The sequence below is a fragment of the Streptomyces sp. enrichment culture genome (assembly GCF_964272895.1).
Lineage (GTDB): Bacteria > Actinomycetota > Actinomycetes > Streptomycetales > Streptomycetaceae > Streptomyces.
On sequence record NZ_OZ186832.1, the window covers coordinates 6,126,060 to 6,183,730 of the forward strand.

Consider the following 57,671-nt stretch of genomic DNA (forward strand, 5'->3'; position numbering starts at 1 on the left):
GCGACGTTGCCTGCGGCGTCGTAGACGGCGACGCGGTAGAAGACGGCTGCGCCCACGGCGGGCACGTAGTCGGTGAGTGAGGTCCCGGTGGTGGAGGCGGCCGAGGCCCAGGGATCGCTGCCGATCCGGCGCCAGAGGCGGTAGCGGGCGGCGTCGGCGACCGGGTTCCAGCTGACGACGTAGCTTTCGCGCGTCCGGTCGCCTCCCATCACCACGTGAGGTACCACGCGTGCGGGCGGGGTCTTGTCGAGGGTGGTGACGGCTCTGTCGGCGCTGCCGGTGGAGGTGTTGCTGGCCTTGTCGACGGCTCGTACCTCGTACACGAACGTCTGGCCGGTGGCGGGCGGGGAGTCGGTGTGGCTGGTGGCGTTGGTGGTCGCGATGTGCGTCCAGGCGCTGCTGCCCGCCGGGCGCCGGTATACCCGGTAGCCGGCAAGGTCCATCTCCTTGTTCCTGGCCCACTTCAGGGTCGCCTTCAGCGTGCTGCTGCTGTACGAGGCGGTCGCACCTGTGGGAACGAGCGGCTTGACGGTGTCGACGGTCGCGGATGTCCTCGGCACGTAAGCGAACTTCACGTTCGCGGAGCCGGTGAAGTTGACGTAGTCGACGCGCAGGGTGTGCCGGCCCGGGGGAATGGTGATGTTGACGGACTTGTTCTGCGTCGTGGAGACGTTCCTCCACAGGTCGATCCTGCGGGTGCCGTCGACGTAGACGCGTATGCCGTCCTGCGTCTGCGCGGCAAGGGTGAACGGCCCGCCCGACCCGAAGTCACGGGTCACACTCCAGCGGACAGAGAAGTTGTCCGACGGCAGCCCAGAGGCAGGGGCCCCGGTACCCCAGGACTCGCTGATCGCCGAGTCACAGTCCGTCTTCTTCGGCGTCCCTGAGAACGTCGTGTTCGCAAAGAAGTCAATGCCGGTCACGAGTGGGCGGGGAGTCATCGCGGGGTCAGCTTGATCCGGCCAGGTTGGGCGCCGGTTCGGACGGAACCATCCGGCTGTGGTCGGGTCATGCCGTTGCGCTGTGATCGATGGGACGGTTGTGCAGTGCCGCCCCGGACGGGGGTCTGACTCTTGAGATCTTTGACCGAAGTGTCCAGTCACTGACTTGTCGACTGTCGTTGCGGGATGGTCTCTGCTGTCACCGAGCCACGGGGCGTGTCCTTATAGGGGCCTTGCCGAGTTTCAGGCGCCATCACGGTTCAGACCGCCCGAGCGGGCCGGTGCCATCCACCCAGCACCACGCGGGAGGCGAACCACCATGACGACCAGACAGCGCAGCACCTCCTCCAGTACGAATCCGCCCGTGCGGAGAGAGGTCGTGCTGGGCGTGGACACGCACGGTGAGGTTGCACGTCGCCGCCGTGGTGTCCCCGCTGGGGAAGACCCTGGGAACGGAGTCCTTTCCGGCGACGGTGGCCGGCTACCGACAGTTGCTCGTGTGGGCCCGCAAGCGGGGGACGGTGCGCCGGGCCGGTGTGGAGGGCACCGGCACCTTCGGCGCGGGCCTGTCCCGCTACCTGCTGGCGCAGCAGGTCGAGGTGTACGAGGTGAACCGGCCCGACCGCTCGGCCCGCCGGCTGCTGGGGAAATCGGACCCGCTCGACGCGCAGGCCGCCGCGCGGGCCGTGCTCAGCGGCCGCGCCCGGGCCCGGGCCAAGTCCGGCGACGGCCCGGTCCACAGCGCCCGCATGTTCAAGCTCGCCAAGGACTCCGCGGTCAAGGCCCGTACTCAGGCGATCAACCAGCTCAAGGCCGTCCTGGTCATCGCCGATCCCGTTCTGCGGGAACGACTGTCCCGCCTGGGCAACCGCGAGCTGTTCCGCACCTGCGCACGCCTCGGCCCAGGCGACGGCGAGGACGGCGAGAATGCGGTGGCCCAGGCCACCCACCTGACCCTGAGAATGCTCGCCGAGCGCATCGAACAGCTCACCGGGCAGATCAATGAGCTGAACCAACGCCTGACCCAGCTCGTCGAACACCACGCCCCACAGCTGCTCACGCCAGTGGGCATCGGCCCGGACAGCGCCGTCACCCTGCTGATCACCATGGGGGACAACCCCGAGCGGTTGAATACCGAGGCGTCCTTTGCTGCCCTTTGCGGAGTCAGTCCGATCGAGTACTCCTCTGGCCGTCGGAGCACGCACCGGCTCAACTACGGGGGCGACCGTCAGGCGAACGCGGCCCTGCACCGCATCGTGTTCACCCGCCTGCGCCACGACCCGCGCACCCAGGCGTAGTACGAACGCCGCACCCAGGAGGGCAAGACCCGACGTGAGATCATCCGATGCCTCAAGCGATACGCAGCCCGCGAAGTCTTCAACCTGGTCAGACCGGTTTCCCGGACCCCCGCGTTATAGGGGCGTCCGTGGGACGTGAGAAGGTCTGACGCGTGAGTGAGACACCGTCGAACACCCTGCAATACCGCTTTGACGGGCCGGAAGAGGCCCCCGTACTGATCCTCGGTCCCTCACTGGGTACCACATGGCACATGTGGGACCGGCAGGTTCCGGAGCTGGCGCAGCAGTGGCGTGTGTTCCGGTTCGATCTGCCCGGGCACGGGGGCGCCCCCGCATACCCGGCGGGCTCGGTCGCCGATCTCACGGCGCGGCTGCTCGCCACGCTGGACGGGCTCGGTGTGCAGCGGTTCGGCTACGCGGGATGCGCGCTCGGCGGGGCCGTGGGTATCGAGCTGGCGCTGCGGCACCCGGAGCGGCTGGCCTCGCTGGCGCTGATCGCGGCCTCGCCGCGGTTCGGCACGGCGGACGAGTTCCGCCAGCGCGGGGTGATCGTGCGTACCAACGGGCTGGACCCGATCGCCCGGACGGCGCCCGACCGCTGGTTCACCTCCGGCTTCGCCGCCGCGCAGCCCGCGATCACCGACTGGGCCGTGCAGATGGTGCGCACCACCGACCCCGGCTGCTACATCGCCGCCTGCGAGGCGCTCGCCGCGTTCGACGTGCGTCCGGAGCTGACCCGGGTCGGCGTGCCGACGCTGGTGCTGGTCGGCTCGGAGGACCAGGTCACCGGCCCGGCCGAGGCGCGCACGCTGGTCGCGGGCATCCCGGACGCCCGCCTGGCCGTCGTACCGGGCGCCTCGCACCTGGTGCCCGTGGAGCAGCCCGCGGCCGTCACCGACCTGCTGGTGCACCACTTCTCCACCGCCTGGCAGCAGCTCCCGGAGACCGGCACCGGCCCGATCCCGGTCCAGGCGGCCCCCGCCCAGCCCGTCGCCCTGGTGCCCCCGCAGGCCGCGCCCATCGCCGAGATCGCCCCGGCCGCGGCGCAGCCCGAGGCGGAGGTCCGGGCGGACGCCTACGAGGTGGGCATCAAGGTGCGCCGCGAGGTGCTCGGCGACGCGCACGTGGACGGCGTGCTGGGACGCACGGACGACTTCTCCGCCGATTTCCAGGACTTCCTCACCCGCTGCACCTGGGGCGAGATCTGGGACCGGCCGGGTCTGGACCGCCGTACCCGCAGCTGCGTCGCCCTCACCGCGCTGGTCGCCGGCGGCCATCTGGAGGAGCTCGCCGTGCACACCCGTGCCGCGCTGCGCAACGGCCTGACGCCCGCGGAGATCGGTGAGGTCCTGATGCAGGCGGCCGTGTACTGCGGGATGCCCGCGGCGAGCAGCGCCTTCCGGGTGGCCCAGCAGGTCATCCAGGAGGAGACCACCCTCCAGGACTGACCGGCCCCGCCGGTCAACGCGCCCGCCCCTCCGCCTGGTTCGGCGCACCCGGCGGGCGCGGCAGGATGGGGGCATGAAGCTCACCAAGAAGTCGCACGCCTGTGTCCGGCTGGAGAAGGACGGCCGGGCGCTCGTCCTGGACCCGGGCGGATTCACCGAGGAGGACGCCGCGCTCGGCGCGGACGCGATCCTCGTCACGCACGAGCACCCCGACCACTTCGACGAGGGCCGGCTGCGGGCCGCGCTGGAGGCGAACCCGGCCGCCGAGATCTGGACGCTGAAGTCGGTCGCCGACCAGATCTCCGCGGCGTTCCCGGGCCGGGTGCACACCGTCGGCCACGGCGACACCTTCACCGCGGCCGGGTTCGACGTGCAGGTGCACGGCGAGCTGCACGCGGTGATCCACCCGGACATCCCGCGCATCACCAACGTCGGCTATCTCATCGACGGCGGCCGCGTCTTCCACCCCGGCGACGCCCTCACCGTGCCCGACCGGCCCGTGGAGACGCTGATGCTGCCGGTGATGGCCCCCTGGAGCAAGATCTCCGAGGTCATCGACTATGTGCGCGAGGTCGGGCCGCAGCGGGCCTACGACATCCACGACGCGCTGCTGACCGACCTGGCCCGCCCGATCTACGACCGCCAGATCGGCGCGCTCGGCGGCACCGACCACCAGCGGCTGTCCCCGGGGGCCTCCGCGCAGGTGTGAGGAGCGTTGTCAGACCCTCCGGGTAGGTTGTGAGGCATGCGCATCGCGACCTGGAACGTGAACTCGATCACCGCCCGCCTGCCGAGGCTCCTGGCCTGGCTGGAGAGCAGCGGCACCGACGTGCTGTGCCTGCAGGAGGCCAAGGTCTCCGAGGAGGCGTTCCCGTCCGACCAGCTGCGCGAGCTGGGCTACGAGTCGGCGGTCCACGCCACCGGCAGGTGGAACGGCGTGGCGGTGCTCTCCCGCGTCGGCCTCGAGGACGTCGTCAAGGGCCTGCCCGGCGACCCCGGCTACGACGGCGTGGTGGAGCCGCGGGCCGTCTCGGCGACCTGCGGCCCGGTCCGCGTCTGGTCGGTGTACGTGCCGAACGGACGTGAGGTGGACCACCCGCACTTCGCGTACAAGATCCAGTGGTTCGAGGCCCTCAGGGCCGCCGTCGCCGGGGACGCGGCCGGCGACCGCCCCTTCGCCGTCCTCGGCGACTACAACGTCGCGCCGACCGACGACGACGTCTTCGACCCGGCCGCCTTCGAGGGCTCGACCCATGTCACCCCGGCCGAGCGCGCCGCCCTGGCCTCCCTGCGCGAGGCGGGTCTGAACGACATCGTGCCGCGGCCCCTGAAGTACGAGCAGCCCTTCACGTACTGGGACTACCGCCAGCTGTGCTTCCCCAAGAACCGCGGCATGCGCATCGACCTGGTCTACGGCAACCAGCCGTTCGCCAAGGCCGTCACCGACGCCTATGTGGACCGCGAGGAGCGCAAGGGCAAGGGCGCCTCGGACCACGCCCCGGTGGTCGTGGACCTGGACGTGTAGGACGGTCTCACAGGGCCTCCAGGTCCACCGTCTGCGCCATGGCGGCCATGCCCGCGTCGTTGGGGTGCAGACCGTCGCCGCCGTCGTAGGCGGGCAGCATCCGGGTGGGGTCGGCGGGATCGCGCAGGGCGGCGTCGAAGTCGAACAGCCCGTCGAACCCACCGCCTCCCTTGCGCAGCCAGGCGTTCAGCTCGGCCCGCTCGGCCTCCATGGCCGGTGTGCACAGGACGTTGCCGCCGCAGGGCAGGATCGTGGCCGCGAAGACCTTCAGCCCGCGGGCGCGGGCGCGCTGGGCGATCTCGCGCAGCCCGGCGGCGACCTGCTCGGCGTCGGCACCGAACCTCAGGTCGTTGACGCCCTCGAAGACGACGACCGAGCGCGCCGAGGTCTGCGCGAACACGTCCCGGTCGAGGCGGTTGAGGGCGCTGACACCGGTCTGGACCGATGACGTCCCGTCGCCGGGATAGCCGTCGGTGACGACCCGGTTGGCCGAGATCCCCTGGTTGACCATCCCGTAGTGGGGCACCTCGCTCTGCGCCTGGAGCCGGTCGAAGAGCAGGTCGGGCCAGCGCCGGTTGGCGTCCACCGTGGAGCGGCTGCCGTCGGTGATCGAGTCGCCGAGCAGCACCACGGAGCCCGGCCCGCCGCCCACGTCCACGCCGGCCAGCAGCGGCCAGTAGCTGATCCCTCCGGTGAACGCCGTCGCGGACGGGTCGGTCGTGTGGTCACCGGGCCGGCTCACATACGACCGCTGGTTGGCGAACCGGTGCACGGGCAGCGCGCTGACGGTGCCGGTCAGCCGGAAGCTGACGAGCAGGTTGGTGTCCGCGGGCACCGGGAAGTCGAGGGGGTCGCTGTACGCCTGGGCGCCGGCGGGGATCGACACGCCCGCCGCGGCCCGGAAGGTGACCGGCACCGGCGTGTCCACGGCCGCGGCGCCCCGCGCCTGCACGGCCACCGTCGCGGACTCGATGCCGACCGGCACCGACGCGAAGGTGTTGTCGAACCGCAGCCGCAGCCGGGGGCCGCCCGCCGAGGTGTGCACCACCAGCCGCAGCGTGCGGTCGGCCCAGGGCCCGACGGCCGGGTGCCCGGAGGTCGCCGCCGCCCAGGTGCCGGTCCAGCCCCGTGTCGCGGGGCGCACGGTCAGGGCGAAGACATGCAGGTCGGCGGCGTGCGGCAGCTGCACCGAGAGGACCGCGCGGCTCGGGGCGAGGGGCACCGTCACGACGTACAGCCGGGCCTTCTCGGCGAGCCGGCCGCCGGGGGTGTTCAGGTACGGCAGGGCGACGGCCTTGGTGGCGAGGGGGCCGGTGCGCCAGTCGGGGGCGGTCAGGCGGTAGGCGGAGACCGTGCCGTCCGCGTAGGTGATCGTGCCGCGTCCGCCGGCCGCGGGGCCGGTGCCCGCGACCAGGAAGGCCAGTGCGTTCCCGCGCCCGGTGACCCGCACCGACTGGCCGGCGGCCACCACGTTGTCGGGTTCGCCCGGCGCGCGGTGCGGCCAGGTGAGGCGGGCGCCCTGGATGGTCAGGGCCCGGCCCGGGGTCCAGCCGGCGGTGGCGAGGGCCTGGGCCGACAGCGAGGCGCCCGAGCCGTCGAAGTCGGCCTCGGCGGGCCGCGCGTCGTCGCTGACGGCCGTGTTGTCGAACAGGTGGTCCAGCGGCCGGGCGACGGCCCTGCCGGCGGAGCCCTGCCCGGCGACGGCCTGCGATGCCGTCGAGGTCTGCGCGGAAACGTTCCTGGGCGCCGCCTTCGCGGAAATGCTCCTGGAGACGTCCGGGGGCGCCGTCGAGGCGTCCCACGGAGGGCTCGGCGCCACCAGGGTGGCGATCAGGACGAAGACGGCGGCAACGACGATCCGGTGTCCCCTGCGGTCCAACCGATCCTCCCGGGTCAACTCGTGAGACGAACCGGCCGCTGCGCTGGGAAGCGGCGCACTACGACGGACGTTAGCGGCGCAAAATGAAGCTAAGAAGACGGTAAGTGGCCGTCAAATCGACGGCGGCGCGGCCGCGGAACATCACCCGGAAGAGGTGCCCCGCGCGCCTGTGGTGCCGGGGCGGGTGCGAGTGCCAGTCTGGACGTATGAACATCCCGTTCCTCGGTCACCGGCACCACAAGCGCGACGCCTTCGACCCCGCGGGGATGGCCGCACTGCTGTCCGAGTGCGAGCTGCTGCGCTCCCAGGCGGCCGAGGCGGGCGTGCGACTCGACGACACGGTGGCCTCGCTGGAGGCGCTGGACCAACTGCTGCCGCGCTGGCGCGACGACGAGGAGACCCTGGCCCGGCTCGGCAACGACGCGGGTCTGTACCTGGGCACGGTGATCGTACGGACCGTGCCGGGCGCGGCCTGGGAGCTGTCGCCGGACGGGCAGCCGGTGGTGCGGCTGGCCTCGGGCCGGGAGGTGGACGTCGTGGCGGCGGGGCGCGCCTGGGCGGCCGGCGGGGTGCCCGAGCTGTCGCAGCTGTACGGGGAGGTCGCGGAGACCTGAGCCGGTTATACGGCTAATGCCGGAAAAGTGCGTGTCGTACGTCAACCCCCTTCCCCGGTGGATAGTTTGCGGCGGCAACCACGACACAGCTGAGAGTGAGTGGGGCTGGGAATGGCTGTCGATCCACTGATCGAGCTGCGGCAAGTGAACAAGTACTTCGGGGATCTGCATGTCCTTCAGGACATCGACCTCACGGTCGGCAAGGGGGAGGTGGTCGTGGTCATCGGCCCGTCGGGATCGGGCAAGTCGACCCTGTGCAGAGCGATCAACCGCCTGGAGCCCGTCCACTCCGGCACCATCCTGCTCGACGGGCGCCCGCTGCCCGACGAGGGCAAGGCGCTGGCGGCCCTGCGCGCCGACGTGGGCATGGTCTTCCAGTCCTTCAACCTCTTCGCCCACAAGACCGTCCTGCAGAACGTGTCACTGGGTCAGATCAAGGTCAGGAAGCGCAGGAAGGAGGACGCCGACAAGCGCTCGCGCGAACTGCTCGACCGCGTGGGCGTCGCCAACCAGGCGGACAAGTACCCCGCCCAGCTCTCCGGCGGCCAGCAGCAGCGCGTGGCCATCGCACGCGCCCTCGCCATGGACCCCAAGGCCCTGCTGTTCGACGAGCCCACCTCCGCGCTGGACCCCGAGATGATCAACGAGGTGCTCGAGGTCATGCAGCAACTGGCCCGCGAGGGCATGACGATGGTCGTCGTCACCCACGAGATGGGCTTCGCCCGCTCCGCCGCCAATCGCGTGGTGTTCATGGCCGACGGCCGGATCGTGGAGGACCGCAGCCCGGACGAGTTCTTCACCGACCCGCACAGCGACCGCGCCAAGGACTTCCTCTCGAAGATCCTCAAGCACTGAGCCGCCATGCCCTCTACCACATCAGCGGGGACCGCCGCGGCCGGGATGCACCCCTCCGGGCGATACCTCCCTCAGGCCCTCGACTACGATTTGACCTTCGGCCCTTCGGAGAAGGTGGTGGCCGCCGCCGGACCAGGGACGCTGCTGCGGGGCGGGGAACCCCCGACGGCCCCTCGACCGTAGGGGGCAGCAGTCACGAGCCAGACCCGGCCGGCGGCAGCCGGAGATCACTGCTCGCGCAGCGGGACCGTCAGATACGACGGGTCGTTCGCCGGCGAGGAGAAGGTCAGCTGCGCGCCGGACGGGTTGTGCTCGATGTAGAGCGGGTCGACCGTGTCGACGACCAGGGCGAGGCGATGCCCTGCCGGGACGTCGTAGGCCGTGGAGAACACCTCCAGGTCGAGACCGAACGGCTTTCCGGGGGTGCGCCCGTGGAAGGTGTACGGCGCGTGACCGACCAGCTTGCCGAGGCCGAGCGGGCCCACGTCGTACAGGTACGCGACGAGGGTTCCGCTCTCCTTGGTCGGCGTCAGCGTCGTGTGCAGCCGTGCGGTGCCCCGGATGTGCTGGACCGTCGGATACCTCTCCGACTGCCATACGGCGGCCCAGCGGCGCGGCAGCAGCGGCATCGACACGACGGGCGGGAGCTGGGCGAGCTGGTCGAGGACGCTGGACAGGAAGACGACCCCGCCGTTCGCGCCCGAGTCGACATTGGTGTGGAGGGTCCGCGTCCCCGCCAGGGCGATCTTGCGGTCGGTCGCCGCCACCGACTTCCAGTCCGGGTAGCCCTCGTAGCCGCCGCCCGTACGGGACTTCAGCAGGACCGGCTGCTCGCGGTCCACGCCGTTGTCGGCACCCTTGAGATGGTGGTCGAACCAGCGTCCGGTGTCCGTCCACACGTCGTTGGGCAGCCCGAACAGTCCGGTCATCTCGGCGGTGGCGTGGTCGCCGGGCCGCAGCTGGAGTCGCTTGGGGACCGTCAGCTTCTCGTAGAAGTCGGCGTACTGGCCGGGCGGGAAGATGGAGTCGCCCCAGGCGTTGGCGAGCATCACGGCGGTGCCGTGGGCGTTGATGCGGTCGGCGTAGGTCTCGGGGGAGCGCTTCTTCCCCCAGGCGATCATGTCCGGCTCCCGCTCCAGGTTCGAGGCGTAGAAGTCCCGGAGGATCTGCCGGAGTTCCGCGCTCGGGCGGCCGGTGAGCGTGCCCGCGCCGTCGAGCAGGGCCGCGGCCTGGAGGTGCTGGGTGCGGCCGCCGTAGAGGGAGTCGATGAGGTCGGCCCAGCCGCTGAGCGCGGCGACCGCCTTGACACGCGGGTCGTGCGCGGCGGCGAGCAGGCTGATGCCGGCGCCGTAGGAGACGCCGCCCATGCCGATGCGGGCGGGGTCGGCGGGGGTGTGGGCCAGCGCCCAGTCGATGACCCGTGAGGCGTCGGCCACGTCGGGTGGTCCGGCGACCTCTATCTCTCCGCCGGACTGCCAGAAGCCGCGCACGTTGTAGGTGACGACCACATAGCCGGAGTCGGCGAGCCTCTGCGCCGGGACCAGGTACTCGATCTGGGGCAGGCCCCAGCTGGTGGGCAGCACGACGAGCGGGTAGCGGCGGCTGCCGTCGGCGCCCGTGGGCGTGACGACGTTGGCCTTGAGCACGGTTCCGCCGTCGCCGGCGATGTCCACGAACCGGATCGGGTTCGGGGCGGCCTGGGCGGGGACGGGGGAGAGGCCGAGGGGGCCGGCCGCGATCAGGGCCGCGCAGACGGCGCCGACGGCGGACGTACGCAGTGCGGTGCGGTGGGGTCGCACGGGTCACTCCTCACTCGTGTCAGTGCAAAGTGACCCGACGGTAACCAGGGTTCGTTACCGTAGGTAACCCGTCGGTAAGTTACGTACTAGTAACAATCAGGAGGCGCGGTGCGAGGTGCGCGGCCCCTGCGCCGGCAGCGGGGCCTGCGCCGCCCGCGTCACGTCCGCCACCAGCTCGACCACGTCCGGACCGTACGCCTGCGAGTTGACCACCTTCAGCAGCAGGACGAAGGAGCCCGTGCCGTACTTGCGGGACAGCCGCTCGTGATGGCGGGCGAGATAGCGGGTGGCGGCCTGGTTGGTGATGGCGCGCTGGCCGCAGAAGAGGAACACCGGCCGTGCCTTCGGGTTCTGCTCGTCCGTCAGCCGGGCCAGCAGCACGTACTCGACGCGGCCCGGCTCCATCCGGTACCGCTCGGCACCGATCTGGAACGCGCCCCGGTCGGGCCCCGGTTCCGGATCCACGTTGACCCGCACGCCCGGCAGCAGGGCGGACATATGGGCCGTCATACGGCGGTTGGAGGCCGGCCCGCCCACACAGAACTCCGTCCGCTCGCCGAAACCGGGCGGCGCCATGTCCTGGGTGACCAACTGGATGTGCGCCCCGCAGTCCTTGATCAGCGCGGACAGCTCCAGCAGCGCGAACACGTCGAAGCGGTGGACCGCCGGTTCGGACGCCGCCGGGTCGCGGTTGACGACGAGCAGAGACTCCGCGTTCTCCGGCAGCCCGAGGAACCGCTGCTTGCGGCGCAGCTTGCGGCGCCACAGAGTGGTGCGGGCCAGCCAGCCCAGCGCCGCGCTGATGCCGGCGGCCACCACGCCCAGAAGGATGTTGCGCACGTCGTCATTCATGGGCGCGCATGCTACGTGACTGACATGGCCATGGTGTTGGCATAGGCTCGCCGGACGGTCTCTCCGACTGGAGGTGCGGATGCGTCGCCCTGTCACACGGAAACTGACGGTTCTCGCGGTCTCGGCCGCCGTCGTGTCGGTGGGGGCGGCCGCGCCGCCGACCCCGCAGGGCACGGGCGCCGGGAAGGTCCCCGTCGCCGTCGGATACGGCGGTGCCGTCGCCAGCGTGGACCCGGACGCCTCCGCCGCCGGCATCGAGGTGCTGCGCAAGGGCGGCAACGCCGTGGACGCGGCCGTCGCCACCGCCGCCGCCCTCGGCGTGACCGAGCCGTACTCCGCCGGCATCGGAGGCGGCGGCTACTTCGTCTACTACGACGCCAAGTCCCGTACGGTGCACACCGTCGACGGCCGCGAGACCGCGCCGCTGAGCGCCGGAGCGGACCTCTTCCTGGAGGACGGCAAGCCGATCCCGTTCGCGGAGGCCGTCAGCAGCGGCCTGTCCGTCGGCGTCCCCGGTACGCCCGCCACCTGGCAGAAGGCGCTGGAGAAGTGGGGCAGCAGGCCGCTCGCCCCGCTGCTGGAGCCCGCCGAGCGTCTCGCCCGCGACGGCTTCACGGTCGACGCCACCTTCCGCGCGCAGACCGCCGCCAACGAGACCCGCTTCCGCCACTTCCCGGACACGGCCGAGCTGTTCCTGCCCGGCGGGCAACTCCCCGTCGTCGGCTCCGTGTTCAAGAACCCGGACCTGGCCCGCACCTACGCCGAACTCGGCCGCAAGGGCGTCGGCGCCCTCTATCGCGGCCGTCTCGGCCGGGACATCCTGAACACGGTCAACCACCCGCCTGTGGACCCGGCTTCCGGCTGGAACGCCCGCCCCGGTGACCTGACCGCCAAGGACCTGCGGGCCTACCGCGCCAAGTACCAGGAGCCGAGCCGGACCTCGTACCGCGGACTGGGCGTCTACTCCATGGCGCCCTCCTCCTCCGGCGGCACCACGGTCGGCGAGGCCCTGAACATCCTGGAGGGCACCGACCTGTCCAGGGCGAGCCAGGCCGCGTACCTGCACCGCTTCATCGAGGCGAGCCGGATCGCCTTCGCGGACCGCGGGCGCTGGGTCGGCGACCCCGCCTTCGAGGACGTACCGGCGAAGGAGCTGCTGTCGCAGCGGTACGCCGACTCACGGGCCTGCCTGATCAAGGACGACGCCGTGCTGACCAGTCCGGTCGCGCCGGGCGACCCGCGCGACCCGGCACCCTGCGACGCCCGCGGCACGGCGGCCCCGACCACCTACGAGGGCGACAGCACGACCCACCTCACGGTGGCCGACCGGTGGGGCAACGTCGTCGCCTACACCCTCACCATCGAGCAGACCGGCGGCAGCGGGATCACCGTGCCGGGCCGCGGCTTCCTCCTCAACAACGAGCTCACGGACTTCTCCTTCGCGCCCGCCGACCCGGCCGTGCACGACCCCAACCTGCCGGGGCCGGGCAAGCGCCCGCGGTCCTCCATGTCCCCGACGATCGTGCTCGACCGGCACGACCGGCCCGTCGTGGCGGTCGGTTCACCCGGCGGCGCCACCATCATCACCACCGTGCTGCAGACGCTGACCGGCTTCCTGGACCGCGGCCTGCCGCTCGTCGACGCGATCGCCGCGCCCCGCGCCAGCCAGCGCAACCAGACCACCACCGAGCTCGAACCCGGCCTCCAGGGCAGCGAGGTCCAGCAGGAACTGGAGGCCATCGGCCACCGCTTCCGGCCCAACCCGGAGATCGGCGCGGCGACCGGCGTACAGCGGCTGCCGGACGGCAGGTGGCTGGCCGCGGCGGAGACGACGCGCCGCGGCGGAGGCTCGGCGATGGTGGTCCGGCCGGCACCCTAGGGGCTTCGGCGACGGTGGTCCGGCCGGCACCCTAGGGGCTTCGGCGACGGTGGTCCGGCCGGCACCCTGGGGCCTCGCCCGGTCGGGCGGGGCCGGGTTCAGGCCAGACCCGCCGTCTCCTGACGTCCGTCGTCCGTACGGAAGTCCAGGCGCCCGTCCGTCACGTCCACCGTCACCCGGTCGCCCTCGGCGACCTTGCCGTCGAGGAGCAGCCGGGACAGCCGGTTGTCGACCTCGCGCTGGATGGTGCGGCGCAGCGGGCGAGCGCCGTACTCGGGCTGGAAGCCCTGCCGGGACAGCCAGTCGACGGCCGCATCGGTGAAGTCGACGGCGATGCCCTGCGCGTGCACCAGACGCCTGGTCTGCTCAAGGAGCAGGTTGGTGATCTGGTGCAGCTGATCGGACGTCAGCTGGCGGAAGACGACGATCTCGTCGATGCGGTTGAGGAACTCCGGCCGGAAATGATCGCGCAGCGGGCGCAGGATCCGCTCCCGGCGCGCCTCCTCGTCGGCCTCGCCGTCCCCCGCGCCGAAACCGATCCCGCCGCCACCGCGGGTGATGGCCTCGGAGCCCAGGTTGCTGGTCATCACGATGACGGTGTTGGTGAAGTCGACCGTGCGGCCCTGCGAGTCGGTGAGCCGGCCGTCGTCGAGCACCTGGAGCAGGATGTTGAAGACGTCCGGGTGCGCCTTCTCCACCTCGTCCAGGAGCAGCAGCGAGTACGGGTGACGGCGGACGACCTCGGTGAGCTGGCCGGCCTCCTCGTGGCCGACATAGCCGGGCGGGGCACCCACCAGCCGGGAGACGGTGTGCCGTTCCTGGTACTCGCTCATGTCCAGCCGCACCATCCGGTCCTCGCTGCCGAACAGCGCCTCCGCGAGCGCCCGCGCCAGCTCCGTCTTGCCGACGCCGGTCGGGCCGAGGAAGAGAAAGCTGCCGATGGGCCGGTCGGGGCTCGCCAGGCCCGCGCGCGAGCGCAGCACCGCGTCGGAGACGACCCGCACGGCCTCGTCCTGCCCGACGACCCGCTGGTGCAGATGCTGCTCCAGACCCAGCAGGCGGTCCTTCTCCTCCTCGGTGAGCCTGCTGACCGGGATGCCGGTCTGCCGGGACACCACCTCGGCGATGGCCTCCGCGGTGACCTCCAGGTGCTGGCCCTCCACGACCTGGCCGTCACCGCCGGCCTCGGCGATCCGCCGTTTCAGCTCGCCGATGCGGTCGCGCAGCCGCATGGCCTCCTCGTACTGCTCGTCGGCGACGGCCTGGTCCTTGTCGCGGGTCAGCTGTTCGGCCTCGCGCTCCATGGCCCGTACGTCCGTGCCCTTGGTCCGGGCGCGCAGCCGGACGCGGGCGCCCGCCTGGTCGATCAGGTCGATCGCCTTGTCGGGCAGGCGGCGGTCGGTGAGATAGCGGTCGGACAGCTCCACGGCCGCGTCGAGGGCCTCGTCGGTGTAGCGGACCTGGTGGTGGGCCTCGTACCGGTCGCGCAGTCCGCGCAGGATCTCCAGCGCGTCCTCGGGGGTCGGCTCGGGCACCAGGATCGGCTGGAAGCGGCGGGCCAGTGCCGCGTCCTTCTCGATCCGCCGGAACTCCTCCAGCGTCGTCGCCCCCACCACATGCAGCTCGCCGCGGGCCAGGGCGGGCTTGAGGATGTTGCCCGCGTCCATGGAGCCGCCCTCGCCGCCCCCGCCCGCGCCGACGACGGTGTGCAGCTCGTCGATGAACACGATCAGCTGGTCGGAGTGGGCGCGGATCTCCTCCACGATGGAGTTCAGCCGCTCCTCGAAGTCGCCGCGGTAGCGGGTGCCGGCCACCACCCCGGTCAGGTCCAGCGCCACCACCCGCCGGCCGACCAGGATGTCCGGCACGTCGCCGTCCGCGATCCGCTGGGCCAGTCCCTCCACGATCGCGGTCTTGCCGACGCCCGCGTCACCGATCAGCACGGGGTTGTTCTTGCCGCGCCGGGACAGCACCTCGACGGTCTGCTCGATCTCCGTGTCGCGGCCGATCACCGGGTCGATACGGCCCTGCCGGGCCTGGTCGGTCAGATCGCGGCCGTACTTGTCGAGGGTGGGCGTGGCGCTGCCGCGCTGCCGCTCGGAGCGTGGCGGGGCCGAGTCCGGGACCTCCAGGGGCGGCTGGGCGCCGGGGGAGAACTGCGCCTGGTTGAGGATGTGCCCGGCCGCCGAGTCCGGGTTCGCCGCGAGGGCGCTGAGCACATGCTCGGGGCCGATGTAACCCGCCCCGCGCGAACGGGCCAGCTCATGGGCGTCCAGCAGCGCGCGCTTGGCGGCCGGGGTGAGGGACAGGGAGGTGGGGGGCGGGGCCTCGGAGGGCTGGTGCACGACCGGGCCCGAGCGTTCGTCGATCTCGGTCGCCAGTGTGTCGGGGTCGGTGCCGGAGCGGCTGATCAGCGTCCTGGTCGGCTCGTTGGCCAGCGCGGACCGCAGCAGATGCTGGGTGTCCAGGTCGCGGCTGCCGTGCTCGGCGGCGTACTGGGCGGCGCCGCGCACCAGCTCCCTGGCCGGCTGGCTGAGCAGCTGGCCGATGTTGATCTGCCGGGGACCGGGGCGGGGTCCGCCGAAGAACCGGGCGAGGAACTCTCCGAAGGCGTCGTAGCCTTCCGGGCCGCTGAAACCGCTGGTCATGGCGTTCCCATCCGGCGTCCCTGCGCGGGCAGGGTCGCCCTCGCTGATCGACGTGCCGGAGTCGGGTAACCCGGCCGGAAGCCGGTTACACCTGGCCGCGTTCGTAGAACACCTTCGCACGAACGCGGGCCGGGGGCACCTTCAGGAACGGGCGCGGGTGCCTTCGGAGAGCGGGCGCGGGTGCCTTCGCGGAACGCGGAGGCCGGGCGGTCTCAGCGGGCCGTGAGGATGCGGGGGCCGTCGTCCGTGACGGCCACCGTGTGCTCCGTATGGGCGGCACGCGAGCCGTCGTCGGTCCTCAGGGTCCAGCCGTCGCCGGCCTCGTGGTAGCCGTCGCGGCCGCTCGCGATGAGCATCGGCTCGATGGCGAGGGCCATGCCGTGGCGCAGGCGGGGGCCGCGGCCGGGGCGGCCCTCGTTGGGGACCGAGGGTTCCTCGTGCATCCGGCGGCCGATGCCGTGGCCCCCGAAGCCCTGGGGGACGCCGTAGCCGGCCGCGCGGCAGACCGCGCCGATGGCGTGCGCGATGTCGCCGACGCGGTTGCCGACGACCGCGGCCTCGATGCCGGCCGCGAGCGCGCGCTCGGCGGTCTCGATGAGGCGGAGGTCGGCGGGGCGGGGGCTGCCCACGACGAAGCTGACGGCCGAGTCGCCGGCCCAGCCGTCCAGCAGGGCCCCGCAGTCGACGGAGAGGAGGTCGCCGTCGCGCAGCCGGTAGCGCGTGGGGATGCCGTGCACGATCGCGTCGTTGACGGAGGCGCAGATCACCGCGGGGAACGGGGTCGGCGCGAAGGAGGGGCGATAGCCGAGGAAGGGTGAGGTGGCGCCGGCCTCCTTCAGCACACCGCGCGCGACCTCGTCCAGCTCCAGCAGCGACACCCCCACGTCGGCGGCCTCGCGCACGGCGGTGAGGGCGCGGGCCACGACCTGGCCGGCGGCGTGCATCGCGTCGATCGACGCGTCCGTCTTCAGTTCCATCATTCCAATTACTATACCGGTATTTGAATGGGGTTCCGATGGGGGGACCGGTATTAGAATCGCGGCATGGTGCGCACCCCCCTGACCCCCGAAGAGCGTGAACGCGGCGAGCGCCTCGGGCTGCTGCTGCGCGAGGCCCGAGGCGGCCGCAGCATGGCGGACGTCGCCGCGGAGGCCGGCGTCTCCGCCGAGACGCTCCGCAAGATCGAGACCGGACGGGCCCCGACGCCGGCCTTCTTCACCGTGGCCGCGCTCGCCCGGGTGCTGGGCCTGTCGATGGACGACCTCGTCACACGCTGCGACCTGGTCCTGGCCTGACGTCACCGCCGCCGCCCACGCGGCCGGAGGCCGCTGCGCCCCCGTGGAAAACTCCCTGTAGCCGGGACGTAACACGACTGGTGTTCGCTAGCGCACCGGAGTGCTCCGGTCTAGCGGGGGTCGTACGATGTCAGTGGATCAACTCCCTGCCCAGGTGCGGGAGTTCGCGAACTACCTGGACGGCCTGCTGGCCCGCCTCGACGAGGGCGGCGGCTGGTGCGGGGTGTTCTGGCAGCGCGACCCCGACGGCATGCGGGCTTGCCTCGACGGACATGAGGTGCCGCCCTGGGACGTCGTGGAGGCGCTGCTCCAGGACCTCGCCGCGGAGTACGGTCCCGGCCTCGCGACCGAGGAGGAGGAGCGGGCCCGCGCGCTGCACACGGCCGCGCTCACCGCCCACGACCGCCGTCCCGGCGGCCGCGACGCCCTCGGCGACCGGCTCGACGTCATGCTGCGCGAACAGCGCTACGCCGCGGAGAGGCTGGCCGCCCTGGAGCACGCCCTCGCCTCCGCCCCCTCCGACGCCGAATCCCTCCGCACCGACCTCGCCTGGGCCCACGACGACCACACCCGAGCCACCGCCCGCTGCGCGGAACTGCGCCGCCGGATGGCAGCCCTGGACGCCACGGCCCGGCTTCGGCGAGGGGCGGCGGGGGAGGGACGGGCGCCGGGGGCCGGGGGGCCGGGTGCCGGTTCGGTGTCGGGGGTTGGGGGGTCGGTGTCGGGGGTCGGGGGGTCGGGTGCCGGTTCGGTGTCGGGGGTCGGGGGGCCAGGTGCCGGGCCGGTCACGGGCGCGCGGGGGTTGGGTGACGGGTCCGAGTCGGGCGTCTGGGGGTCGGGTGCCGGGGCGGTGTCGGGGGGTCGGGGGTCGGGTGACGGCCCGGTGTCGGGCTCCCGTGGGGCGGGTGACGGGTCCGAGTCGGGCGTCTGGGGGCCGGGGGTGCGGGCCGGAGCGTCGGGTGGGGGACCGGGGGTGTCGGCCGGGGTTCCGGGTGGCGGGTCGGGGGTGCGAGTCGGGGCCTCGGGTGGGGGACCGGGGGAGTGGTCCGGGGTGTCGGGGCACCGGTCGGTGGAGCAGGCGGGCGGCCGGAGTCCGGGAGGCGGGGCGGGCCCCGCTGCTCCCGCCGCCCCGTACGACTGGCCGCAGCCGCAGCCGCAGCCGCAGCCGCAGCCGCAGCCGCAGCCGCAGCCGCAGCCGCGCGCCGAGGCCGGTCCCGGCTCGGGGCCCGCCGCTGCGGCGGCCCCCGCCCCTCCCCCCGTGGACACCGCCGTCGCGCCCGCGCCCGGCGACACCGACCCCGCCCCCAAGCCCCGTAAGCGCCGCCGCGGTGGTGCCCGGTACGCGGGGTTCGCCGAGGAGGAGGTGCCCGCGCCGGAGGTCGTGATGCCGCGGCCGGACCAAGGGGCCGGGCGGAAGGGGCGGACCCCGCGCGGGGCGCGGTTCGCGTGGGCCGGGGAGGAGTCCGCGTCCGTGCCGGCGGAGCCTGTCGACGCCGGGGCGCGGGCCGAAGTCGGCGCGGTCGTCGAGGCGTTGACGCGGCTGCGCGGCGAGGGCCGCAGCGGAGAGGCCCACGTCCTGCTCGCCGAGGCGGCGTACTGGCCCGCCCCCCGCTTCCCCCTCCTCGGGGCGGAGCTGGAGCGGGCGGGGCTCGGCGCCGACTGGGCGACCCTGCTGTGGGAGGCCGCCTCGCTGCCGCCGGACCGCCTGGTCGCCGCCGCCGACGCGCTGACCGCGGCCGGCCGGGACGCCGACGCCCGGCAGATCCTGCGGCAGGGCGTGGTGCGCCCCGCGGACGAGATCGGCCGGGCCGTCCTGGCCCTGGAGGCCGACGGCCGCCGTACCGCCGTGCGCGCGCTGCTCGACGCCTACCTCCGCGTCCGCACCCCGGAGGAGGCCGCCCGCAGCGCCCACGCCGGCCCCCAGACCCTCGTACCCCTGCTGCTCAGCGCCGCCCGGGAGGTGTCCGACCGGCACTACCGGGATCTCCTGCACGCCCTGCGGGTGGCGGGACTCACGGCCTGACGGAAGACCCGGCGGTCACCGCCCACCCACCGCACGTCACCCACGGGAGTGGCAATCGACGCGGACTGCGCGGGTTGACGACGATGGTCTTGGCAAGGTCCGCCGGTAGGCATACGTTCATCCCTCTACGCCCTGTTCTACGTGCGTAGAGGCGCTGACGTCCCGTCGAAGGAGCAGCTCATGGCGAACGTCGTCCGTGCCGCTCTGGTCCAGGCCGCCTGGACCGGCGACACCGAGTCCATGGTGGCCAAACACGAGGAGCACGCCCGCGAGGCGGCCCGGCAGGGAGCCGAGGTCATCGGCTTCCAGGAGGTCTTCAACAGCCCGTACTTCTGCCAGGTCCAGGAGCCCGAGCACTACCGCTGGGCCGAGCCGGTCCCCGACGGGCCCACCGTGCGCCGGATGCAGGACCTCGCCCGCGAGACCGGGATGGTCGTCGTCGTGCCGGTGTTCGAGATCGAGCAGTCCGGCTTCTACTACAACACCGCGGCCGTCATCGACGCCGACGGCACCTACCTCGGCAAGTACCGCAAGCACCACATCCCGCAGGTGAAGGGCTTCTGGGAGAAGTACTACTTCAAACCCGGAAACCTCGGCTGGCCCGTCTTCGACACCGCCGTCGGCAAGGTCGGCGTCTACATCTGCTACGACCGCCACTTCCCGGAGGGCTGGCGTCAACTGGGCCTCAACGGCGCCCAGTTGGTCTACAACCCCTCTGCCACCCACCGCGGCCTGTCCTCCCACCTCTGGCGCCTGGAACAGCCCGCGGCCGCCGTCGCCAACGAGTACTTCGTCGCCGCGATCAACCGCGTCGGCGTGGAGGAGTACGGCGACAACGACTTCTACGGGACGAGCTACTTCGTCGACCCGCGCGGACAGCTCGTCGGCGACCCCGCCAGCGACACCAAGGAGGAACTCGTCGTCCGCGACCTCGACTTCGACCTGATCGAAGAGGTGCGGCGGACGTGGGCCTTCTACCGCGACCGCCGCCCCGACGCCTACGAAGGGCTGGTACAGCCGTGACCAACGACCTGCTGGGCCGCCACCGCGCCGTCCTGCCCGACTGGCTCGCCCTCTACTACGACGACCCGATCGAGATCACCCACGGCGAGGGCCGGCACGTCTGGGACGCCCGGGGCAATCGCTACCTGGACTTCTTCGGCGGCATCCTCACCACCATGACCGCGCACGCGCTGCCGGAGGTCACCAAGGCGGTCGCCGAGCAGGCCGGTCGGATCGTCCACTCCTCCACGCTCTACCTGAACCGGCCGATGATCGAACTCGCCGAGCGCATCGCCCAGGTGAGCGGCATCCCGGACGCCCGCGTCTTCTTCACCACCTCCGGCACCGAGGCCAACGACACCGCCCTGCTGCTCGCCACCACCTACCGGCGCAGCAACACGATCCTGGCGATGCGCAACAGCTACCACGGCCGCTCCTTCAGCACCGTCGGCATCACCGGCAACCGCGGCTGGTCCCCGACCTCGCTGTCCCCGCTCCAGACGCTGTACGTGCACGGCGCGGTGCGCGGCCGGGGCCCCTACGCGGCCCTCTCCGACGGCGACTTCATCGCCGCCTGTCTGGAGGACCTCAAGGACCTGCTCGGCCACACCCGCGCCCCCGCCGCCCTGATCGCCGAGCCCATCCAGGGCGTCGGCGGCTTCACCTCCCCGCCCGACGGCCTGTACGCCGCCTTCCGCGAGGTGCTCGCCGAGCACGGCGCGCTGTGGATCGCCGACGAGGTGCAGACCGGCTGGGGCCGCACCGGCGAGCACTTCTGGGGCTGGCAGGCCCACGGCCACTCCGGCCCGCCGGACATCGTCACCTTCGCCAAGGGCATCGGCAACGGCATGTCCATCGGCGGCGTCATCGCCCGCTCCGAGATCATGAACTGCCTGGACGCCAACAGCATCTCCACCTTCGGCGGCACCCAGATCACCATGGCCGCGGGCCTCGCCAACCTCACCTACCTGCTGGAGCACGACCTCCAGGGCAACGCCCGCCGGGTCGGCGGCCTGCTCATCGAACGGCTGCGGGCCGTCGCCGCGCAGATCCCGGCGGTACGGGAGGTGCGCGGGCGGGGGCTGATGATCGGGATCGAGCTGACCAGGCCCGGCACCGACGAGGCCGACCCCAAGGCCGCCGCCGCCGTGCTGGAGGCGGCCCGCGAGGGCGGACTGCTCATCGGCAAGGGCGGCGGCCACAACACCAGCGCCCTCAGGATCGCCCCGCCGCTCTCGCTGACCGTCGCCGAGGCCGAGGAGGGCGCCGCGATCCTCGAACGGGCCCTGAGAAGCATCCAGTAGCACCGGCCGGGTGCGTCCCGTAGCCCCGGGCCATGTGAGTGGAGGGAGCGCCGCCATGAGCACCGCCCTGGAAACCCTGGAACCCGCGCTGTCGGTGCGCCAGGTGCTCGGCCTGGAGCGCGTGCTGGCCGGAGAGCCCGAGGTGGTGGCCGGCGCCCGCCACCTCGACCGGCCGGTGCGCTGGGTGCACGTCGCCGAGGCCGCCGACGTCGGCGTGATGCTCAGCGGCGGCGAGATGGTCCTCACCACCGGCGTGCTGCTCGCCGGGGACGCGCACAAGCAGGCCGAGTACATCCGCTCCCTGCACCGCGCCGAAGCCGCGGCCGTGGTCCTCGGACTGGGCCGCGCCTTCCCGTCCCCGCCGGACGTGATGCGGCGCGCCGCCGAACGCTGCGGCCTCCCGCTGGTGGTCCTGCACCGCCCCTTCCCCTTCGCCGAACTCACCGAGGAGGTCCAGTCGCGCCTCGTCCGGCGGAAGTTCGCCGCCGTCAGCCTCTCCGAGGCCGTACGCACCGCGCTCACCGCCCTGATCACCGCGGGCGCCCCCCTCCAGCACCTCCTCGACGAGGTCGCCCAGCACAGCGGCTGCCCCGTCGTCGTCACCAACCTCGCCCACCGGGTGCTGGCCACCGCGGGGGAGCGGCCGGCCGTCGACGACGTGCTGCGCGACTGGGAGCGCATCGCGCGGCAGGCATGGGGGTACCGCCCGGGCCACGCAGGCACCGGGGGAGGCGGCGAGGGCGACGGCTGGATCCGCGCCGAACTGGGCGGGCGCGGCGAGCGCTGGGGCCGGATCGTGCTGTGCGGGTTCCGCGGCGACACCGCCGTCGGACGGCTGCTCGCCGACCGGGCCGCCGAGGCCCTCGTCCTGCACCGCATGCTCGGCGGCACCCGCGCGGCCTCCTGGGAGGAGCAGTCCGCGCAGAGCCTGCTCACCGACCTGCTCTCGGGCGTCGTACCGGCCCGGCAGCTGCTGCCGCGGGCGCGGGCCGCCGGACTGCCGGTCAACCGGCGCACCTTCGTGCCCCTCGTGGTGCGCGGGGCACGTCCGGACCGCCTCGACCGCGTGCTGCGGCTGATCGGCCTGCCGGGCCTGGTCGCCGAAGTCGCCGACGGCGCCACGGCCGTCCTGCTCAGCCTGGCCCGCGACCAGGACGCCGACGCCCTCGCCGGGCACTTCGCCGCCCGTCTGCGCCAGGAGGGCCCGGCGCCCGTGGTGGCCGCCGCGGGGGCCCGCCCCGACTGGGAGGACGTACCCTCGGGGCTGCGCGAGGCCCAGCACGTGGCCGACGCCGTCGCCGATTCCTCGGCCGTCCTCCGACTTCCGCCGGTCGTCCGCCTGAAGGACGTCCATCTGCGCGGCCTGGTCCGCCTGCTGCGCGACGACCCGCATGTGCAGTCCTTCGCCGAGCGGGAGCTGGCCGGACTGCTGCGCGCGGCGGACGACGACCTGCTCGCCGTACTGCGCACCTATCTCGCCACCGGGCGCAACAAGTCCCGTACCGCACAGCTCCACCATGTCTCCCGGCCCGCGCTCTACCGCCGCCTGGAGGCGATACAGACCCGCCTCGGCGTCGACCTGGACGACTTCGAGCAGGCGGCCTCGGTGCACATCGCGCTCCTCGCGCATGACGCGCAACAGGGGTGAAACATGCGACGACCTGGGAGAACAGTGAGGAAACATGGGGTCGGACCAGGGTGACACGGTGCCACGCCGCACCCCCGCAGACGTGACACGGTGCAACTCAAAGCGGACCCGCGGGCTTCCTAGGCTCACCGCACACCGAGCTACCGGAGGTCCCGATGAGCCGAGTGATCCGTGCCGCCGTCTTCCAGACCGCCTGGACCGGCGACAAGGAGTCGATGATCCGGGCGCACGAGCAGGCGGCCCGCGACGCGGCGGCGCAGGGCGCCCAAGTCCTCTGCTTCCAGGAGCTGTTCTACGGACCGTACTTCTGCCAGGTCCAGGACCCCGCCTTCTACGCGTACGCCGAGCGGATCCCCGAGGGCCCGATCGTGCGCCGCTTCCAGGCGCTGGCGAAGGAGCTGGGCATCGTCCTGGTCCTGCCGATGTACGAGGAGGAGCAGCCCGGCGTCCTCTACAACACCGCCGCCGTGATCGACGCGGACGGCTCCTACCTCGGCAAGTACCGCAAGACCCACATCCCGCAGGTGCGCGGCTTCTGGGAGAAGTTCTACTTCCGCCCCGGCAACAGCGGCTGGCCCGTCTTCGACACGGCCGTCGGGAGGATCGGCGTCTACATCTGCTACGACCGCCACTTCCCCGAGGGCTGGCGGGCGTTGGGGCTCGCCGGCGCCGAGATCGTCTTCAACCCCTCGGCCACCTCCCGCGGCCTGTCCGGCTACCTCTGGCAGCTGGAGCAGCCGGCGGCGGCCGTGGCCAACGAGTACTTCGTGGGCGCGATCAACCGGGTCGGGGTGGAGGAGTACGGCGACAACGACTTCTACGGCACGAGCTACTTCGTCGACCCGGAGGCCCAGTTCGTGGGGGAGGTGGCGAGCGACAAGGAGCCCGAACTGGTCGTCCGGGACCTGGACATGGCCAAGCTCAGGGAGGTCAGGGACCGCTGGCAGTTCTACCGGGACCGCGCTCCGGGGGCGTACGCGCCGCTGACCGCGCCCTGATCACGTACGTACGCCCGGAAGGAGAGGGAGCATGAGCAGCCGTACCGTCATCCGTGGCGGCCTCGTCGTCACCGCCGCCGACGAGATGCACGCCGACGTCCTGATCGAGGACGGCCGCATCGCCGCCCTCGCAGCCACCGGCACCCCCGCCGCGGCGACCTTCACGGCGGACCGCACGCTCGACGCCACCGGAAAGTACGTGATCCCCGGCGGCGTCGACGTCCACACCCACATGGAGCTGCCCTTCGGCGGCACCTTCGCCTCCGACACCTTCGAGACCGGCACCCGCGCGGCGGCCTGGGGCGGCACGACGACGATCGTCGACTTCGCCGTGCAGAGCGTCGGCCACACCCTCCGCGAGGGCCTGGACGCCTGGCACGCCAAGGCGGAGGGCAACTGCGCGATCGACTACGGCTTCCACATGATCGTCTCCGATGTGAACGACGAGACGCTCAAGGAGATGAACCTCCTGGTGGAGGAGGGCGTGACGTCCTTCAAGCAGTTCATGGCCTATCCGGGCGTCTTCTACAGCGACGACGGCCAGATCCTGCGCGCCATGCAGCGCTCCGCCGAGAACGGCGGCCTGATCATGATGCACGCCGAGAACGGCATCGCGATCGATGTGCTCGTCGAACAGGCCCTGGCCCGCGGCGAGACCGACCCCCGCTACCACGGCGAGGTCCGCAAGGCGCTTCTGGAGGCCGAGGCCACGCACCGGGCCATCAGGCTCGCCCAGGTGGCCGGCGCCCCCCTGTACGTCGTGCACGTCTCGGCGATGGAGGCGGTCGCCGAGCTGGCCAAGGCCCGCGACGAGGGGCTGAACGTCTTCGGCGAGACGTGCCCGCAGTATCTGTTCCTGTCCACCGACAACCTCGCCGAGCCCGACTTCGAGGGCGCCAAGTACGTGTGCTCGACACCCCTGCGCCCCAAGGAGCACCAGGCCAAGCTCTGGCAGGGCCTGCGCACCAACGACCTCCAGGTCGTCTCCACCGACCACTGCCCCTTCTGCTTCACCGGCCAGAAGGAGCTGGGCCGCGGCGACTTCTCCAAGATCCCCAACGGTCTGCCGGGCGTGGAGAACCGGATGGACCTGCTGCACCAGGCCGTCGTCGACGGGCACATCTCCCGCCGCCGCTGGATCGAGATCGCCTGCGCCACCCCGGCCCGGATGTTCGGCATGTACCCGAAGAAGGGCACCATCGCGCCCGGCGCCGACGCCGATGTCGTCCTCTACGACCCGCACGCCGAGCAGGTCGTGTCCGCCGAGACGCACCACATGAACGTCGACTACTCGGCGTACGAGGGCAGGCGGCTCACCGGCCGCGTCGAGACCGTCCTCTCGAGGGGCGTCCCGGTGATCACCGAGCGGGAGTACACGGGCCGTGCCGGGCACGGCGTCTACACCCCCCGCTCCACCTGTCAGTACCTGAACTAGGAGGGGTGCCCATGGACTTCGGACTCGTCCTGCAGACCGACCCGCCCGCCTCGCGGGTCGTCAGCCTGATGAAGCGCGCCGAGCGCAACGGCTTCCGGTACGGCTGGACCTTCGACTCCGCCGTCCTCTGGCAGGAGCCGTTCGTGATCTACAGCCAGATCCTCGCCAACACCACGAAGCTGAAGGTGGGCCCGATGGTGACCAACCCGGGCACCCGCACCTGGGAGGTCACCGCCTCCACCTTCGCCACCCTCAACGACATGTTCGGCAACCGCACGGTCTGTGGCATCGGCCGCGGCGACTCCGCGATGCGCGTGGCCGGACGCAAGCCCAACACCCTCGCCCGGATCAGCGAGGCCATGAAGGTCATCCGGGCGCTGGGCCGCGGCGAGCAGGCCGACCTCGGCGGCGGCACCGTCGTCCGCTTCCCGTGGATCAAGCCGGGCGCCGAACTCCCCGTGTGGATGGCCGCCTACGGTCCGAAGGCGCTGAAGATGACCGGCGAGGAGGCCGACGGGTTCATCCTCCAGCTCGCCGACCTCTACCTCACCGAGTACATGGTCAAGGCCGTGAAGACCGCCGCGGCGGACGCCGGGCGCGACCCCGCCGAGGTGACGGTCTGTGTCGCCGCCCCCGCCTATGTCACCGCCGACGACTCGCCCGAGGCGCTGGCCCACGCCCGCGACCAGTGCCGGTGGTTCGGCGGCATGGTCGGCAACCATGTCGCCGACCTGGTCGCCAAGTACGGCGAGCACTCGGCCGCCGTCCCCGACGAACTCACCGAGTACATCAAGGCCCGTGAGGGATACGACTACTCCCACCACGGGCGCGCCGGGAACCCCGACACCCGGTTCGTGCCCGACGAGATCGTCGACCGGTTCTGTCTGATCGGCCCCGTCGAGCGGCACATCGAGAAGCTGAAGGCGCTGCGCGAGCTGGGCGTCGACCAGTTCGCGGTCTACGACATGCACGACGCGCAGGAGGCCGTGATCGACGCGTACGGCGCGAAGGTGATCCCGGCCGTCGGCTGAGCCGCCGAACTCCCCTGTTCCCTCACGGATCCCCCTTGGTCGCCCCTCCCCGCCGTCCCTGGGGAGGGGCCGGTGCCCGCACGGCCACTCCCGTCCCCTCTCGTCCGATTGGCCTGCCCATGACCGACACCGCCCCGGCGGACATACCGCCGACCACCCAAGTCACCCTCCCCGACGGCCGCGTGGAGATCGCCCCGGACTCCCCGCAGCCCGGCGGCCCCTACGCCAACGAGGACCTGCTGCCGGTCCCCGTCGCCGGCCGCACCTGGACCACGTACAACTTCTCGGCCCTCTGGGTCGGCATGGCCCACAACACCGCCTCCTGGACGCTCGCCTCCGGTCTGATCGCCGTCGGCATGGACTGGAAGCAGGCGGTGCTCACCATCGCCCTCGCCAATGTGATCGTCCTCGTCCCGATGCTGCTGACCGGCCACGCGGGACCCAAGTACGGCATCCCCTTCCCGGTGTTCGCGCGCGCCTCCTTCGGCATCCGCGGGGCCAACCTGCCCGCTGTCGTCCGGGCGTTGGTGGCCTGCGGCTGGTTCGGGATCCAGACCTGGATCGGCGGCGAGGCGATCTACTTCCTGGCCGGGAAGCTGATCGGGCAGGGCTGGACGGACGCCGCCAAGGTCGGCGGGTACGCCTGGACGATGTGGCTGTCCTTCGCGGTCTTCTGGGCGATCCAGGTCGCGATCATCTACCGGGGCATGGAGACCATCCGCCGCTTCGAGAACTGGGCGGCGCCCTTCGTGCTGGTCGGCGCGTTCGTGATGCTGTGGTGGATGAGCAGCAAGGCGGGCGGTGTCGGCCCGCTGTTCGACCAGCCGTCCGAGCTGGGCTGGGGCGGGGACTTCTGGAAGCTGTTCTGGCCCGCCCTGATGGGCATGATCGGCTTCTGGTCCACGCTGTCGCTGAACATCCCCGACTTCACCCGCTACGGCAGGAGCCAGAAGGCGCAGACATGGGGCCAGGCCCTGGGCCTGCCCACCACCATGACCCTGTTCGCGTTCCTGTCGGTGCTCGTCACCTCCGGCTCGCAGGCCGTCTACGGCGAAGCCATCTGGGACCCGGTGAAGCTGGCGGCGAAGACCGACAACGAGGTCGGCCTGCTCTTCGCCCTCGTCACCGTGCTGGTCGCGACGCTGTCCGTCAATGTGGCCGCCAACCTGGTCTCCCCGGCCTTCGACTTCTCCAACATCGCGCCCAGGAGGATCAGTTTCCGCGCCGGAGCGCTCGCCACCTGTGTCCTCGGCGTGCTGATCTTCCCGTGGGAGCTGTACTCCGACCCGCAGGGCTACATCTTCACCTGGCTCGGCCTGGTCGGCGGACTGCTCGGCACGGTCGCCGGCATCCTCATCGCCGACTACTGGATCCTGCGCCGCACCCACCTCGACCTCGTCGACCTGTACCGCGAGGGCGGCCGCTACTGGTACGACGGCGGCTGGAACTGGCGGGCCGTGGCGGCCTTCGTCGTCGGCGGTGTCCTCGCGATCGGCGGCGCCGACTTCGACCCGCTGATCGACGGCCGGCCCGTCCCCGCGCTGGAACCCCTCGCGGACTACGGCTGGGCCGTGGGCCTCGGCACGTCGATGCTGCTCTATCTGCTGCTGACGGTGACGACCGGCCGGGACCGGACGGCCCGCTGACCGCAACGTGTCGGGGGACGGTCAGGCGGCGCCGTCCTCCAGCGCGGCCATCGCCTCCTTGGCCGCCTTGATCGCACCCTCGTTGATCTCGTCCGTGCTGGGCGCTTCCTTCGTCTCGAAGTCGCTGCCGTTGTACGTGACGACGACCAGCGCGTTGTCCGCGCGGGCCAGCACCACGCCCTCGCGGGTGTCCTGCCCGTCCTCGGTGGTGAGGTCGACGACGGAGTAGGCCGCGTCCCCCAGGCCCGGCACCTCTCCGCCGCCCTTCTTGTCCTCCACCCGCCCCTGGTACGACTTCTCCGCCTCCTCGTCCGAGTCCATGATCTCGAAGGACACGTCGAGCCAGCGGTAGTCGTAGCCGTCCAGCGCGTTCCAGGAGCAGGTGCGCCGCGCGTCGGAGTCCGACGACGGGATCTCCTTGCCCGCCGTCTTCGCGCCCGGCACCAGCGAGGTGATGGTCTTCTTCGCCAGGCTGGTGCAGGGCGCGGGCGCGGCCGCGTACGTCTTCGGCACGGCCGTGGTCGACGGCCCCGACGCCGACTGCGTGACCGGCTCACGGCCGGTGGCTCTCTGCTCGCCCGACGCGGGGGTCTCGGGGCCGGACGTGAGCACCCAGCCGGCGCACGCCAGGACGGCGACGGGGGTCAGTCGGGCGGTGAGGGCGAGCGGCAGAGGAAGAGAACGCACGGGCGCACTTTTCGTGGGGGACGGTGCGGAGGGAGTCCGCACTGCGGACAGGGGGACGCCAGTGTCACACGACTTCCTGTGCTGCGGAAGTACGAACTCGCTGCGTGCAGGGGCCGTCACGTCGAGGGCGCGAATCCGTGACGTGGTGGGTGATATGTGCGTGAAGTCCCTTTCTTCGTAGGGTCCTCGGGCAGGCCCGGCACCGGCCCGAGGGAGGTCCGGCACCTGCCCGGCTCCTGCCCGGCACCTGCCCGTGCGGAGCCCCGGCGACCCTCCGGCTACCTCTTCACACGGCTGCGCAGGGCGAGCGCGGCGAGGCCCAGCAGGGCCGGTTCGACCACCCGCGAGGCCATCTCGACGTAGGTGCCGGCGGTGGTCAGCTCCTGCCCGGACGAGCGGAAGACGACGGAGTTGATCACCACCCGCAGCCCCTTCTCGAACCGCTCGGTCGACAGACGGGCCGAGTAGGGCCCCTGGGGATTCACCGGATCCGGGGTGTCCGTGATCAGGGTGATGCTGCCGCCGGTCACGGTCCCGGTGCTCCGCGGCCTGGGGTCGTCCTGCGGCAGGCCCCACAGCATCATCGCCAGCACGGTCACGGTCACCGACAGGAGCAGCCAGCCGAGGGCGCGGGCCGCGCGCAGGCCGTACCCGCAGGCCGCCCAGTACAGATGGAGCAGCGCCCGCTCGCTGCGGGGCAGTTCGGCGTCATGGCGGCGCATCTCCATCTCGCCGTAGTAGAAGTCGGCCGCTCCCGGCTCGTTCCTGCCGTCCTCAAGGGCCTTGCGCAGCTGCCGGTACACCGGCGCCAGCACCGCGGGTTCGCGTGCCGCCATGCCTTCGGGCGCGCCGGTCCATCCGGCACAGCGGTGCCGGGCGGCCCGCCAGTGGTGCTCCTCGGCGAGCGTGCGGCGGCGCGTCCAGCGCAGCCCCGGCGGAGGGCCGGCCAGCGGGCACCGCCCTTCGAGCCTCAGCTGGTCGAGGTGGACGGCCCCCACGAACAGACAGCGGGTCAGATCGGCGTCGTGCAGGACCAGATGGGCCGCGTCCACCCCGCTCACGGACGTCACCTGGATCAGCGGGCGTCGGGTGAGGCCCTGCTCGTCGATCTCCTCGCCGTCCTCCGCGACGAACGGGTGCGGCCGCCCGGCGACGCTCACCGGGAACTCCAGAACGGCGTCACCGAGGTCGACCGTGGCATGGCGCAGACGCAGCGCCGCACTCGACGCCCACCGCGTCCGCCGGCAGCGCACGGAATCCGCCGCGGCCTCGATCGTCACCGCGGACTGGAAGACCGCCCCGGACAGATCGAGCCGCCCCGGCAGCACCAGCGGTCCCAGCTTGGCCGTGTTGGCAAAGTTCGCCCTGCGGAACGTGATGTCCCGGCCGATCCGCGCCCGGCTGAAGTCGGCATCGCCGCCGATCGTCGCCCCGGTGAACCGGGCACCGTGGTCGAACCGCGCGCCCGGGAACGAGACGTCCCCGATCAAGGTCGCCGACGCGAAGCACGCCTCCCGGCCGAATCCGGCGCCGTCGAACCAGGCCGTGCGCCGGATCGTCGCACGGTCGAAACGGGCGTCCCCCTCGAACCGCGCTCCGTCGAACCAGGCCGCTCCGCCGATGTCCGCCCCCTCGAACCGCGCCGTCCCGCGGAACTCGGCCCCGCTGAACGTGGCGTCGCCGCCGACGGCCAGTTCGTCGAAGACCGCGTCGCCGTCGATCCGGCCGGCCGCGAACCGGAGGGCGCCGCCGATCCTCGCGCCGTAGAACCAGGCCGCGGCACCCATCTCCGTGTCCTCGAACCAGGCGTCGCCGGTGACCGCCGCTTCGCCGAACCTGACGTCTCCCTCGAATCGGCACCGGACGAAGAGGACACCGGAGTCGAACGCCGCTCCGCCGAAGGAGCTGACGCCGGTGAAGTCCACGCGGTGGAATCGCGTGTCACCGCCGAACCGCGCCTCGTCCAGGTCGACGTTCCCGACGCGGTGCCTGCCCGTCGCCGGATCCCTGAGCCTGGTCAGCAGGTCGTCCAGCAGGTCCTGGGTGAACGGGGTGCCCCGGTGGTCGAGATCGGCGCCGGGCGCCAGGCTCGCCAGGTACGCGGCACGCCGGGCGGTATCGAGGTGCGCCAGGCAGGCCCCGTACGGTTCGACCCTGCGGCCGCGGCAGCCGCCGGCCTCGCAGGGCGGCCAGTCGAGGGCCTCGCGCGTGGATTCACCCGGCATACAGCGTGACGACCTTTCGATCCACGTCGTCCGGGTCCTCGGCCACCGCCTCCAGCAGCCATCTGCCGGGGCCCGCCTCCAGATGGGCGCGGAGCCGCCCGGAAGCATCGGGGTCGAAGAGCACCGGCTGCTCGGTTCGGGAGGCGAGGTGGCGCATGACCGCCCGTACGTTGCGCTCCCGCAGGCCGACTCCCAGGACGGCCACCTCGAACGGCAGGCCGGCGACGGCCTCCGCGGGGGCGTGCAGGATGATCTTCTCGTCGCCGGCCAGCATGCCGGTCACCGGCAGGCCCTTGCGGAGGGCGGCGAGTTTCCCGCCGAGGGCGGCGGCGCCGGCCAGGTCGGCGTGCCGGCCGTCGGTCCACAGCATCTCCGCCTCGTCCTGCACGGCCCAGTCCGCGACGGCGGAGTCCCGCGGAACCGTCCCGTCGCCCGCCCCGAGGTGACCGGCCGCGTCCGCCGTCTCGTGGCGCAGCCCGTCGGCCGAGAGCCCGACGGTGAGCACCGTCTCGTACGCCGTGCTCCCCACGCAGTACACCTGGTACGGCAGCCGGCCGCCCGCGTCGGTGCGCCGGTGCGCCTCGCGCGCCTCCAGGAACCGGCGGTGGAACGAGAAGGCGTCCTCGACGAGGGCGGTGGGCAGGTCGGGAACGGGGTACCGGCGGTCGGCGAGGGTCCGCCGACGGCTCTTGCCCGCGACCCGGACCGCGTCGTACACCGGCAGCATCTGCGCCACGGAGGGCAGGGCGAGGGCGAAGTCGCGCAGCACCTCGTTCAGCCTGCGCGTGGCCGCGCTCGACGCGGTGCCGTGGTCCCCCGTTCCGCCGTTCCCGGCCCGCTGGTCCCCGATCCCGTGGCCGGTCAGGAGGCGGACGGCCTGGGCCGCGCCCTGGTGGGGCGTGCCCAGTGTGACGAGGGCCCTCGCCGTCTCGCGGCCGCCCAGGCACTCCAGGTAGTAGCGGCCGACGAGACCACCCGTCGAGTGACAGACCAGAACGACCTTGGGGTCGTCCGGACGGTCCGGGTAGTGCCGCGCGACCTGTTCGGTCCACCGGGTGAGTTCGCGCTCGACCCGGACCGCGAGCTCCTCGGCGACGAGCCGGTGCGACAGCCGCCAGTCGTAGGGGAACGGCACGTACTGGTCCTCGACCGGATCACCGAGCACCGCGCGGAGGTCCGGGTAGCCCGCGCACGAGAGCAGTCCGGGCAGCGAGTCGGGTGCCGTGAGCAGCCCGTCCGCCACCAGCCGGAAGCGGTCCTCGGGCGGCTCGTCGCCGAGTCCCGAGGGCAGGGCCACGGCCTCCAGCGCCCGGGCCGAGGGCCCGGATCGCAGCAGGGCGTCGCCGCACTCGCTCCAGACGTCCCTGCCGTCTCTGGTCAGCCGGCTGCCGAGGAATCCCGGCACGAAGACCACCAGGTCGTGCTCCACGCGGTCACCTTTCTCCGTCGCATGGGTCGTACGGTCGTATCCCCTTCGCGGGGGGCGGCGTCGGTGTCCTGTCCGTCACCGGGGTCGTATCGCCGTCGTGGGGGCCGTCGGGTCGTAGCGCCGTCGCACGGGCGCACCGCGCGAACCCGTCGTACCGGGCGGGCCGGGGGTCATGCGAAGAACGCGTGCGGCAGCCGGACGAGGTCGCACCGCTCGTTTCCCTGGAGCGCGACCAGCAGGCCCTCCGGGTCCGGGGCGGCGTCCATGGCGTGCACGGCGTATCCCCGCCAAGGAACGCCCTCCCCGTGCAGCCAAGTGCCGGCCCGCAGGTCGCGGACGCGCGGTGCCGTCCGTTCGCCGGCGACCAGCAGCAGGGGCCGCTCCGCAGGGCCGGCGAACACCAGCGACCTCGCCTCCGGGAAGTCGCCGGGAAGCCGCTGCGGCGGCTTGCCGTCCCCGGCCGAGCAGTCCTGCACATGGATGCCGCCGTCCACCCAGGCCAGCAGGGGGAACGACTCCTCGTCGTCGGGGTCGTACAGCTCTCCCAGCGCGAGCTGGGCGGGCCGTACCCGCTCGATGCGCAGGGGCTGGTCCGGGCGCTCCCCGTGGTGCCGCCACAGCCGTATCTCGTCACCGAGGTCGGCGGCCAGCCAGCATGTGCCGTCCCGCATGACCCTGGCCTCCAGGCCGCAGCAGCGCAGCCCCGCGGGCAGGGGTTCTCCCGTACGCCAGCCGCTCGAGGCGTCCGCGGGCATCTCCGCCCAGACGATGCGCATCTTGTCCGGTACGTAGATCCGCAGCCGTCCCGAGGAGCGGTCGACGGCGAGACCGAGCGACGTGATCGGTTCCCCGGCGTACCCGCCGAGCGCGAGGTCGTGCCGGGCCTCCACCGAGAGGTCGTCGGACAGGCGCCACATCCGCACGGTGCGTCCCGCGGCGGCGACCACGATCCAGGCGTCCGCCGCGTACACGGCGTCCACGCAGGTCACCGGCCCCAGGTGGGTGAGCACCGGGGCGGGGACGGCCGCCGGATCGCCCTGGCCCGGCCGGGACACCCGGACCTCGTCCGCCCAGGTGCGGCACAGCAGCGGCGGCCCGTCCGGCCCCTCGGCCAGGGCCACCGCCGGTCTCTGATTGCTGGGGCGGCGCCGCCTGCCGTGCCGGGCCGCCAGCGCGGGAGCCACATCGAGCATGCGGATGTCCGGGCCGTCCGCCACGGCGAGCAGGCCCTGTCCACCGGGATCGAAGGCCATGGCCTTGTTCCGTGGCGCGGCGATCTGGAACGCGGCCTCGCGCTGCGGTTCCTCGACGGCCCAGACGCGGACCGTGACCTCCTCGTAGGCGGCGAGGAGCAGGGTGTCGCCATGGCGTCCGAAGGCCAGTCCGCGCGCCGCGGAACGGAACCGGCCGACGGGGCGCACGACGGGCGGGGCGTTGCGGTCCGCCTCGTCCGTCTCGCAGTACCAGATATGCACATGGGAGCTGTCGGCGACGGCGATCCAGCCCTGGTGTCCGTCGGCGCCCGACGGGCCCGCGGGCACCGGCCGGGAGGTGGCCGCGGCAGCCGCGGCGGGGTCGCCGAGCCTGCCCAGATCCACCGCCGACGCGAGCGGGCCGCCGGAGGATTCCGTGCGCCGGGTGATCTCGACCAGTTCGGCGCGGGCACCGGCGACCAGGGCGAACAGCCGCGACCCGAGGGGCACAGCGGCGATCTGCCGGACGTCGGCCATGCGGATGTCCGTCAGATGCGTGCCGTCGCCCCTCATGCCGCCGCTCTTCCACGACCACGTCCACATGCGCTGCCCGTCGGCCGCCAGGACGTAGGTCTCCGTCATCCGCTGGGCCGCGTCGAGGGCCTTCACCGCACCGCCCCAGCTGTAGACGTGGTCCGGCAGGCGGGAGCTGGAACGCCAGAAGTAGATGGCCTGGTCGTCGCGGGCGATGGTGGTCCAGTGGGGTCCGGCGCCCACCTCCCGCACCTCGGTGAGGGCGTTCCCGCGCCGGCCGTCGGCGTCGCGGGTCCGCCGGGTCAGCAGCCGGGTGCCCGAGTCCGGGTGCAGGACCAGGACCTCGCCGCGTCCGCCGGCCGTCAGGGTGTCCCCGAGCATGAGCTCCGCCGCTCCCGTACCGGCGCGCCAGCTCAGCGTCCTGGCACCGCCCAGCGGAGCGGCGCGACGCCACTCCAGGGGGTCCGGCGGCATGTCGGTCCAGTACTCCTGCCAGGGCAGGAACCCGTCGATCTCCGCCAGTGTCCGATACGTCCCCTCGCGGTGACTGACGAAGGCGGTGGCCCTCAGCAGGGCCTTGCGGGACAGCAGTTCGCCGGGGGACGACGCGGAGGACGCCCGCCGCCGGAAGGTGTCCGCGACGCGCCCGTAGAGTGCCGCCCCGTCGCAGGTCCGGGCGAGGGTGGCGGCCAGCGGCAGCATCACATCGGGGTTGGCGCGCAGCAGGAACGCCATGTCCTGGAACAGCTCCCGCAGTTCCGTCGTGCCGACCTGGGCGGCATGGGCCCCGAGGTAGTCGAAGGTGTAGTCGTCCGCCCCGGTCCAGTCGGCTCCGGCCTGGCCGCGCAGTGCCGTCACGACACTGCGGTGGGCCTCCTGCGCCGTGAGGCCGGCGTGGGTGAGGAAGAACTCGCCGTAGCTGGGGTGCGCGAGGTGGTGGGTCGTCCGGTCGCGCTGCGGGGAGGGCTGAGAGGCGAGGATGCCGCCGTCGGCGGTCCGGCACACGTGCTGCAGGTCGCCGAGGGTGAGTTCGTCAGCGCCGGGGTCGCGCAGGGCGTTGGCGAGCAGGAGCCAGGTCCTGCCCGGCGGCAGCCCGGCCCCCTGGACGACGGCCAGCGGGCGCAGGACCTCGTGCGCGCGCTCGGCTCCCGGCTGGGAGGTCAGGTGGAGCATCTCCTCGGCGAGGCGTTCGTGCAGGTCGATGCCGCCATGGGTCATCCACGACGACAGCTCCGCCTCCGTGACGACATGGGAGCGGCGGCTGAGCTCCGTCGCGGTGAGACGGGCCACCAGGAACGAGCCGCGGCTGCCGGACGCGACGAGCCGGGCCGTCCAGTCGCGGTCGTCGTCCTTCTCGGCCCCCTGATAGGGGGAGCCCGCCCGGTCGAGCACGGACCGCGCCATGTCCGCGATGCTCCCGCGCGCCTCCTCGTCGTCGCCCAGCACCACCGGGTCGACGCTCTGGTCCAGCGTGTCGAGCAGCGACTCCTCCTCGACGGCCGCGGTCGCGCGTCTGCGCGGCTGCGCCCGGGTGCCGACGACCACGCGGACGCCCCACACGCCGGACAGGGGGTTCAGCAGGTGGCGCGCGATGTCGTGCGCCTGTTCCGGGAGGGCTTCGTCGAGCGCGTCGAAGAGCAGGTTGAGGGAGAACTTGCCCCTCAGGACGAGGTCGTTGACGGCCGTGCAGAACTGTTCCGGCGTGGCCGGTCGCCCGGGCAGGGGGCCTGTTCCCTCCAGATGGGCCAGGGCGTCCCACAGGGCCGCCATCAGCGAGTGCACCGACTGCCCACGGCAGCTCAGGGCCGCGTGCACCGTTCCCGCGCGGGGCAGTGTCGAGGGGTCGAGGTCCGGCCCGAAGGCTTCCCGCCAGCCCGGCAGCGAGGTCAGGGCCAGGCGCCCGATCAGGGCCGTCTTCCCGGTCCCGGCGAGCCCCGTCACCGCCAGCAGCCCTTTCGGGTGGGTGTCCATCCAGCGGACCACCCTCGCCAGGGCACCGTTCCTCCCGGCGAAATGGCGGTGGAGATGGCTGCCCGTCTCCAGGCCGAACTGCTCGGCCTCGGCCCAGGGTGTGCGCCGCTTCAGCTCCGCGGGCGTGTACACCCGTCGCCCGCCGTCCTGGAAGTGGGGGTTGTCCAGGAAGTTGTTGGGCAGGGAGCGGACCTCCGTGTAGCCGGGCCGCTGCGAGGGCTCGTCGAGGCCCGACGACGCGGCCTGCGCGTCGACGGCGTCCAGCAGATAGGGCAGGGGCAGGTAGAGGGCCGACGGGTCGAAGGGCCGGGCGTGGTCGGGCGCCACGAACCCCGGCTTGACCAGCGCCTCCTCCAGCCACTTCACCCAGCGCCCCTCGGGCACCTTCGCGTCGATCCCCGAGGTCCCGATGACCGCGAAACCCGCCCGTCGGCTGCGCCTGGCCCGCGACACGCTGGCCCGGTCGATGTCCAGGGCATGGCCCAGGGCCGCGGAGAGGTGGCTGTGCGAGAAGCAGGCGTCGACGATCAGCAGCGTGTCGGTCTCGCAGTCGGGGCGCAGGAGACGGTCCACGAGGTCCGTGAGCGCGAGCGCGCGGTGCGGGGCGAACCGGCCGTCCTCCCAGGAGTCGGCGCAGGCGAGGAAGTACCCCTGGCCCGGCAGGTGTTCACCGTGCCCCGTCCAGTAGAGGATCTTCCGCTCGGCGTCGTGGGCCAGGAAGTCCTCAAGCCCTTCCCACAGTTGCCTTCGGGTGGCTCCGGCGGCGTCGATACGGACGGGACTGCCGAAGCCCAGCGAGTCGCGCGCGATGTCGGTGAACCGCCCGCGCACATCCTCGACGTGGTGGAGTCTCAGCCGCTGACGCCGGTCCCTGTCGGGGTGCGTGTAGTCGGACACCGCCACGGTGCCCACCACGGACGACGCCCGCCGCTCGGACTTGATCAGAGTCAGGTGCTCGCCCACATCGCTCCATATCATGTCCCCGTCTGAGGCCCGAGCTCCACCAGACCCCCTGAACGCCCATTCAACCCTGCCGCAAAGGACGTTGACGATGGCTCGTGACAGATTCACCGTGGTCGGCCGGAGGACGGGCTGTCATCTCTACGAGGGTGACGGGACCCGTGCCATCCGCGAGGGGGACGTACGCGTCAAGCACCGCGCGGAACGCGTGCAGTTCCCCGAGGAGATCGGCGACTGGCGGCGCGCCATCGAGGAGGAGGAACAGCGCAAGGAGGCCCTCGGCCTTCCGCACCGCTGGAACAACGCGCGCTTCGCCGTCGAGCGGATCGTGGTGACCCGCACCCACCTCGCCGAGGACCCGGTGGTCACCCTCACCCTCCAGGACGCCGACTACTACGACTTCCTCACCACGTCGCTCAACCTGGAGCGCACCCAGCACAACGGCCTGACCCTGCGCGAGCAGTACCTGGAGGGCGAGGACCCGGCCGACGCCCCGGCGTGGATGAACTGCAGCTTCGGCGTCAACGTGGCGCTGGAGACCGGCAGGGACGGCCGGATGCTGTTCTCGCGGCGCAGCGCCCATGTGGCCGGGCCGAACAGCTCCCGGTGGAACTCCTCGGCCAACGAGGGCCTCGCCCGTGAGCACGACCTGCCCAAGGACGGCAGCCCGATCAGCCTGCACGCGGTCGCTCGCCGGGCCCTGTACGAGGAGCTGGCCGTCCATCCGACGGACGAACTCGACCTGGAGTTCCTGGGATTCGGCCTCGACCTGATCAACCACCAGTGGGCGGGCTTCTTCCGCGCGGTGCTGCCGGAGCTGGACGAGGAGACGCTGCGGCTGCGCTGGACCCGCGGGATCACCGACAAGTGGGAGCACGACCGCTTCGCGTTCGTCCCCGCCGACCCCGAGTCCGTCCTCGGGTTCATCGCCGACCAGCCGGCGGAGCGGTGGACCCCGTGCGCCCCGGCCCTCTTCTACCTCGCTCTGGTCCGCGGTGCCGTACGGCGTGCCGGAGGCGATCCCGCCGCCCGCGTCCGGGTCGAGAAGGCGGAACAGGACGTCATGACGGCCAGAGGGCTGTGACCGGCCCCCCGCCACGGGGGAGAAGGACGGGGCAGCCACCCCCGCTACGACCCGTCGGCCCCGGCCGACCCACGCACACCGACACACCGAGGCGGACATGCAGTTCACGACGCGCCCCACGCTGAGCGGCACCTTCGGCATGGTGTCCGCCACCCACTGGCTGGCCTCGCAGTCGGCGATGGCGGTGCTGGAGGACGGCGGCAACGCCTTCGACGCGGCCGTGGCGGGGGCGTTCGTGCTGCATGTCGTCGAGCCGCACCTGAACGGGCCCGCCGGCGAGGTGCCGATCCTGCTCGCCCCGGCGGGCGGCGAGGTACGGGTGCTGTGCGGGCAGGGGGTGGCCCCGGCCGGGGCGAGCGTCGGCCACTACCGGGGGCTCGGCCTGGACCTGGTCCCCGGCACCGGCCCGCTCGCCGCCGCCGTCCCCGGCGCCTTCGACGCCTGGATGCTGCTGCTGCGCGACCACGGCACCAAGGGCCTGGACGACGTCCTGAAGTACGCCGTCGGATACGCCGAGCACGGCCACCCGCCCGTGGAGAACCTGGGCGCGACCGTGGAGACCGTGCGCGAGCTGTTCGAGACCGAGTGGACCTCCTCCGCCGCGGTCTATCTGCCCGACGGGCGGGCACCCCGCCCCGGCCGGCTGCTGCGCAATCCCGCCCTCGCGGCCACCTGGAAGCGCCTGCTCGCCGAGACCGCCCACGCCGGGGACCGGGAGGCGCGGATCGAGGCCGCACGCGAGGTGTGGCGCACCGGCTTCATCGCCGACGCGCTCGTACGGCAGTCCGGGCGCCCCACCCTCGACACCAGCGGCGAGCGCCACACGGGCACACTCACCGCCGCCGACCTCGCCGGCTGGTCCGCCACCTACGAGACGCCGGTGACGTACGACTGGAACGGCTGGACCCTGTGCAAGGCAGGCCCCTGGAGCCAGGGCCCCGTCCTGCTCCAGCAGCTCGCCCTGCTCCCGCCCGAGCTGCCGCCGTACGGCACCGCCGAGTATGTGCATCTGCTGGTCGAGGGCTGCAAGCTCGCCATGGCCGACCGCGAGGCATGGTACGGCGACGCCGCCGAGGTACCGGTCGCGGAGCTGCTCTCGGACGCGTACAACGACGGGCGGCGGGGTCTGATCGGCGAGGGGGCCTCGTACGCGCTGCGGCCCGGCCGTCCGGGCGGGCGCACCCCGCGGCTGCCCGCGCACGCGCGCATGGCCGCCGCCGTCGCGGCGGATCCGCCGGCCGCCCCGGGGGTGGGCGAGCCCACCGTCGCGAAGCCCTCGACCTCGCCGGTACCGGGCGAGCCGGCCGCGCCCGGTGAGTCCGCGGTGCCCGCCGGGCCGGGGGAGCGCACCCTGCCGGGGGAGCCGGGGGTCGCGGCGGACGGGGGCACGCGGGGCGACACCTGCCATCTGGACGTCGTCGACCGGTGGGGGAACATGGTCTCGGCCACGCCCAGCGGCGGCTGGCTCCAGTCCAACCCCGTCGTCCCCGAACTCGGCTTCCCGCTCGGCACCCGGCTGCAGATGACCTGGCTGGAGGAGGGCCTGCCGAACTCGCTCACCCCCGGCCGCCGCCCCCGCACCACCCTCACCCCGTCCCTCGCGCTGCGCGACGGCGTGCCCGTGATGGCCTTCGGCACCCCCGGCGGTGACCAGCAGGACCAGTGGCAGCTGCACTTCTTCCTGGCCGTCGCCCTACGCCCGTCGGTGCGCGGCGGCCTCGACCTCCAGGGCGCCGTGGACGCCCCGAACTGGCACAACGACTCCTTCCCCGGCTCCTTCTATCCGCGCGGCATGCGGCCGGGCAGCGTGACCGTGGAGTCGCGGATGCCCGAGGAGGTGGTGGCCGGGCTGCGGCGGCGCGGCCATGACGTCACCGTCGGTGACGCCTGGTCCGAGGGGCGGCTGTGCGCGGTCGCCCGCGACCCCTCGACGGGTGTGCTGTCGGCGGCCGCCAATCCGCGCGGGATGCAGGGGTACGCCGTCGGGCGCTGAGCCGGACCGACCGGGGTCCGTCCCGCCTCCGCCCGGTGCCCCTCCCGCCTCCGCTCGGGGTCCGTCCCGGTTCCGCCCGGTGTGGGCGGCCCGGGTGAGGATTGTCGGTGGCGCGTGATCTCATGGAGGCATGATCGAAGACACGGAAACCATCGACGAGTTTCTCGCCCGCCACTCGGCCGACGTGGAGGAGGCGGTCCGCAAGGCCGCCGAGGCCGAGATCATGCCGCGCTTCCGCCGCCTCGCCGCCCACGAGGTCGACCTCAAGAGCGGCCCGCACGACCTGGTGACGGACGCCGACCGGCTCGCCGAGCGCTATCTCACCGAACAGCTCGGCGCCCTGCTGCCCGGCTCCCTCGTCGTCGGCGAGGAGGCGGTGCACGCCAACCCGGCGACGTACGAGGCGCTGCGGGGCGACGCCCCGGTCTGGATCGTCGACCCGGTCGACGGGACACGGCAGTTCGTGCACGGCGAGACCGGATTCTGCACCCTGGTCGCCCTCGCCCGGCGCGGCGTCCTGCTCGCCTCGTGGACGTACGCGCCCGCCCGCGGCCAACTGGCCACCGCGGTACGGGGCCGGGGCGCGTTCCTCGACGGGGAGCGGCTCTACGCCGGACCGGCCGCACCGGGCCGCGACCTCCAGGTCGCCACCTCCCACCCGGACTACACCACCGACGAGCAGAAGCGCGCGCTGCTCGGCCTGTGGACCGACGGTGTGGCACCGCGCGCGTGCGGCTCGGCCGGCCTGGAGTACCTGGCCATAGCCCGCGGCGAGTTGGACGCGGTCGCCTTCTCCTGGGAGGCGGCCTGGGACCACGCGGCGGGCCTGCTGCTGGTCGAGGAGGCGGGCGGCGCCCACCTCACGCTGACCGGCGAACCGTTCCGCGTCACGGGCGGCAACTCCCTGCCGTTCACCGCGGCCAGGGACACCGCGACCGCCCGGCGGGTGCTGGGGCTGCTGTCGGGCACGGCCTGACCAGCGGGAGAGGAGGCCGCTTCCCGGATGGGGCACGGGTGTTGCTGTCCGGGGCACGAGCCGGTGCCGTGCGGGGCAGGAGCCGGTGTCACGCGGGCACGGGCGGGGCACGAGCCCGTATCGGTCGGGGCACGAGGCATTGCCTGGCGGGGCACGAGGCGTTGTCAGTCGCCCGGCATATCCTGACCCTCAGAGGCCATCGGCTGACGAAGGAGTCCGAAGGTGCCGACCATGTTCGATGCGGTCGTGGTGGGAGCGGGGCCGAACGGCCTCACGGCCGCCGTCGAGCTGGCCCGCCGCGGCTTCTCCGTGGCCCTGTTCGAGGCGCGCGACACCGTCGGGGGCGGCGCCCGCACCGAGGAGCTGACCCTCCCCGGCTTCCGTCACGACCCCTGCTCGGCCGCCCACCCGCTCGGCATCAACTCACCCGCCTTCCGCGCCCTGCCGCTCCAGGAGCACGGGCTGCGCTGGCTGCACGCCGACCTGCCCATGGCCCACCCCTTCCCGGACGGCACCGCCGCCGTGCTGTCCCGGTCCGTCGCCGAGACCGCCGCCTCCTTCGGACCGCGCGACGCGGGCGCCTACCGCCGGCTGGTCGAGCCGTTCCTGCCGCACTGGGACACCCTGGTCCGCGACTTCATGTCCCTGCCGCTGACCGCCCTCCCGCGCGACCCGGTCACCCTCGCCCGCTTCGGACTGCTGGGCCTGCCGCCCTCCACCTGGCTGACCCGCCGCTTCCACGACGAGCGCGCCAAGGCCCTCTTCGCCGGTCTCGTCGCCCATGTCATCGCCCCGCTGAACGGCCTCGCCACCAGCGCCGTCGGCCTGGTCTTCGCGCTCGCCGCGCACGCCCGCGGCTGGCCCGTCGCCGAGGGCGGCAGCCAGGCCCTCTCCGACGCGCTCGCCTCCCTGCTGCGCGCCCACGGCGGCATCGTCCACACCGACTACGAGGTCAAACGCCTCGACGACCTGCCGCCCGCCCGCGCCTACGTCTTCGACACCTCCCCCACCGCCCTCGCGCGCATCGCCGGGCTCGGCGACCGCCACGACGGCTACCGCTACGGCGCCTCCGTCTTCAAGATCGACTACGCCCTCGACGGCCCCGTGCCCTGGACCGCGAAGGAGGCCCGCGCCGCGGGCACCGTCCAGATCGGCCCGAGCAGCGCCGAGATCGACACCGCCCTGCGTGCCGCCTCCCGCGCGGGCCGCGCCCCCGAGGTGCCGTTCCTCATCACCGTGCAGCCCAGCGTCGTCGACCCCACGCGCGCGCCGGCCGGCAAGCACGTCTTCTGGGCGTACGGACATGTGCCCCACGGGTGGGACGGCGACCTCACCGACGCCGTCGAGCGCCAACTGGAGCGCTTCGCGCCGGGGTTCCGCGACCGCGTCCTCGCCCGCGCCACCGCCGGGCCACCCGAACTCGCCGCGCGCAACGCCAACTACGTCGGCGGCGACATCGCCTGCGGCGCGTTCACCGGCCTGCAGACGCTGCTGCGCCCGCGGCTGTCCCTGCGGCCCTACCGCACCCCGCACCCGGCCGTCTTCCTCTGCTCCTCGGCCACCCCGCCGGGCCCCGGAGTGCACGGCATGTCCGGCCACAACGCGGCGAAGGCGGTCTGGCGACGACTGAGACAACTGAGACAGGGCTGAGCGCGAGCCGTCTGGAATGCTGCGGCACCATGACCACCATCACGCTCGTCCAGGGTGACATCACCCGGCAGACCGCCGACGCCATCGTCAACGCCGCGAACTCCTCGCTGCTGGGCGGTGGGGGAGTGGACGGCGCCATCCACCGCCGCGGCGGCCCCGCCGTCCTCGACGACTGCCGCCGCCTGCGCGCCTCCCACTACGGCAAGGGCCTGCCCACCGGGCAGGCCGTCGCCACCACCGCCGGCGATCTGGACGCCCGCTGGATCATCCACACCGTCGGCCCCCGCTACAGCCCCGAGGAGGACCGCTCCGAGCTGCTCGCCTCCTGCTACCGCGAGTCGCTGCGCGTCGCCGACGAGCTCGGCGCCCGCACCGTCGCCTTCCCCGCCGTGTCCGCGGGCATCTACGGCTGGCCGATGGACGACGCCGCACGCATCGCCGTACAGACCGTCCGCGCCACCGACACCGCCGTCGAAGAGGTGCGCTTCGTGCTCTTCGACGAGCAGGCGTACCGGGCGTTCCGGGCCCAGGTCGGCTGACGGCGGCCCCGCCCGGTGCCGGACGCCGCGCAGAGCCGTTGGTGTGACCGCCGCCGAGCGGGGAAACCCGGCCCGCGTAGGAGGGAGGCGGATCCGCGGACGCGATCCGCCCCGGACACGCGCCGCCTCGCCGCCACCGCCCCGGACCGGACACCGCAGACCCGAGACACCGCAGACCCCAGACACCACCACCCCCGGACACCCGGACCCCCCCGCCCCCATAACCCTCCGCCCCGCCGTCCCCACAACCCGCCCCACCCCCGCCGTCCCCCAGACCCCACCGCAGGCCCGCCACCCCCGGAGGCCCTCATGACCCGGCAGATACGAGACGTGATGTCACCCGGCGCCGCCGCCGTCGAACCGATGACCACGGTGGCACGGGCGGCGCAGGTGATGCGTGAGCGGGACATCGGCGATGTCCTGGTGGCGTACGACTGCGACCTGTTCGGCGTGCTGACCGACCGCGACATCGCGGTCCGGGTCGTCGCGGAGGGCCGCGACCCCGCGGCCACCACCGTCGGTACGGTCTGCACCCGCCCGCCGGTCGTCACGCTGGGCCCGGACGACACGACCGACCGCGCGGCCGAGCTGATGCGCCGCCACTCGGTGCGCAGGCTGCCCGTCGTGGAGCACGGCGGCTGCCCCGTCGGCGTGGTCAGCCTCGGTGACCTCGACGACCCGCGCTCCGCGCTCGCGGACATCAGCCGCGCCGTCCCGAACCGGTGAGGAGCCCGCCATGTCCAGCCACCGCCCCGAGCCCCACGCCCGCGCGGGCGCCCACCAGGAACCCCCGGTGCCCCGCTCCCGCTCCGGCGTGATCGGCCGCCGCCACCCGCGGACCGGAACCGAGCCCGTCGCCGCCCAGAGCCCGCTGCGGCTGAGGCTTCTGCTGTCCGGCGTCTTCCTGCCGGTGTTCGCCGCCGCCACCGTGCTCTTCGCGCTGTGGGCCGCCCGGTCCGGCTCCGACGACTCGCCGGGGACCGGGCCGCTGACCGCGATGGCCGTGCTGTGCGGCGCGCTCGCCCTGTTCGCGGCCGTCGACCTGATCGTCGTACGCCGCAGGCTGCGGCGGGAGAGGGGTGCCGGGTACCGGTGAGAGGGTGATCACCTTTGGGGGAGCTGTGTGGCGGCGAGCAGGGCCGGGCGAAACAATCTGTTGCGCACGCACCGTTCCACCGTTCCACCGCTCCTACGTCACCGAAGAGGACCACCCATGGACGAGCAGGACGAGCACTTCGACGTCGTCGTACTCGGAGCGGGCCCCGGCGGCTATGTCGCCGCCGTGCGCGCCGCCCAGCTCGGCGCGAGAGTCGCCGTCGTGGAGGAGAAGTACTGGGGCGGCGTCTGTCTGAACGTCGGCTGTATCCCCACCAAGGCCCTGCTGCGCAACGCCGAGCTGGCGCACATCGTCACCCGCGAGGCGAAGACGTTCGGCATCAAGGTGGACGGCACGGTCTCCTTCGACTACGGCGAGGCGTTCCGGCGCAGCCGCAAGGTCGCCGACGGCCGGGTCAAGGGCGTCCACTACCTGATGAAGAAGAACAAGATCACCGAGTTCGACGGCCGCGGCACCTTCCTCGACGCCCACACCCTCCAGGTGACCGGCTACGAGGGCGACACCCGCACCATCGGCTTCGACCACTGCATCATCGCCACCGGCGCCACGCCGAAGCTGCTGCCCGGCACCAAGCGCAGCGCGCGGGTGGTGACGTACGAGGAGCAGATCCTGGCCGAGGACCTGCCGGAGTCGATCGTGATCGCGGGCGCCGGCGCGATCGGCATCGAGTTCGCCTACGTCCTGCACAACTACGGCGTGAAGGTCACGATCGTCGAGTTCCTGGACCGGATGGCCCCGCTGGAGGACGCCGAGGTCTCCGCCGAGCTGGCCAAGCAGTACCGCAAGCTGGGCATCGACGTGCTCACCTCGACCCGCGTCGACGCGATCGACGAGTCCGGCCCCAAGGTGCGCGTCACGGTCACCGGCAAGGACGGCTCCCAGCAGGTGCTGGAGGCCGACAAGGTGCTCCAGGCGATCGGCTTCGCGCCGAACGTCGAGGGCTACGGCCTGGACAAGACCGGTGTCCGCCTCACCGAGCGCGGCGCGATCGACGTCGACGGCCGCTGCCGCACGTCCGTCCCGCACATCTTCGCCATCGGTGACGTCACCGCGAAGCTGATGCTCGCGCACACCGCCGAGGCGATGGGCGTGATCGCCGCCGAGACCATCGCGGACGCGGAGACGATGGAGCTCGACTACGCGATGATCCCGCGCGCCACCTACTGCCAGCCGCAGATCGCCAGCTTCGGCTACACCGAGGCCCAGGCCCGCGAGCTCGGCTACGACGTGAAGGTGGCGAAGTTCCCGTTCACCGCCAACGGCAAGTCGCACGGCCTCGGCGACACGGTCGGCTTCGTCAAGCTGATCAGCGACGCCAGGTACGGCGAGCTGATCGGCGGCCATCTCATCGGCCCCGACGTCACCGAGCTGCTGCCGGAGCTGACCCTGGCCCAGCAGTGGGACCTCACCGTGCACGAGGTCGCCCGCAACGTCCACGCCCACCCGACCCTGGGCGAGGCCGTCAAGGAGGCCGTGCACGGCCTCGCCGGTCACATGATCAACATGTGACCCGCGCGCGGGGCCGTTCACCCGGACGGCCCCGCCCTGGTCGCTGCCGCCACGACGGCGGGTTGTCCTTGCTTGCGTCGGGTCTCCCCGGCGCGAGGAGGGAGCGGCCATGGCGGACAGCGCGGCCGCGCCGGGCCCGGACGAGCTGCAACGGCTGCGGGCCCGCGTCGCGGCGCTGGAGGCCGAGCGCGCCGCGTGGGAGAGCAGGCGTGCCGCGTGGGAGACCGAACGCGCCGCGCTGGAGGCCGCCGCCCGTCCGCCCCGGCACCGGCTGCGCTCCCTCGCCGCCGCCCTGCTGATCGTCCTCGGCTGTGTGCTGGCCCCGCTGGGCCTGGTGGCCGCCTGGAGCTCCGACCTGGTCGGTGACACCGACCGCTACGTCGACACAGTGGCGCCGCTGGCGTCGGACCGCGCTGTGCAGAACGCCGCGGCCGACCTGGTCACCCACGCCGTGATGGGCCATCTCGACCTGCCCGCGCTGCTCCAGGGCGTCCCGCCCGAGCAGCGCCCGCTGGTGGACAAGGCCCTCGGCGGGCTCGGCGACTCCCTGGAGAGCGCGGTCGCCGGCTTCGTGCACGACAAGGCGCGGGCGGTGGTCGCCTCCGGTGTCTTCGACCGGATCTGGACCGAGGCCAACCGCCGTGTCCACGGCGCCGTCGACGAGGCGCTGACCGGCGGCGGCGACGGCACGGTGACGCTCGACGACGAGACGGTGACCGTGGACCTCGGGCCGGTCGTGGAGCTGGTCAAGCAGCGGCTGGTGGACTCCGGCATGGCGGTGGCCGGGAGCATTCCGCGGCTGCACATCCGCTTCACGGTCGTCGAGTCCGAGGACATCGGCAAGGCCAGGACGTACTTCCGGCTGCTGCGGCTGGCCGGCTTCTGGCTGCCCGTCCTCGCGGTGCTGCTGGTCGCGGCGGGCGTGCTGCTCGCCGCCCACCGCCGCCGGACGCTGATCACCGCCGCCCTGTGCTTCGCCCTCGCCGCGCTGGCCCTCGGCATCGCGCTGACCGTCTTCCGGGGCGTCTACCTGGACTCCCTGCCCTCCGGGGTGTCCCGGCCCGCCGCCGGATCGGTGTACGACACCCTGACCCGCTATCTGCGGGCCGCCGTACGGACGGTGGTGGCGCTGGGTGTGGTCGTCGCGACCGCCGCCTGGCTCGCCGGACCCGGCCGCCGGGCGCGCGGGGCCCGCCAGATCTGGCACGCCGGGATCGGCGCGGCCCGCGGCACGGCCGACCGTCTCGGGATGCGCACGGGAGCTGTGGGCCCCTTCGCCCACCGCTTCCGTCCATGGATCACCTGGCTCCTCGTGGCGGGCGCCGTGCTCGCCTACGCCCTGTGGCCCCACCCGACGGGCTGGGTGGTCGTCGGACTGGCGCTCGCGCTGCTCCTCGCGCTGAGCGTCCTGGACTTCCTCGCCGAGGAAGCACCGAACGAGGGGGAGAGAGAAGGGACAGCACCATGAGCCAGCAGACACCGCAGCCCGGCGGCCGGCCCGACACCGAGATCGGCACCGCCTGGAGCGCCGAGAACCGCGGCCGGCGGGCCGCGGGGCCCGGACAGCCCGACCCCTGGGTCAGCGGCGGCGTCCTCTTCGCCGCGGTCCTCATGCTCTGCAACGGCGTCCTCGCCGTCCTCCAGGGCATCGCGGCGGTCGCCGAGGACGATGTGTACGCCCGCGTCGGCTCCTACGTCTACGAGATGGACCTCACCGGCTGGGGCTGGGTCCACATCATCCTGGGCGCCCTCGTCGCGGTCGTTGGAGCGGGCCTGCTCAAGGCCGCCCCCTGGGCGCGCTTCGCGGGCATCTTCCTCGCCTCGCTCGGCCTGATCGCCCAGTTCCTCTTCCTGCCCTACGCCCCCGTCTGGTCCGTGATCATGATGGCGATCGACGTGTTCATCATCTGGGCGCTGGCCGGCCACCAGCAACGGGCGGTCTGAGCCGGCGTCAGTCCTGCGCGTCGCTGATGCCCAGGCGCAGATGCTCCACGTGGTAGACGGCCTGGTCGAGGAGTTCGGCCACATGGTGGTCGTGCAGGGCGTAGACGACCGAGCGGCCCCGGCGCTCGCCGACCACCAGGCCGAGGTTGCGCAGCAGGCGCAGCTGGTGGGAGCAGGCGGACTGCTCCATGCCGACCTCGGCGGCCAACTCGGTGGCGGGCAGCGGGCCTTCGCGCAGCCGGGCCAGGATCAGCAGCCGGGAGGGCGTGGAGAGGGCCTGGAGGGTGGTGGCCACCTTGGCGACGTTGTCCGCGTCCAGGCGTACCCGATCCGAGGCGGTGGTGGTGACGGCTCCATGACCCATGGCCGTATCCTACCCCTCTCACATGAACAGATGAATGAGTCTTCATGTGTTCCTGTATGGTGTCCGTCGTGTCAGCGACCCTCACCACCCGACCGGCCCCCGTCCGCCCCGCCGCGGCCCCCCGCCGCCGCACCCGCGTCCTCGCCCTGCCCGAGGCCCGCTGGGCGCTCGCCTCCCTCCTCGCGTTCCTCGGGGCCCTCGCCCTGGACCTGGGCGGCGCCCCCGCCTGGGCGCACGTCCCGCTGTACGCCGTCGCCTACGCCACCGGCGGCTGGGAGCCCGCCCTGGAGGGCCTGCGGGCCCTGCGCGAGAAGACCCTCGACGTCGACCTGCTGATGATCGTCGCGGCACTCGGCGCGGCCTCCATCGGACAGGTCCTCGACGGCGCCCTGCTGATCGTCATCTTCGCCACCTCCGGCGCCCTGGAGGCCCTGGCCACCGCCCGCACCGCCGACTCCGTGCGCGGCCTGCTCGACCTCGCCCCCACCACCGCCACCCGGCTCACCGACACCGGCGAGGAGACCGTCGCCACCGCCGAACTCGCCGTCGGCGACGTGCTGCTGGTGCGCCCCGGCGAGCGCATCGGCGCCGACGGCACCGTCCTGGACGGCACCAGCGAGGCCGACCAGGCGACCATCACCGGCGAACCGCTCCCGGTCGTCAAGGGCCCCGGCGACGAGGTCTTCGCCGGCACCCTCAACGGCACCGGCGCGCTGCGGGTCCGCGTCGACCGCGATCCCGCCGACTCGGTCATCGCCCGGATCGTCACCCTCGTCGAGGAGGCGTCCCGCACCAAGGCGCCGACCCAGCTGTTCATCGAGAAGATCGAGCAGCGCTACGCCGTCGGCATCGTCGTCGCCACCCTCGCCGTCTTCGGGATCCCGCTCGCCTTCGGCGCGGACGTCACCGACGCGCTGCTGCGCGCCATGACCTTCATGATCGTCGCCTCGCCGTGCGCGGTCGTCCTCGCCACCATGCCGCCGCTGCTGTCGGCCATCGCCAACGCCGGCCGGCACGGCGTCCTGGTCAAGTCCGCCGTCGCCATGGAACGCCTCGGCGAGATCGACACCGCCGCCCTCGACAAGACCGGCACCCTCACCGAGGGCGTCCCCGAGGTGACGGACGTACGCCCGCTGCCGGACTCCGGCCTCGACGCCGACGCCCTCCTCGCCCTCGCCGCGGCCGCCGAGCACCCCAGCGAGCACCCGCTGGCCCGCGCGATCGTCGCCGCCGCCCGCGCCCGGAACCTGCCCCTCGCCGCCGCGGAGGACTTCACCGCGACGCCGGGGGTGGGCGTCACCGCCACGGTCGAGGGGCGGAAGGTGAGCGTGGGCCGGGCCAAGGACAGCCAGGAAGCCGCCACCGTCGTCCTCGTCACCCGCGACGGCACCCCCCTCGGCACCCTCGCCCTCACCGACCGCCTGCGCCCCGACGCCGCCGCCACCACCGCCGAGCTCACCACCCTCACCGGCACCGCCCCCGTCCTGCTCACCGGCGACAACGAGGCCACCGCCGCCCGCGTCGCCGAGGCCACCGGGCTGACCGACGTCCGCGCGGGGCTGCTCCCCGAGGACAAGGTGAACGCCGTACGCGACCTGGAACGCTCGGGCCGCAAGGTGCTGTTCGTCGGCGACGGCGTCAACGACGCGCCCGCCCTCGCCGCCGCCCACTCCGGCCTCGCCATGGGCCGCGCCGGCTCCGACCTGGCACTGGAGACCGCGGACGCGGTGATCGTCCGCGACGAGCTGACCGCCGTACCCGCCGTCGTCCGCCTCTCCCGCGCCGCCCGCCGGCTCGTGGTCCAGAACCTGGTGATCGCGGGCACCTTCATCACCGTCCTGGTGATCTGGGACCTCGCCGGACACCTGCCGCTGCCGCTCGGCGTGGCCGGACACGAGGGATCGACGGTCCTCGTCGGCCTGAACGGGCTGCGGCTGCTGCGCGAGTCCGCGTGGCGATCCGGGGCGGTGCAGGACAAGCGAGGTTGATGTCGGATTCTCGCCAGCCCCTTCCGCGTGCGTACCGGATGCTGGACCCATGCAGAAGGGGATGCACACCGACCGGGACCACTGTGTCCGTGCCGTCCGGTCCAAGGACGCGCGGTTCGACGGCTGGTTCTACACCGCGGTCCTGACCACCGGGATCTACTGCCGGCCGAGCTGCCCGGTGGTGCCGCCCAAGCCGGAGAACATGACGTTCTACCCGAGCGCGGCCGCCTGCCAGCAGGCCGGCTTCCGGGCCTGCAAGCGCTGCCGCCCGGACACCAGCCCCGGCTCACCGGAGTGGAACCAGCGGGCCGACCTGGTCGCCCGCGCCATGCGGCTGATCGCCGACGGCACCGTGGACCGCGAGGGCGTGCCCGGCCTCGCCGCCCGGCTCGGCTACAGCACCCGGCAGATCGAGCGCCAGCTGCTCGCCGAGCTGGGCGCGGGCCCGCTCGCCCTGGCCCGCGCCCAGCGCGCGCAGACCGCCCGGCTGCTCGTCGAGACCACCGAACTGCCCATGGCGGACATCGCGTTCGCCGCCGGCTTCGCCTCCATCCGCACCTTCAACGACACCGTCCGCGAGGTCTACGCCCTCACCCCCAGCGAGCTGCGCGCCCGCGGCCCCCGCAAGACCCCGCACAACGGCACGCTCGCCCTGCGCCTGCCGTTCCGCGCCCCCCTCAACCCCGACAACCTCTTCGGCCACCTCGCCGCCACCGCCGTACCCGGAGTGGAGGAGTGGCGCGACGGCTCCTACCGCCGCACCCTGCGCCTGCCCTACGGCCACGGCATCGTGGCCCTCAGCCCCCAGCCCGACCACATCGCCTGCCGCCTCACCCTGACCGACCTGCGCGACCTCACCGTCGCCATCAGCCGCTGCCGCCGCCTGCTCGACCTGGACGCCGACCCGGCCGCCGTCGACGAACAGCTGCGCACCGACCCGCTGCTCGCGCCCCTGGTCGACAAGGCGCCCGGCCGCCGCGTCCCGCGCACCGTGGACGAGGCCGAGTTCGCCGTACGGGCCGTGCTCGGCCAGCAGGTGTCCACGGCCGCCGCCCGCACCCACGCCGCCCGCCTGGTCGCGGCGTACGGCGACCGGATCGACGACCCCGAGGGCGGCCTCACCCACCTCTTCCCCACGCCCGAGGCGCTGGCGGCCGTCGACCCCGAGTCGCTGGCCATGCCCCGCACCCGCCGCACGACGTTCACCACCCTGGTGGACCGGCTCGCCGACGGCACACTGCACCTGGGCCCGGACAGCGACTGGGCGCAGACCCGTGCGCGGCTGCTGGAGCTGCCCGGCTTCGGCCCCTGGACCGTCGACGTCATCGCCCTGCGCGCCCTCGGCGACCCCGACGCCTTCCTCCCCACCGACCTCGGCATCCGCCGCGCCGCCCGGGAACTGGGCCTGCCCTCCACCCCGGCCGCCCTCACCGCCCGCGCGGCCGCCTGGCGCCCCTGGCGGGCCTACGCGGTCCAGTACCTGTGGGCGACCGACAGCCACCCGATCAACTTCCTCCCCGTGTAAGGACGTTCGAGGACCACGCCATGAAGCAGCACACCGTCATCGACAGCCCCTACGGCCCGCTCACCCTCGTCGCCGACGACGGTGTCCTGTGCGGCCTCTACATGACCGACCAGCGCCACCGCCCCGCCGAGGAGACGTTCGGCCCGCGCGACGACACGCCGTTCGGTGAGGCGCAGGAACAGCTGGAGGCGTACTTCAGGGGCGAGTTGAAGGAGTTCACCGTGCGACTGCGGCTCCACGGAACCGAGTTCCAGCGCCGGGTCTGGCAGCAGCTCGCCCGCATCCCCTACGGCGAGACCCGCACCTACGGCCAGCTCGCCGACGCCCTCGGCAATCCGGCCGCCTCCCGTGCCGTCGGACTCGCCAACGGCAAGAACCCCGTCGGCATCATCGTCCCCTGCCATCGCGTGGTCGGCGCCGACGGCGGCCTCACCGGCTACGGCGGCGGCCTGGAGCGCAAGCAGCGCCTGCTCGACCTCGAGCGGGGCACCGCGCTGTTCTAGGCGGCCAGCGTCCGCAGCAGCCGGGGCAGCGCCGTCCCGATGGGCTCGCGCACGACCTCGTCGGCGAGCTCGTCGTACGGCGTCGGCTCGGCGTTGACGATGATCAGCCGTGCCCCGTGATCGGCGGCCACCCCGGCGAGGCCGGCGGCGGGCTGGACCTGGAGGCTGGTGCCGACGGCGAGGAACACCTGGCACGCCTTGGTGACGGCCAGGGCCTCACCGAGCACCACGGGGTCGAGGCGCTCGCCGAACATCACCGTCGCGGACTTCAGGATCCCCCCGCACGCCCGGCACGCCGGATCGTCCTCCCCGGCCTCGACACGGGCCAGGGCGTCCTCCATCGGCCCGCGCGCATGACACCGGGTGCACACCACACTGCGGGCGCTGCCGTGCAGTTCGAGCACCTTGCGCGCGGGCATCCCGGCCAGCTGGTGCAACCCGTCCACGTTCTGCGTGATCACCCGCACCGGCACCCCGGACCGCTCCAGCTCCGCCACCGCGCGGTGCGCGGCGTTCGGCTCCGCCTGGAGCGTGCGGTTCTTGCGCCGCATCTGCCACGAGCGCCGCCGGATCTCCGGATCGCCCATGTAGTACTCGTACGTCACCAGCTTCTCGGCCTCGGGATCCTTCCGCCACAGCCCGTTGGGCCCGCGGTAGTCGGGGATCCCGGAGTCCGTGCTGATACCGGCGCCACTGAGGATCGCGACGAGGGGCTTGGTCATGGTGCCGAGGGTAGGCCGGGGCGCCCCCGGGCGGCGAGCGGATAACCCTGCGGCGCCGGGGCGGCGGGTGCTAGCGTCCGGGCATGGCCAAGGTCACCGTCTCGCTGGACGCCGAACTCGTCGTCGAAGTCATGGTGCTGTCCGGGGTGGGCACCCCGCAGGACGCCGTCGAGCTCGTCGTGCGGGACTACATCCAGCGCGGGCACCGCACCGAGGCCCGGGTCGTCGAGCGCGACGAGGTGCTGCACGACCGGGACGCCCGGCCCCGCGAGGAGGGCTGACGCCCGGCGGATCCAGGTCCGCCGGACCCCGGTTCAGCCCACCGGATGCCCGTTCTCCAGCTCCACCGTGCCCGCCCCGTCCCCGAGGACGTCCAGCGCGGCCAGCACCCGGTGACCCAGGGCACCCGGCAGATGCGCGAGCACCTCCTCACGCCCCACCAGCTTCCAGGACAGCAGCTCCTCCTCCTGGAGACGGATCGCCTTCAGATCCTCCTCGTCGAGGACACCGCCGTCGTAGAGATACGCCACCAGCGGCGGCCGGCCCGGTCCCTGCGACCAGTCCACGGCGAGCAGCCGACCGATCTCACGGTCCAGGCCGATCTCCTCGGCCGTCTCACGGCGCGCACCCTCGCGTGGCGTCTCCCCGGCATCCGACTCGACCGTGCCGCCCGGCAGCGCCCAGCCCTCCCGGTAGTTGGGCTCCACGAGCAGGACACGTCCGCCGGCGTCCCGGCACAGGACGGCCGCGCCGGCGAGGACACGGGGCAGGGACGAGATGTACGCCGCGTAGTCGTCAGTGCTCATCCCTGAAGGGTAGACGGCCGGTTCCCGGGCCCTCAGTCCGCCGGGAACGACTCGTCGAGCAGGCGCCGCGTGGCGAGGGTGTCCTCGTGCTCGGCACCGAGCATGCGCACACGCTGGTGGTACAGGGTCCGCGCCAGGCTCCTGCCCAGCCTCTCCTGACCCGAACCGCACAGCGCGATGACCAGCTCGTGGGCGCTCGCCATCGTGCTGGGATGCCCGTCGCCCAGCACCTTGACCCGGCCCTCGTGGGCGGTACGCGCCTGCGGAACCGCCTCCTCGTACCGGTCCAGGGCGATCAGGGTGACGGCCAGGTTGTGACGGGCGAGCAGGGTGGAGGGGTGCTGATCGCCCACGGTGGCCCGCCACCCGGCGAGCACCTCGCTGTAGACCGCGTGCGCCTCCTCGTGGTGGCCGAGCCTGTTCAGCGTGTAGGCCCGCTGCTGGTGGGTGACCAGGGTGTCCGGGTGCCCCGGCCCGAGCCTCGCCGTGCGCCGGGCCGCCGTGTCCTCGAAGATGCCGAGCGCCTCCGCGTACTGCTGCTGCTCCAGGGCCAGCGCTCCCATCTCGTAGTGGCTGGTGAGGGTGTCCGGGTGGTCGTGGCCCAGCAGGTCGCCCTGCTCGGCGGCGATGGCCCGCAGCGCGGTCAGCGCCTCCCGCGGGAAACCGGAGCGCCCGATGTGGACGGCGTGACGCTGCTCGTCCGTGAGCTTCGCCGCCGGATCCAGCCGCGGCAGCGCCAGCAGCCGGCGCAGCGGCGTGCGGTCCGGGGAGCCGTCGCCATGGGTGAGGAAGCCCGCCCCGTGCTGGTCGAGGACGATCCGGAAGCCGAGGCCGGCCACGGGGTCGGCCGCGCCCTCCAGCACCAGGAGGTGGATGCCCAGCTCCGGCCGCAGGGCCCGCTGCCAGGCGAGGACGGTCTCGGGGGCCAGCGCCTCGGTGACCACGACGACCGGACCGAGCGAGGGCCGGTCGACACCCGCCGCGCGCGCCTCCTCCAGGAGGATCGCCCGCCTGCGCAGTTCACCGCCCAGGGCCTCCTCGACATCGGCGGTGTCCGACTGGAGCACGACCTGCCGCAGGTCTCTGGCGGCCGCGGGCTGGAGATACAGACGGGCGTCGCCGACGAGGACGAACCGCACCTCGCCCGGCGCGTAGACCCGGCGGGCCATGCCGTTGACGACGGTGTACAGCAGCGCCGCGCGGGCGGCGAACGGCCCCTGCACACTGCCGTGCGGCCCCATCCGCTCGAGGTCCAGGACCACCTTCCGGCCGTTGTCGTCGACGCCGACCGGGACGGCGGCGCGCATGGCCGGGCTGCCCCGCCGCGCCAGCTCCCCGAGGAACAGGGCGAGATGGGCCGCCGTCGGCCGGTCCGCGAGAACCGGTCCCCGACAGCGCTCCAGCACCCTGCGCAGCGCCGGGCCCGGCCCCCGCGGGGCCGCCCGCAGCAGCAGCGAGGCCAGATCGCCGACGTCGTCGTGGCTGTCCGCGGCATCCCGGTCGACGCACCACCCGGTGAGGCAGACCTCCTCGCGCAGCGGCAGGATCCGCTGCGCGGTGAGGCTGCCGTGGACGATGCCGCGGGCGTGCGCGTGCGCGAGGACACCCGCGGTGTGCCGGGCGATGTGCACCAACTCCTCGTCGCCCACGGTCCCCAGCCGCTGGACCCGCTGCGCGAGACTGGGCACGGGATACGGCGGGTCGGCGTCCACCAGCAGCAGTTCCGTCGCCGTCCAGGAGTCCCCGCTGTCCAGCAGCGCGGGGGCGCCCTTCGCCTTCAGGCCGTGCAGGGCATCGGCCTCCCGCACGACGGACGCCAGCCGCTCGGGAGCGGTCAGCCGCACCACCGCCGTCCGCCCCTTGTCGTCCCGCCCGAGGTACAGGGCCTCGACGGCGGTGGCCGGTTCATGGCGGGCGAACAGCCGCCAGCGGCCCACCTGGCGAGGATCCGCCGCCCCGAGGGACAGCCAGGACGAGCCCGGCGCGTCGACGTATGCGGGCATCGGCTCCTCGGACGCCGGGCCCCCGGCGGGCGGGGCCGAGTCCGCGCCCTGCGGCGCGGCCGCGTTCCGGCCGCCCGGCCCCCCGGCCTCCTGCGCGGGCTCCTGGGCGGCCGGGCGGGAGCGCGGGCGTGCCCGGTCCGGGGCGGGCGCGGCCAGGTCCTCCTCCCGCACCCCCAGCCGCCGCAGCAGCCGCCGGTCGGCCCAGCCGAACGGCTCCGCCTCGGGTACGGCCCGGTCGGCGCCGTCGGGATGGGCCAGCCAGGCCGGGAAGTCGGGGGAGCGGCCGGCCAGCCGGGCCAGCCGGTCCGTCACCGCCCGGCCGGATCTGAGGAGTTCGGGGGCCGGGACGGTGCCGAGCAGGATGTCGCGGGCCTCGTCGCAGAAGTCGTAGCGGCGGTGCCGCGGAACCAGCGGGGACCGCTGCTCGCGCGCCGGGCGCATCAGCCCGCCCAGGAACACCTCCGCCAGATGGCCCGTGTCGAAGCCGGGCCCGAGCACCTGCTGCACCAGCCGCATCACCGGAACGGAGACGGGGGCGACGGCCGCCAGGTGCGCGGCCAGCCGGTATGCCTCGGGCGACGCCGTCTCCCGGAAACGCAGGACGGCCTGCGCCGGCCCGGCCGGCACATCGGCCCGGCGGACCGCGGGCGGGTCGGCCAGCAGCGGCAGGACCGCACTCGTCCCCGGCGACGCCACCACCGAGGTCCAGGTGCCCAGCGCCTCCGGATCGGGCGCGAGGACGGGCACCGGGACGCCGTCGAACGCCGCGAGTTCGGGGGGCAGTACGGGGTCCGCCACCTCCCACTCCAGGTTCGGCGCGCCGCGCCGCCGCGTGGTGACCCGCCAGCGCGCGGCCCGCAGCCCCGAACCGTCCCACAGCGGCCGGGGCAGGGCGTGCAGCACCGCCGTCGGCCCGTGCCGCCCCCACTGCCTCAGCTGCTCCCGCATCCGGCCGTCGCGCCAGGCGGCGCCCACGCCGTCGCTGACGACCAGGACCAGGGTCCGGCCGGTGGTGTCCGTCACGGTCGACGGGGGCAGGTCCGCGGTGCCGACCAGGAACGGCCGCCGCGCCAGCCTCGGGGCGTGCGCGCCCCGCGTGTCCAGACCCAGCACCCGTACCGTCCGGAAGGCGCCGCTGCGCTCCAGCAGACTCTTGACCTCGGCCGCCAGGTGCTGCCACAGCAGCATCGAGGTGCCGTCGTCGACCAGGAGGGTGACGTCCAGCCAGCGTGCCTGCGACGGCCGCAGCACGGCGTCCGGCAGCCCGGACTCCGCGGTGGCCTCGGCGGTGGCCGTCTCGTCCAGCTCCGCCTCCCGCGGGTCGTGGACGCGCAGCTTCAACGGGCGCAAGGAGCGGCCCAGTTGCAGCTGGCCGAAGCGGGACGCACGAGGCGTGGGGGCCCGTACCGGGCGTACCGGCGCGGCGGGTCCGGCGGGTGACCGGCCCGCGGCCGCGTGCAGGGCGGCGGGCTGCGGAGCCTGCGGCTGCGGCACCTCCTGGCCGGGCCCCTGCGGCGGCGCGGGCGGCGGGCCGGGCGGGGCGACCCGGTCGGCGACCGCGGGCGGTGCCTCGGGCGGGGCGGCGGCCTCCCGCGCATCCGGCGGGGGGTCACCCTCGGCGCGGGCCGGGCCGTGCACCCCGCCGAGGGCGCGCACCAGCGGCGCCGACGCGTCCACGGGCAGCCGCCGCGCCAGCCACAGGGCGTCCAGCAGCTCCTCCTCGGACAGCGGCACCCCGCCCTCGGCGAGGGCGGCCGTCACCAGCCGCAGGGCGCCCGCACGCGACACCCCCCGTCCGTCCCCGGAGCGCACCCCGGCTACACCGTTCC

44 protein-coding genes and 1 pseudogene (2 of these 45 cut by a window edge) are annotated in these 57,671 nt (G+C 73.2%); 30 read left to right on the plus strand and 15 right to left on the minus strand.

The annotated features are described in order from the left end of the window. On the minus strand, positions 1-941 hold the 5' portion of the coding sequence (locus ACSU6M_RS27435; RefSeq protein ID WP_437073143.1) for a fibronectin type III domain-containing protein. It extends 685 nt beyond the left edge of the window; only the first 941 of its 1,626 coding nucleotides appear in the window; the start codon lies at positions 939-941; its stop codon lies beyond the left edge, outside the window. 319 nt (positions 942-1,260) lie between these two features. On the opposite strand from ACSU6M_RS27435, the pseudogene ACSU6M_RS27440 reads away from it, so the two are divergent. The 4 genes and pseudogenes from ACSU6M_RS27440 (at position 1,261) to ACSU6M_RS27455 (ending at position 5,212) form a co-directional block, all read left to right on the plus strand. Next, a pseudogene (locus ACSU6M_RS27440) lies at positions 1,261-2,359 on the plus strand (IS110 family transposase). Between the two features lie 32 nt (positions 2,360-2,391). Continuing rightward, positions 2,392-3,687 carry a bifunctional 3-oxoadipate enol-lactonase/4-carboxymuconolactone decarboxylase PcaDC gene (gene pcaDC / locus ACSU6M_RS27445; RefSeq protein WP_437073145.1) on the plus strand — a complete coding sequence of 432 codons (1,296 nt, stop codon included), beginning with the start codon at positions 2,392-2,394 and terminating at the stop codon, positions 3,685-3,687. A 73-nt stretch (positions 3,688-3,760) separates the two neighbouring features. After that, positions 3,761-4,396, plus strand: a complete 636-nt coding sequence (locus tag ACSU6M_RS27450) for an MBL fold metallo-hydrolase (RefSeq protein ID WP_437073147.1) — start codon at positions 3,761-3,763, stop codon at positions 4,394-4,396. A gap of 36 nt (positions 4,397-4,432) precedes the next feature. Further along, on the plus strand, positions 4,433-5,212 hold the full coding sequence (locus ACSU6M_RS27455; RefSeq protein WP_437073148.1) for an exodeoxyribonuclease III: 780 nt from the start codon (positions 4,433-4,435) through the stop codon (positions 5,210-5,212). Between the two features lie 7 nt (positions 5,213-5,219). Here the strand turns inward: ACSU6M_RS27455 and ACSU6M_RS27460 are convergent, their stop codons facing one another. Continuing rightward, complete coding sequence (locus ACSU6M_RS27460; protein WP_437075377.1) at positions 5,220-6,974, minus strand: SGNH/GDSL hydrolase family protein; 1,755 nt, start codon at positions 6,972-6,974, stop codon at positions 5,220-5,222. A gap of 323 nt (positions 6,975-7,297) precedes the next feature. Between ACSU6M_RS27460 and ACSU6M_RS27465 the strand changes: the two genes are divergently transcribed. Then, the gene (locus tag ACSU6M_RS27465) at positions 7,298-7,705 is read left to right on the plus strand and encodes a DUF6278 family protein (RefSeq protein ID WP_437073149.1); all 408 of its coding nucleotides are present in this window, start codon (positions 7,298-7,300) and stop codon (positions 7,703-7,705) included. A 111-nt stretch (positions 7,706-7,816) separates the two neighbouring features. Next, the gene (locus ACSU6M_RS27470) at positions 7,817-8,560 is read left to right on the plus strand and encodes an amino acid ABC transporter ATP-binding protein (protein ID WP_437073150.1); all 744 of its coding nucleotides are present in this window, start codon (positions 7,817-7,819) and stop codon (positions 8,558-8,560) included. A gap of 227 nt (positions 8,561-8,787) precedes the next feature. On the opposite strand, the gene ACSU6M_RS27475 is transcribed toward ACSU6M_RS27470, so the two are convergent. Both ACSU6M_RS27475 and ACSU6M_RS27480 read right to left on the minus strand, forming a co-directional pair. Further along, positions 8,788-10,359: an alpha/beta fold hydrolase gene (locus tag ACSU6M_RS27475; RefSeq protein ID WP_437073152.1), complete on the minus strand. Its 1,572-nt coding sequence runs from the start codon at positions 10,357-10,359 to the stop codon at positions 8,788-8,790. A gap of 96 nt (positions 10,360-10,455) precedes the next feature. Beyond that, on the minus strand, positions 10,456-11,211 hold the full coding sequence (locus ACSU6M_RS27480; RefSeq protein ID WP_437073153.1) for a hypothetical protein: 756 nt from the start codon (positions 11,209-11,211) through the stop codon (positions 10,456-10,458). Positions 11,212-11,290: 79 nt separating this feature from the next. Between ACSU6M_RS27480 and ggt the strand changes: the two genes are divergently transcribed. Next, positions 11,291-13,090: a gamma-glutamyltransferase gene (ggt, locus tag ACSU6M_RS27485; protein ID WP_437073155.1), complete on the plus strand. Its 1,800-nt coding sequence runs from the start codon at positions 11,291-11,293 to the stop codon at positions 13,088-13,090. 98 nt (positions 13,091-13,188) lie between these two features. Here the strand turns inward: ggt and ACSU6M_RS27490 are convergent, their stop codons facing one another. Together ACSU6M_RS27490 and map are read right to left on the minus strand one after the other, a co-directional pair. Continuing rightward, positions 13,189-15,738 (minus strand): ATP-dependent Clp protease ATP-binding subunit, encoded by a 2,550-nt coding sequence (locus ACSU6M_RS27490; protein ID WP_437073156.1) that lies wholly within the window; start codon positions 15,736-15,738, stop codon positions 13,189-13,191. Positions 15,739-15,950: 212 nt separating this feature from the next. Continuing rightward, positions 15,951-16,718 carry a type I methionyl aminopeptidase gene (map, locus tag ACSU6M_RS27495; protein ID WP_437073158.1) on the minus strand — a complete coding sequence of 256 codons (768 nt, stop codon included), beginning with the start codon at positions 16,716-16,718 and terminating at the stop codon, positions 15,951-15,953. 63 nt (positions 16,719-16,781) lie between these two features. Here map and ACSU6M_RS27500 point away from each other — a divergent pair, with 63 nt between their 5' ends. The 9 genes from ACSU6M_RS27500 to ACSU6M_RS27540 all read left to right on the plus strand — a co-directional run bounded on the left by ACSU6M_RS27500 (position 16,782) and on the right by ACSU6M_RS27540 (position 28,120). Continuing rightward, positions 16,782-17,033 carry a helix-turn-helix domain-containing protein gene (locus ACSU6M_RS27500; protein ID WP_437073159.1) on the plus strand — a complete coding sequence of 84 codons (252 nt, stop codon included), beginning with the start codon at positions 16,782-16,784 and terminating at the stop codon, positions 17,031-17,033. A 127-nt stretch (positions 17,034-17,160) separates the two neighbouring features. Continuing rightward, positions 17,161-19,056 carry a hypothetical protein gene (locus ACSU6M_RS27505; protein WP_437073161.1) on the plus strand — a complete coding sequence of 632 codons (1,896 nt, stop codon included), beginning with the start codon at positions 17,161-17,163 and terminating at the stop codon, positions 19,054-19,056. A gap of 180 nt (positions 19,057-19,236) precedes the next feature. Next, positions 19,237-20,079 carry a nitrilase-related carbon-nitrogen hydrolase gene (locus ACSU6M_RS27510; RefSeq protein ID WP_437073163.1) on the plus strand — a complete coding sequence of 281 codons (843 nt, stop codon included), beginning with the start codon at positions 19,237-19,239 and terminating at the stop codon, positions 20,077-20,079. Continuing rightward, positions 20,076-21,362, plus strand: coding sequence for an aspartate aminotransferase family protein (locus ACSU6M_RS27515; RefSeq protein WP_437073165.1), 1,287 nt, complete (start codon positions 20,076-20,078; stop codon positions 21,360-21,362). Before ACSU6M_RS27510 ends, ACSU6M_RS27515 begins: the two co-directional genes overlap by 4 nt. A gap of 55 nt (positions 21,363-21,417) precedes the next feature. After that, complete coding sequence (locus ACSU6M_RS27520; RefSeq protein WP_437073167.1) at positions 21,418-23,010, plus strand: PucR family transcriptional regulator; 1,593 nt, start codon at positions 21,418-21,420, stop codon at positions 23,008-23,010. A 155-nt stretch (positions 23,011-23,165) separates the two neighbouring features. Next, positions 23,166-24,008 carry a nitrilase-related carbon-nitrogen hydrolase gene (locus ACSU6M_RS27525; RefSeq protein ID WP_437073169.1) on the plus strand — a complete coding sequence of 281 codons (843 nt, stop codon included), beginning with the start codon at positions 23,166-23,168 and terminating at the stop codon, positions 24,006-24,008. A gap of 31 nt (positions 24,009-24,039) precedes the next feature. Further along, positions 24,040-25,443 carry a dihydropyrimidinase gene (gene hydA, locus ACSU6M_RS27530; RefSeq protein ID WP_437073170.1) on the plus strand — a complete coding sequence of 468 codons (1,404 nt, stop codon included), beginning with the start codon at positions 24,040-24,042 and terminating at the stop codon, positions 25,441-25,443. A gap of 11 nt (positions 25,444-25,454) precedes the next feature. After that, the gene (locus ACSU6M_RS27535; RefSeq protein ID WP_437073172.1) at positions 25,455-26,474 is read left to right on the plus strand and encodes a TIGR03842 family LLM class F420-dependent oxidoreductase; all 1,020 of its coding nucleotides are present in this window, start codon (positions 25,455-25,457) and stop codon (positions 26,472-26,474) included. Positions 26,475-26,593: 119 nt separating this feature from the next. Then, positions 26,594-28,120 carry an NCS1 family nucleobase:cation symporter-1 gene (locus ACSU6M_RS27540; protein WP_437073174.1) on the plus strand — a complete coding sequence of 509 codons (1,527 nt, stop codon included), beginning with the start codon at positions 26,594-26,596 and terminating at the stop codon, positions 28,118-28,120. A 21-nt stretch (positions 28,121-28,141) separates the two neighbouring features. Here the strand turns inward: ACSU6M_RS27540 and ACSU6M_RS27545 are convergent, their stop codons facing one another. The 4 genes from ACSU6M_RS27545 to ACSU6M_RS27560 form a co-directional block, all read right to left on the minus strand. Beyond that, a complete protein-coding gene (locus tag ACSU6M_RS27545; protein WP_437073176.1) occupies positions 28,142-28,807 on the minus strand; it encodes a hypothetical protein in 666 nt (221 codons plus the stop codon). Between the two features lie 278 nt (positions 28,808-29,085). After that, entirely contained in the window at positions 29,086-31,032 is a 1,947-nt protein-coding gene (locus ACSU6M_RS27550; protein ID WP_437073178.1) for a pentapeptide repeat-containing protein, read from the minus strand. Beyond that, positions 31,022-32,461, minus strand: a complete 1,440-nt coding sequence (locus tag ACSU6M_RS27555) for an esterase/lipase family protein (protein WP_437073180.1) — start codon at positions 32,459-32,461, stop codon at positions 31,022-31,024. The genes ACSU6M_RS27550 and ACSU6M_RS27555 overlap by 11 nt, the downstream gene beginning before the upstream one ends. Positions 32,462-32,631: 170 nt before the next feature. Then, positions 32,632-37,122: a peptidase C14 caspase catalytic subunit p20 gene (locus ACSU6M_RS27560; RefSeq protein WP_437073182.1), complete on the minus strand. Its 4,491-nt coding sequence runs from the start codon at positions 37,120-37,122 to the stop codon at positions 32,632-32,634. Positions 37,123-37,210: 88 nt separating this feature from the next. Between ACSU6M_RS27560 and ACSU6M_RS27565 the strand changes: the two genes are divergently transcribed. From ACSU6M_RS27565 to ACSU6M_RS27610, 10 genes are all read left to right on the plus strand, one after another. Next, a complete protein-coding gene (locus ACSU6M_RS27565) occupies positions 37,211-38,203 on the plus strand; it encodes a translation initiation factor 2 (protein WP_437073184.1) in 993 nt (330 codons plus the stop codon). 97 nt (positions 38,204-38,300) lie between these two features. Further along, entirely contained in the window at positions 38,301-40,196 is a 1,896-nt protein-coding gene (locus tag ACSU6M_RS27570) for a gamma-glutamyltransferase family protein (RefSeq protein WP_437073186.1), read from the plus strand. Between the two features lie 130 nt (positions 40,197-40,326). Next, entirely contained in the window at positions 40,327-41,172 is an 846-nt protein-coding gene (locus ACSU6M_RS27575) for an inositol monophosphatase family protein (protein WP_437073188.1), read from the plus strand. 222 nt (positions 41,173-41,394) lie between these two features. Next, positions 41,395-42,822 carry a phytoene desaturase family protein gene (locus tag ACSU6M_RS27580; protein WP_437073190.1) on the plus strand — a complete coding sequence of 476 codons (1,428 nt, stop codon included), beginning with the start codon at positions 41,395-41,397 and terminating at the stop codon, positions 42,820-42,822. Positions 42,823-42,851: 29 nt separating this feature from the next. Continuing rightward, positions 42,852-43,361: an O-acetyl-ADP-ribose deacetylase gene (locus ACSU6M_RS27585; protein ID WP_437073192.1), complete on the plus strand. Its 510-nt coding sequence runs from the start codon at positions 42,852-42,854 to the stop codon at positions 43,359-43,361. Positions 43,362-43,670: 309 nt separating this feature from the next. Next, entirely contained in the window at positions 43,671-44,087 is a 417-nt protein-coding gene (locus ACSU6M_RS27590; protein ID WP_437073194.1) for a CBS domain-containing protein, read from the plus strand. Positions 44,088-44,097: 10 nt separating this feature from the next. Continuing rightward, complete coding sequence (locus tag ACSU6M_RS27595) at positions 44,098-44,457, plus strand: DUF6343 family protein (RefSeq protein WP_437073196.1); 360 nt, start codon at positions 44,098-44,100, stop codon at positions 44,455-44,457. Positions 44,458-44,574: 117 nt separating this feature from the next. Further along, positions 44,575-45,987, plus strand: coding sequence for a dihydrolipoyl dehydrogenase (gene lpdA / locus ACSU6M_RS27600; protein WP_437073198.1), 1,413 nt, complete (start codon positions 44,575-44,577; stop codon positions 45,985-45,987). Between the two features lie 109 nt (positions 45,988-46,096). Further along, positions 46,097-47,455 carry a hypothetical protein gene (locus tag ACSU6M_RS27605; protein WP_437073200.1) on the plus strand — a complete coding sequence of 453 codons (1,359 nt, stop codon included), beginning with the start codon at positions 46,097-46,099 and terminating at the stop codon, positions 47,453-47,455. Then, the gene (locus ACSU6M_RS27610) at positions 47,452-47,931 is read left to right on the plus strand and encodes a DUF7144 family membrane protein (protein ID WP_437073202.1); all 480 of its coding nucleotides are present in this window, start codon (positions 47,452-47,454) and stop codon (positions 47,929-47,931) included. The genes ACSU6M_RS27605 and ACSU6M_RS27610 overlap by 4 nt, the downstream gene beginning before the upstream one ends. A 7-nt stretch (positions 47,932-47,938) precedes the next feature. Here the strand turns inward: ACSU6M_RS27610 and ACSU6M_RS27615 are convergent, their stop codons facing one another. Further along, positions 47,939-48,295 carry an ArsR/SmtB family transcription factor gene (locus tag ACSU6M_RS27615; protein ID WP_437073203.1) on the minus strand — a complete coding sequence of 119 codons (357 nt, stop codon included), beginning with the start codon at positions 48,293-48,295 and terminating at the stop codon, positions 47,939-47,941. Positions 48,296-48,351: 56 nt separating this feature from the next. On the opposite strand from ACSU6M_RS27615, the gene ACSU6M_RS27620 reads away from it, so the two are divergent. The 3 genes from ACSU6M_RS27620 to ACSU6M_RS27630 all read left to right on the plus strand — a co-directional run bounded on the left by ACSU6M_RS27620 (position 48,352) and on the right by ACSU6M_RS27630 (position 52,311). Further along, entirely contained in the window at positions 48,352-50,283 is a 1,932-nt protein-coding gene (locus tag ACSU6M_RS27620; RefSeq protein ID WP_437073205.1) for a heavy metal translocating P-type ATPase, read from the plus strand. 61 nt (positions 50,284-50,344) lie between these two features. Further along, positions 50,345-51,808: an AlkA N-terminal domain-containing protein gene (locus ACSU6M_RS27625; protein WP_437075379.1), complete on the plus strand. Its 1,464-nt coding sequence runs from the start codon at positions 50,345-50,347 to the stop codon at positions 51,806-51,808. Positions 51,809-51,828: 20 nt separating this feature from the next. Then, on the plus strand, positions 51,829-52,311 hold the full coding sequence (locus tag ACSU6M_RS27630; RefSeq protein WP_437073207.1) for a methylated-DNA--[protein]-cysteine S-methyltransferase: 483 nt from the start codon (positions 51,829-51,831) through the stop codon (positions 52,309-52,311). On the opposite strand, the gene ACSU6M_RS27635 is transcribed toward ACSU6M_RS27630, so the two are convergent. Beyond that, complete coding sequence (locus tag ACSU6M_RS27635) at positions 52,308-53,033, minus strand: SIR2 family NAD-dependent protein deacylase (RefSeq protein WP_437073208.1); 726 nt, start codon at positions 53,031-53,033, stop codon at positions 52,308-52,310. The genes ACSU6M_RS27630 and ACSU6M_RS27635 overlap by 4 nt on opposite strands. Positions 53,034-53,116: 83 nt before the next feature. On the opposite strand from ACSU6M_RS27635, the gene ACSU6M_RS27640 reads away from it, so the two are divergent. Continuing rightward, positions 53,117-53,314 carry a type II toxin-antitoxin system VapB family antitoxin gene (locus tag ACSU6M_RS27640; protein ID WP_437073209.1) on the plus strand — a complete coding sequence of 66 codons (198 nt, stop codon included), beginning with the start codon at positions 53,117-53,119 and terminating at the stop codon, positions 53,312-53,314. A gap of 33 nt (positions 53,315-53,347) precedes the next feature. On the opposite strand, the gene ACSU6M_RS27645 is transcribed toward ACSU6M_RS27640, so the two are convergent. The 3 genes in view from ACSU6M_RS27645 to ACSU6M_RS27655 are tightly spaced (at most 32 nt apart) and all read right to left on the minus strand, a layout consistent with a single transcriptional unit that may run on beyond the window. Further along, on the minus strand, positions 53,348-53,839 hold the full coding sequence (locus ACSU6M_RS27645; protein WP_437073211.1) for an NUDIX domain-containing protein: 492 nt from the start codon (positions 53,837-53,839) through the stop codon (positions 53,348-53,350). Positions 53,840-53,871: 32 nt separating this feature from the next. Next, on the minus strand, positions 53,872-57,630 hold the full coding sequence (locus ACSU6M_RS27650; RefSeq protein ID WP_437073213.1) for an SAV_2336 N-terminal domain-related protein: 3,759 nt from the start codon (positions 57,628-57,630) through the stop codon (positions 53,872-53,874). A 29-nt stretch (positions 57,631-57,659) separates the two neighbouring features. Next, on the minus strand, positions 57,660-57,671 hold the final stretch of the coding sequence (locus tag ACSU6M_RS27655) for an AAA family ATPase (protein ID WP_437073214.1). Its footprint extends 1,038 nt past the window's final position; 12 of the gene's 1,050 nt are visible here — the last part of the coding sequence; the start codon falls outside the window, past its right edge; the stop codon is at positions 57,660-57,662.

What these genes read in the sequence shown, in the direction of transcription:
- ACSU6M_RS27635 (WP_437073208.1), bottom strand. Translation starts at nt 53,033, where the DNA reads ATGACCAAGCCCCTCGTCGCGATCCTCAGTGGCGCCGGTATCAGCACG.
- ACSU6M_RS27490 (WP_437073156.1), bottom strand. Translation starts at nt 15,738, where the DNA reads ATGACCAGCGGTTTCAGCGGCCCGGAAGGCTACGACGCCTTCGGAGAG.
- ACSU6M_RS27645 (WP_437073211.1), bottom strand. Translation starts at nt 53,839, where the DNA reads ATGAGCACTGACGACTACGCGGCGTACATCTCGTCCCTGCCCCGTGTC.
- ACSU6M_RS27610 (WP_437073202.1), top strand. Translation starts at nt 47,452, where the DNA reads ATGAGCCAGCAGACACCGCAGCCCGGCGGCCGGCCCGACACCGAGATC.
- hydA (WP_437073170.1), top strand. Translation starts at nt 24,040, where the DNA reads ATGAGCAGCCGTACCGTCATCCGTGGCGGCCTCGTCGTCACCGCCGCC.
- ACSU6M_RS27605 (WP_437073200.1), top strand. Translation starts at nt 46,097, where the DNA reads ATGGCGGACAGCGCGGCCGCGCCGGGCCCGGACGAGCTGCAACGGCTG.
- ACSU6M_RS27615 (WP_437073203.1), bottom strand. Translation starts at nt 48,295, where the DNA reads ATGGGTCATGGAGCCGTCACCACCACCGCCTCGGATCGGGTACGCCTG.
- ACSU6M_RS27480 (WP_437073153.1), bottom strand. Translation starts at nt 11,211, where the DNA reads ATGAATGACGACGTGCGCAACATCCTTCTGGGCGTGGTGGCCGCCGGC.
- lpdA (WP_437073198.1), top strand. Translation starts at nt 44,575, where the DNA reads ATGGACGAGCAGGACGAGCACTTCGACGTCGTCGTACTCGGAGCGGGC.
- ACSU6M_RS27565 (WP_437073184.1), top strand. Translation starts at nt 37,211, where the DNA reads ATGGCTCGTGACAGATTCACCGTGGTCGGCCGGAGGACGGGCTGTCAT.
- ACSU6M_RS27630 (WP_437073207.1), top strand. Translation starts at nt 51,829, where the DNA reads ATGAAGCAGCACACCGTCATCGACAGCCCCTACGGCCCGCTCACCCTC.
- ACSU6M_RS27505 (WP_437073161.1), top strand. Translation starts at nt 17,161, where the DNA reads ATGTCAGTGGATCAACTCCCTGCCCAGGTGCGGGAGTTCGCGAACTAC.
- ACSU6M_RS27500 (WP_437073159.1), top strand. Translation starts at nt 16,782, where the DNA reads ATGGTGCGCACCCCCCTGACCCCCGAAGAGCGTGAACGCGGCGAGCGC.
- ACSU6M_RS27465 (WP_437073149.1), top strand. Translation starts at nt 7,298, where the DNA reads ATGAACATCCCGTTCCTCGGTCACCGGCACCACAAGCGCGACGCCTTC.
- ACSU6M_RS27640 (WP_437073209.1), top strand. Translation starts at nt 53,117, where the DNA reads ATGGCCAAGGTCACCGTCTCGCTGGACGCCGAACTCGTCGTCGAAGTC.
- ACSU6M_RS27540 (WP_437073174.1), top strand. Translation starts at nt 26,594, where the DNA reads ATGACCGACACCGCCCCGGCGGACATACCGCCGACCACCCAAGTCACC.
- ACSU6M_RS27620 (WP_437073205.1), top strand. Translation starts at nt 48,352, where the DNA reads ATGGTGTCCGTCGTGTCAGCGACCCTCACCACCCGACCGGCCCCCGTC.
- ACSU6M_RS27520 (WP_437073167.1), top strand. Translation starts at nt 21,418, where the DNA reads ATGAGCACCGCCCTGGAAACCCTGGAACCCGCGCTGTCGGTGCGCCAG.
- ACSU6M_RS27470 (WP_437073150.1), top strand. Translation starts at nt 7,817, where the DNA reads ATGGCTGTCGATCCACTGATCGAGCTGCGGCAAGTGAACAAGTACTTC.
- ACSU6M_RS27585 (WP_437073192.1), top strand. Translation starts at nt 42,852, where the DNA reads ATGACCACCATCACGCTCGTCCAGGGTGACATCACCCGGCAGACCGCC.
- ACSU6M_RS27455 (WP_437073148.1), top strand. Translation starts at nt 4,433, where the DNA reads ATGCGCATCGCGACCTGGAACGTGAACTCGATCACCGCCCGCCTGCCG.
- ACSU6M_RS27575 (WP_437073188.1), top strand. Translation starts at nt 40,327, where the DNA reads ATGATCGAAGACACGGAAACCATCGACGAGTTTCTCGCCCGCCACTCG.
- ACSU6M_RS27595 (WP_437073196.1), top strand. Translation starts at nt 44,098, where the DNA reads ATGTCCAGCCACCGCCCCGAGCCCCACGCCCGCGCGGGCGCCCACCAG.
- ACSU6M_RS27510 (WP_437073163.1), top strand. Translation starts at nt 19,237, where the DNA reads ATGGCGAACGTCGTCCGTGCCGCTCTGGTCCAGGCCGCCTGGACCGGC.
- ACSU6M_RS27625 (WP_437075379.1), top strand. Translation starts at nt 50,345, where the DNA reads ATGCACACCGACCGGGACCACTGTGTCCGTGCCGTCCGGTCCAAGGAC.
- map (WP_437073158.1), bottom strand. Translation starts at nt 16,718, where the DNA reads ATGATGGAACTGAAGACGGACGCGTCGATCGACGCGATGCACGCCGCC.
- ACSU6M_RS27590 (WP_437073194.1), top strand. Translation starts at nt 43,671, where the DNA reads ATGACCCGGCAGATACGAGACGTGATGTCACCCGGCGCCGCCGCCGTC.
- ggt (WP_437073155.1), top strand. Translation starts at nt 11,291, where the DNA reads ATGCGTCGCCCTGTCACACGGAAACTGACGGTTCTCGCGGTCTCGGCC.
- ACSU6M_RS27550 (WP_437073178.1), bottom strand. Translation starts at nt 31,032, where the DNA reads ATGCCGGGTGAATCCACGCGCGAGGCCCTCGACTGGCCGCCCTGCGAG.
- ACSU6M_RS27450 (WP_437073147.1), top strand. Translation starts at nt 3,761, where the DNA reads ATGAAGCTCACCAAGAAGTCGCACGCCTGTGTCCGGCTGGAGAAGGAC.
- ACSU6M_RS27535 (WP_437073172.1), top strand. Translation starts at nt 25,455, where the DNA reads ATGGACTTCGGACTCGTCCTGCAGACCGACCCGCCCGCCTCGCGGGTC.
- ACSU6M_RS27570 (WP_437073186.1), top strand. Translation starts at nt 38,301, where the DNA reads ATGCAGTTCACGACGCGCCCCACGCTGAGCGGCACCTTCGGCATGGTG.
- ACSU6M_RS27525 (WP_437073169.1), top strand. Translation starts at nt 23,166, where the DNA reads ATGAGCCGAGTGATCCGTGCCGCCGTCTTCCAGACCGCCTGGACCGGC.